We start from the raw sequence: 57,671 nt of genomic DNA on the forward strand, positions 1-57,671 counted from the left end.
GACGCAGCAGATCGACAGTACCTTTCAGCGCTTCAAGCTGCCCACCTACACCCTGGGCGGCCTGACCCTGCTGGCCAGCGCACGCCACCCCCATGCCCTGGTGCGCTTCGCCCAGCGCGGCATTGCCGGCATACTGCTGCTGCGTCGTGCTCAGCACCTCTTCCGCCTGGTCCGCCGCTAATCCGCTAATTGCAGGCTTCCAGTAGTCGCGCTGCGCTCAGAGCGACTGCCCGCAGGCCACCCCCGACGCCCACGCCCACTGGAAGTTATAGCCGCCCAACTCGCCGGTGACGTCGAGCACCTCGCCAATGAAGCGCAGCTGCGGCATGTCGTTCACGGCGAAGGTCTTGGAGGAGATCGCCTGGGTATCGACGCCGCCCATGGTCACCTCGGCGGTGCGCCAGCCCTCGGTGCCGGCCGGTTTGAGTCGCCACGCCGACAGGCGCTGCTGCCATGTCTCCAGTTGGGCGTTGGAGAGCTCGGCCAGGGTCGGCGACTCGCCGTACCACTCGCCCATCGCCGTGGCCAGGCGCCGGGGTAAGTGCTCACTCAGCCAGGTCATCAACTGTCGACGCGGCGTCTCGCGCCGCGCCGCGGCCAGCGCCTGCGCCACGTCGAGATTCGATAGCAGGTCGATCTGCAGCTCGTCGCCGGGCTGCCAGTAGCTCGAGATCTGCAGCATGGCCGGCCCCGACAGTCCGCGATGGGTAAACAGCAGTGGCTCACGATAGTGCCCGTGGCGCTGGCCGTCGCGGCGACAGTGAACGCTCACCTCGCAGGCCACCCCGGCAAGCTCGCTGGCGCGCGCCTTCCACTGCGAGGTGAGGGTAAAGGGCACCAGCGCCGGGCGCGTCTCGGTGACCGTCAGGCCGAACTGGCGGGCGATATCGTAGCCGAAGCCGCTGGCGCCCATGGTCGGAATCGACAGGCCTCCACAGGCCACCACGACCGCCCCGGCATCAATAGGCCCTTGCGAGGTAAGCAAGCGCATACTCTCACCGCGGCGCTCGATCCCGGTGACCGAGGTCTTGAGCGCCACCTCGGTGCCGGCCCACTCGCACTCGGTGAGCAGCATGGCGACGATCTGCTTGGCCGAGTCGGCGCAAAACAGCTGGCCGGGGGCCTTCTCGACGTACTCGATGGCGTGGCGCTCGACCAGCTCGACGAAGTGCTCGGGCCGATAGCGCTTGAGCGCCGAGATACAGAAATGCGGATTGCCGGAGAAAAAGTTCGCCGGCGAGGTCGCCATGTTGGTGAAGTTACAGCGCCCGCCCCCGGACATCAGGATCTTCTTGCCGGCCTTGTTGGCATGATCGATCACCAGCACCCGCCGCCCGGCGTAGCCGGCGGTGAGGGCACACATCAGGCCGGCGGCACCGGCACCGATCACAACAACGTCGTAGGTCATGGGCAGGCGGGCTCCCGTGCATGGCCTCTTGGTGAGGCGCGTTGGCTCAGGCGCGGCATTCTAGCAAGCCCGTCAACTGGCGTCGCCCCGCCACGTTGAGCGCGACCCAAGGCGCTGTGATAGGTTGAAGGTGCACCGCACACACACGCAACGATCAAGAGGATATCTCATGACGCGCATGCATCGACGGTGGCTGGTTGCCGGCACGCTCGCCTCAGGCATGACGTTCGGCCTTGCCGGACTGGCCATGGCCGACGACTTTCCCAGCGAACCGCTGACCATGGTGATTCCCTTCGGCTCCGGCGGCAGTACCGATATTCAGGGCCGGGTGCTGGCCAACGTGCTGGAAGATGAGCTCGGCCAGCCGGTCAACGTGGTCAACCAGCCCGGCGCCGGTGGCGGCGTGGCACTGACGCGCCTGGCCAACAACAGCGACGAGGGCTACACCTTCATCTATGGGCCCTCCTCGCCGATTACCTTTGGCCCGCTGGCGACCCCCACCGACTACGCCATGGACGACTTCCGCTACGTCGCCAGCGTATCGCTGGCCCAGGCCGCCATCGTCACCGGCGAAGACCGCCCCTTCGGCGACAGCTGGGAGGACCTGCTCGAGTATGCACGCGAGAACCCCGGGGTCAGCTACGCCACCCAGACCGCCCAGGACCGGCTGATCATCGACTATATCGCCGAGCAGGAGGACCTCGATCTGCGCGTCGTGCCCACCGAAGGTGGCTCGGGCATGGCCCCGCTGATCCTCTCCGGCGACGTCGACTTCGGCTACAGCGGCGGCACCCACTCCGGCTACGCCGACAGCGGCGAAATGCCGGTGATGCTGAGCCTGGCCGCCGACCGGCTGGTTGCCTTCCCCGATGCGCCGACGCTGGTCGAGGCCGGCTACGACATCACCCCCGGCGACATCCTGATGGCGATAATGCCTGCCGATGTCCCCGATGAGCGCGCCGAGCGTCTCGAAGAGGCCTTAGCCAACGCCACCGAAGACGAGCGCTTTATCGAAGTCACCGAGGAGCGCCTGCTGCTGCCGGTGGATCACATGGATGAAGCGACCCTCAGCGACACCCTCTATGGGCAGGCCGAGGCCTTTGCCGCGTTGATCGAGGAGATGGGCGGCGTAGAGGAGTAACCCACGCCTTTACAGTTGCACCTGCCGCCTCCCTCGGGAGGCGGTTTTTCGTTTATGGAACCTTTCTTCTTGTACAGCTTCTGTATAGCATGGCAAAACCTCATTCTTATCACATTTACGGCCAGAGTGATAAGTAGCCTAATGACAGGGGGAGCACAGGAGGTGCGCCTGCCGACTCATCGACAACGTAGAGACACCATGACCCGGATATCGATGGCGCCTCGCGCCTGGCTGACGCTTGCCCTGACGCTCTCCCTGTCCCTTTCCAGCGCTATCGCCCTTTCCGACGAGCGCACCGCGGTGATTGGCGCCCGTGCCGATCAGCAGCGTTGGTCCGACCCGCTCGAAGCGCTCGGCACCCTGCGCGCCGACGAGAGCGTGACGCTCTCGGCCACCGTCACCGAAATCGTCAGCGCGCTGAATTTTATCGACGGCGAGCAGGTAGAAGCTGGTCAGTTGCTGGTGCAGCTCGACGATAGCGAAGAGCAGGCCCAGCTGCGCGCCGCCCAGGCGCTGCGCGACGAGCGCCGCAACGCCGTTTCGCGGGCATCACAGCTGGAGTCGCGCAACCTCGGCTCGCGGGCCGACGTCGAGGACAGCCAGGCGCGCCTGCGCCAGGTCGAGGCCGATATCGAGGCCATCGAGGCGCGCCTGTCCAGCCACCGCATCCGCGCGCCCTTCGACGGCGTGGTGGGCTTTCGCAATCTCAGTACCGGCGCGCTGGTCACGCCGGGCATGGAGTTGGTGACTCTCGACAAACTCGACGTGGTCAAGCTCGACTTCAGCGTGCCCGAGGTCTACCTGGCGATCCTGCGGCCCGGGCTGACCCTGCGCGCCCATAGCGTGGCCTTTCCCGACGAGCGCTTCGAGGGCGAGGTCGCCAGCATCGGCGCCCGAGTCGACCCGGTCACCCGCAGTGTCCAGGTGCGCGCCGAATTCGACAATCCCGACCTGATACTGCGCCCCGGCATGCTGATGGAAGTCGTGCTGCAGCGCAGCCCGCGGGATGCCGTGGTGGTCGCCGAGAGCGTGCTGGTCCCCAGCGGCGAGCGGCAGTACGTGATGCTCATCGACGAGAGCGACGACAACCGCATCAGCCGCCATGAGATCGTGATCGGCGAGCGCCGCGCCGGCCAGGTGGAAGTACTCGAAGGGCTCGAGCCCGGCGATCTGGTGGTCGGCCACGGCGTGCAGCGCGTCCGCGACGGCGATCGCGTCAGGCTACTGGGCATCGCCGACGACGAGCACTCGATCCGCGAGATCCTCGAGCAACATCGCGGGGATGATGCCTGATGCGCCTCTCGGATGTCTCGGTTCAACGCCCGGTACTGGCCACGGTCCTCGCCCTGCTGATCGTGGCCTTCGGCTTTCTGGCCCTCGAGCGCCTGCCGCTGCAGGAGTACCCCGCCATCGACCCGCCGGTGGTCAGCATCGACACCCGCTACCCCGGCGCCTCGGCCAGCGTGGTCGAGACGCGTATCACCCAGGTGCTGGAGGATCGCATCGCCGGGGTCGAGGGCATCCAGCTGATCACCTCCTCCAGCGAGGACGGCCGCTCGCGGATCAATATCGAGTTCGGCCTGGAGATGGATATCGATGCCGCCGCCAACGACATCCGCGACCGTATCTCCGGCGCCCTGCGCAACCTGCCCGACGAGGCCGACCCGCCCGAGGTGCAGAAGGCCGACAGCAGCGAGGACGTGATCCTGTGGCTGAGCCTCTCCGGCGAGGACTTCAGCATTCCCGAACTGACCGACTACGCCAACCGCTATCTGGTCGATCGTTTCTCGGTGCAGCCCGGCGTGGCCCGGGTGAGGGTCGGCGGCGGACGCGACTACGCCATGCGCGTATGGCTCGACCGCAACGCCCTGGCGGCGCGCGACCTCACCGCCGGCGACGTCGAGAATGCGCTGCGCGCCGAGAACGTCGAGCTGCCGGCGGGTTCCATCGAGTCTGACGAACGCCAGTTCGTGGTACGGCTGCCGCGCAGCTTCGCCACGCCGGACAACTTCCGCGCCCTGGCGCTGTCGCGCAGCGACGACTATATCGTGCGCCTGGGCGACGTGGCGCGCATCGAGATCGGTTCGGTGGAGGACCGCTCGGTGTTCCGCGCCAACGGCGTGCCGATGGTCGGGCTGGGCATGATCAAACAGTCCACCGCCAACGTACTGGAGGTCTCGCAGGGCGTCACCGCCGAGATGGAGCGCCTGCAGGACACCCTGCCCGAGGGCATGGAACTGAGCATGAACTTCGACTCCTCGGTGTTCGTCTCCGGCGCCATCCGGCAGGTGGTGTTGACGCTGTTCATCGCCATGGGCCTGGTGGTGGTGGTGATCTTCATGTTCCTGGGCAACCTGCGCACGACCCTGGTGCCGGCGGTGACCGTGCCCATCGCGCTGATCGGCGCTTTCATCGCGCTGGCCGCGCTGGGCTTCTCGATCAACCTGCTGACCCTGCTGGCGCTGGTACTCGCCATCGGCCTGATCGTCGACGACGCCATCGTGGTACTCGAGAACATCAACCGCCGCATGCAGGCCTATGGCGAAACGCCGCTGGTGGCCGCCTTCCGCGGCACCCGTCAGATCGCGTTTGCCGTCATCGCCACCACCCTGGTGCTGATCGCCGTGTTCGTACCGCTGAGCATGCTGCAGGGCGACATCGGCCGGCTGTTCTCGGAGTTCGCCCTGACCCTGGCCGCCGCGGTGGCCATCTCCAGCCTGCTGGCGCTGACCCTGACGCCGATGATGGCCTCGAAGATTCTCAGCCCCAACATGCACGAGGGCCGACTGGCCCACGCCGTGCAGACGCTGCTCGAGTTCAGCCAGCGGCTCTATCGGCGCATGCTGCTCGCGGTACTCAAGCTGCGCCTGCTGGTCCTGGCGCTGTTCATCGCCCTGGTGGCGGGTACTGGCTGGCTGGCCAGCATTCTGCCCAACGAGTACACCCCCCAGGAAGACCGCGGCAACTTCATCATCCTGGTCAACGGCCCCGAGGGCGCGACCTTCGACTACATCATGGACTACATGGACGAGATCGAGAGCCGCCTGGAGCCGATGGTCGAGTCGGGTGAGTTGGAGCGAGTAGTGATCCGCGCGCCGCGCGGTTTCGGCAATATCGAGAACTTCAACAACGGCTTCGTGATCGTCAACATGGCCGACTGGGGCAGCCGCCGCAGCGCCTGGGAGATCATGGACGAGGTGCGCGCCAAGCTGCGCGACCTGCCCGGGGTGACGGCCTCGCCCGTCATGCGCCAGGGCTTCGGCCAGCGCATCCAGAAGCCGGTGCAGTTCGTGCTCGGCGGTGGCACCTATGAGGAGCTCGCCGAGTGGCGCGACATGATGTTCGAGCATATCCGCGAGCACAATCCGCGGCTCACCGCGCTGGACAGTAACTATCAGGAGACCCAGCCACAGCTGCGCGTGGACATCAACTACGAGCGCGCCGCTTCGCTGGGGGTTACCGTGACCGAGATCGGCCGCACCCTGGAGACGCTGCTTGGCGGGCGCAACGTGACCCGCTACGTCGACGACGGCGAGGAGTACGACGTAATCCTCGAGGGCGATCGCAGCGCCCAGCGCAGTGCGCGCTCCCTCGACAACATCCAGGTCCGCTCGCAGCGCTCCGGCGAGTTGATCCCGCTGGCCAGCCTGGTCACGCTGACCGACTTCGCCGGCCCCAGCACCCTGAGCCGCTTCAACCGGGTACGCTCGATCACCCTCGAGGCCAACCTCGCGGGCGGCTATCCGCTCGGCGAAGCTATCAACTACCTGCAGCAGACCGCCGACGAAATCCTGCCGGCCGAGGCCCAGACCGACGTCGATGGCCCGTCGCGGGACTTCCAGGAGGCCAGCGGCGCGACCACCTTCCTGCTGCTGCTGGGGGCGCTGGTGGTATTCCTGGTGCTGGCCGCACAGTTCGAGAGCTTCGTGCATCCCTTCGTGATCATGCTCACCGTGCCGCTGGCGATGAGCGGCGCACTGCTCGGGCTGTTCCTCACCGGTCAGTCGCTGAACATCTACAGCCAGGTGGGGCTGGTCATGCTGATCGGGCTGGCGGCCAAGAACGGCATCCTGATCGTCGAGTTCGTCAACCAGCTGCGCGACCAGGGCGTGGCCTTCCAGGAGGCGCTGGTCGACGCCGCCGTGACGCGTCTGCGTCCGATCCTGATGACCGCGGTGACCACCATGGCGGGTTCCGTTCCGCTGATCATCGGCAGCGGTGCCGGCGCCGAAACGCGCCTGGTGATCGGCACCGTGATCATGTGCGGGGTGGCGGCGGCGACACTCTTTACGCTGTTCGTGGTACCAGTGGCCTACGATTTGCTGGCGCGCAACACCGGCTCGCCGGGTGACGTACAGCGCCGCCTGCAGCGCGAGATGGACGACCACCATACCGTCGCCGCCGACACGCACTAAGCGACCGGCTGCTATGCTGCTGTTGAGCCCCGCCCCGGCATCCTGCGGCGGGTCCAACAGGAGGGCATGGGATGATCGAACTACTTCCGTCAGGCGCCGCCCATCTGGTCGCGATGCGCGTCAGCGGCCGCGTCGATGGCAACGATCTGCAGGTCATCATCGACGCCATCGAAGAGACCAAGCGCCAGCAGCCGCGCATCAGCTTCTACGTCGAACTCGACCAGATGCGCTGGATGACCGCCACCGCGCTGCTGCGCGATATCGGCTACGGGCTGACCCAGTTGAGTGAGCTATCGCACTATTACCGCGCCGCGGTGGTCAGCGACAAGCGCTGGGTAAGGAGGCTGGTGCGCCTCGAGGATCGGCTGTTTCGCTCGCTGGAGATGCGTGTCTTCCCTACTCGGCAGCACGCCACCGCGCTGGAGTGGGCACGCCACCGGCCCGAGGCACCCGAACCTGCCGTGGCGGGCGCCACGGCAGTCTGAGAGAAACCGCCAAGCAGCGGCTGGTGCGGCGCTCAGCAGTCGCCGAGCCGCTCGCCTTCCATGCTGGTGTTCATGACCATGTCGCCCATCGGCGTGGTGGTCTCGACCCGCATGTCGCCTTCCATGCGCTCCTCGAAGTAGCGCATCTCGCCCTCGACCATGGCTTCGCCGCCTTCACCCTGGCACGACATGCGGTAGCTCATGCGCTCACTGCTGGCCTCCTGCTCGAGGAACTCGCAGCCCTCTTCCTCTTGCACGAAGGCGTCGTTGGCCTCATCGATGGCATCCTGGGTGAGGCACTCACGGTGGGTATCGGTTTCATCGGGGATCGGGAAATCACCCTCCACCGTAGTGGTGCTGGTGAATTCCCACTCGCCGGGAGTGAGATTGGGGGATTCCGCCAACGCGGCGAGGGGAACAGCGAGCAGCGCAGCAGACGCCAGGGCGCGTAACAGCATGAGAGACAACCTCCGAAGCAGTGAATGACGCCTTGTCGCAAGGCGCAGGGTCTCGACAGCTTAGCCCAGGCGTACCACCATGCAAAAGCGCACACCCACAAAAGTAGGGCCCAACCGCATGCGGCCGGGCCCTTCTCAGCGTCGCGCTCCTTGCTGCCTCCATGGGCGTCCTGCCCATGCATCCCTGTGCTAATGCACCCTCCTGGTGCGTCTTCCCTGACCGAGCGACTCCTTGCTCAGTGGCCACCACCCTCGCATGCTTAGCGTGCCATTAAGCTAACCCAGGTTAAGGAGTGGCAAAAAAACGGCTGATCGTTGCTGCGCCGCTTCAGAAAAACGTCAGTCCGACCTGGAACAGCCGCTCCACGTCGCGGATACGGCGCTTGTCGACCACGAACAGGATGACGTGGTCGCCGGACTCCACCACCACGTCGTCGTGGGCGATCACCACCTCCTTGCCGCGCACGATAGCGCCGATGGTGGTGCCGCTGGGCAGGTCGATCTCGTCGATGGTGCGCCCCACCACCTTGGACGAGCGCGAGTCGCCGTGGGCGATCGCCTCGATGGCTTCGGCGGCGCCGCGGCGCAGCGAATGGACGTTGACGATGTCGCCGCGCCGCACGTGGGTCAGCAGGCTGCCGATGGTGGCCTGCTGCGGCGAGATGGCGATGTCGATCTCGCCGCCCTGCACCAGGTCGACGTAGGCGGCGTTGTTGATCAGCGTCAGCACCTTCTTGGCGCCCAGCCGCTTGGCCAGCATCGACGACATGATATTGACCTCGTCGTCGTTGGTCAGCGCGCAGAAGATGTCGCAGTCCTCGATGTTCTCCTCCAGCAGCAGGCGCTTGCTGGTGGCGCTGCCGTGCAGCACCACGGTGCGGTCGAGGCGTTCGGAAAGGGTCGTACAGCGCTCCAGGTCGTGCTCGATGATCTTGACCTGGTGGCTGTGCTCGAGGTTCTCGGCCAGGCGCTCGCCGATATGCCCGCCGCCGGCGATCACCACCCGGCGGAAGTCGCGGTCGAGGCGGCGCAGCTCGCTCATCACCGCGCGGATGTCGCGGCGGGCCGCAATGAAGAACACCTCGTCGTCGGCCTCGATCACGGTGTCGCCGCGCGGGATGATCGGCCGATTGCGGCGATAGATGGCCGCCACCCGGGTGTCGACGTTGGGCATGTGGCGGCGCAGGAAGCCCAGCTCCTGGCCGACCAGCGGCCCGCCGTAGAAGGCCTTGACCGCCACCAGCTGGGCCTGGCCGCCGGCGAACTCGAGCACCTGCAGGGCGCCGGGGTATTCGATCAGGCGGCGGATATGGTCGGTGACCACCTGCTCGGGGCTGATCAGCACGTCGATGGGCACCGCCTCGTGGGCGAACAGGCCCTTGCGGGTGAGGTAGGCGGTGGCGCGCACCCGGGCGATCTTGGTGGGGGTGCGGAACAGGGTGTGGGCGACCTGGCAGGCGATCATGTTGACTTCGTCGGAGTTGGTCACCGCGATCAGCATGTCGGCGTCTTCGCAGCCGGCCTGGCGCAGCACCATGGGGTAGGAGGCGGGGCCCGACACGGTGCGGATATCCAGGCGGTTATGCAGGTCGCGCAGCCGCCCGCCGTCGGTATCGACCACGGTAATGTCGTTCTCTTCGTGGGCGAGATGCTCGGCCAGGGTGCCGCCGACCTGTCCGGCACCGAGAATGATGATCTTCATGAAGGAGTCTCCGTCTTGCCTATCGAGCTTCGGCCGTCATCGGGCTCGACCAGCAAGCGATAGCCGATACCGGCTTCCGTTTGCAGCAGCACAGGCGCCCGCGGGTCATCGCCGAGCTTGTGGCGAAGCTTGCTGATCACAATGCGCAGGTAGTGGGTATCCTCAACGTGGCTGGGCCCCCAGACCTCACGCAGCAGCTGGGTCTGGGTCACTACGCGACCGGCGTGTCGGCACAGGCGCTCCACCACCGCGTACTCCTTGGGGGTCAGGTGCAGGGGAGCTCCATCACGCCATAGTCGCCGCACCATCAGGTCGATCATCAGGTCGCCTCGGTGGTAACACTCCCTATCCCGCGGTAGTGAAGAGGCCTGGTAATGGCGTAGCAGGGCGCGAATCCGGGCCAGCAGCTCCTGGATCCCGAACGGCTTGGTCACATAGTCGTTGGCGCCGTGGTCGAGCGCCCAGACCTTCTCGGACTCATGCCCGCGTACCGATACCACGATCACCGGCACCTGGCTGCGCGCCCGCAGTCGATCGAGCACCACCTGGCCATCCATGTCAGGCAACCCCAGATCCAGCAGCACCAGATCGGGCGCCTCGTCGAGTGCCAGTGCCAGGCCGTCATGGCCATTCGCCGCCTCATGAATGACGAAACCCTGGGACATCAGACTAATGCGCAGGAAGCGACGAATCTGGGGCTCGTCGTCGATGATCAGAATACGTTGCGGCTCAGTCGCCATGTTCGTCGCTGGCCTCCGCGGCTTGGGGAAGTGGAAGGTGCATCACGACCCGCGTGCCTCGGCCGTCGGGACCCGGCAAGGCGACGACACTACCGCCATGCGCCCCGAGCATGCCGCGACAGATGGCCAGGCCCAGGCCGCTGCCATGGCGACCGCGATCCCCCTCACCGCCGGTGATGAACATGTCGAAGACTCGCTCACGCAGGTGTGGCTCGATGCCCGGCCCCTGGTCGGTCACCGAGAGCCAGAGATCGTCCGCAGAGAGTCCCGCCTCGATGCGCAGCACACCGCCGGGAGGCGAGAAGCGCGCAGCATTCTCGATGACGTTGACCAGCGCCTGCTCGATCAGCGCCGGGTGCACATAGAGCAGCGGCAGGTCGGCAGGCCAATCACGCTGTACCTCCAGCCCCTGCAGCATTGGCCGCAGGCGTTTGAGCGCGCTGGCCACCAGATCATCCAGCGAGATCCAGTCACGCTCCAGCTTGAGACCGCCCTGCCCCAGGCGAGTCATGTCCAGCAGGTTCTGAACGTAGCGATCCAGCCGTTCGCTTTCGCTGAGAACGCCATCCAGCAGCTCGATACGATCCGCGTCGCTGAGCTGCTCGCCAAGATCGCGCAGCGTGCTGGCCGAGCCGATAATGGAGGCCAGCGGCGTTCTCAGATCATGGGACACCGAGGAGAGCAGCGCCGAACGTAGCCGCTCGTTCTCCTCGGACAGCCTTGACGCTTCAAGGTCGGCGACCAGCCGAGTACGCTCCAGGGCCAGCGCCAGCAAACGCATCATGGCATCGATATGGCTTTCCTCATCCGGCGAGGGAAGGCGAGCACGCTGGCCGAGGGCCAGGCCGACCAGGCCCACCAGACGCTCCTGCTCCAGCAACGGGATCACCTGCCAGTCGCTATCCATCGGCTGCTCGGTGCCCTTGCCGCTGGGGCGCCGATGCAGCCGACTCCATGCCACCGCCGTTCTGCCACCGGGATCCAGCGCAGCCCCTTCCGGCGCCCGCCGGGTCACCGCCGGCTCGCCGCTCTCGTCAACGACGTCAAACATGACCACCGCGCAGCCGAGCCAGCGCATCAAGGATGATACCCCCACCTCTTCGACGTGCTGCTGGTGGGTGGCCATGGCCAACTCGCGAGAAAACGCCAGCAGCTGATAGGTCTGTTCGCGGCTGGCACGCAGAGCGAGCAGGCGTTGGCGAGCACTGCCCGCGAGCTGTCCCACCACCACCGCGACCAGCAGGTAGACCACCACGGTGACCACCTGGTCCTGCTCGACCATGACCAGCGAGCGACGCGGCTCGGTGAGGAAGAAGTTGAAAGCGACGAACCCCAATGCCGCTGCCAGCATGGCCGACCGTGTCCCCGCCAGGGTGGCGCTGACCAGGACCGCACCGAGAAACAGCAGTGAGAGATTGCCCAACTCCAGCCAGGACTGTAGCCCGGCAGCGAGGCCCAGGGCCGCCAGGGTCGAACCGGCGGCAATCGCCGGGTCGCGCCAGCGCCAGACCAGTTGATGCCGACGCGGGCGGAAACGCGGCCGCTGGCGCGCCTCGGCCGCCACCACGAGGTCGAAAGGCCCGCCAAGCCGGGCCAGCCGCTCGGCTACCGGCCGCCGCCAGAATCGCCAGCCCGAGGGGCGTCCATGCCCGACCAGCAGAGTAGTCACCTGCAGTTCCCTGGCCAGCACTGCCAGCTCCCGGGCACGGTCCGGGCCCACCACGACCCGCGTATCGCCCCCCATCCGCTGTACCTGAGCAAAGTCTCTCTCCAGCATCTGCCGCCGCTCTGGCGCCTCGCGTCCGCTATCGACATAGACGGCACACCAGTTGACCCGATCGCGTACCGCGATACGGTAGGCCATACGCACCAGCGCCGCATCCTCGGCCCCGCCGCTGAGCGCCACCAGCAGACGCACAGGCGCCAGGCGTTCCGGGGCCGCTGGTACCGCTCTTGCGCGCTCTTGCATATTCGCTCTCCGCATTGCCTCGGTGTTCCTGCTAGCGCCGCCAGAACATCGGGGTCATCAATACCAGCACCGTCAGGATCTCCAGCCGCCCGAGTAGCATGCCCACGCACAGCAGCCACTTGGCGGCGTCCGGCAACGGCGCGAAGTTACCGGCAGGGCCGATGGTATCGCCAAGGCCCGGACCCACGTTGGCCACGGCGGTGGCCGCTCCCGATAGCGCTGTCGTCATGTCGAGCCCCATCATCGCCAAACCCAGCGCCAGCCCGGCGATGGTCAGGAAGAAGAAGAATGAGAAGGCGACCACGCCCCGGGTGATGTCATCGGTGATCGGCTGGCCGTTGTAGCGAGTGGTAAAGACCCCATTGACGTGGATCAGATAGCGCAGCTGATTGCGCAGCAGGATGCTGGCGATCTGGAAGCGGAAGATCTTCATGCCACCGCTGGTGGAACCGCTACAGCCTCCGACAAAGGTCAGATAGAAGAAGGCGACGAAGGCCAGCGCCCCCCAGGTACTGTAGTCGTCCGACGCATAGCCGGTGGTGGTCACGATGGAGATCACATTGAAGGTGACATGGGTCAGCGCCTCGAAGGGCGGGGTGCCGAGCCACATCCGCCAGGCGGCGAGACACAGGATCACCACCACCAGCAGCGCCAGCAGGCCCTGGACCTGTTGATCCCGCCACAGCGCCAGGCGCGAGCCGCGCAGGAAGCGAATGTAGAGCACGAAGGGCATTGCCCCCATCAGCATGAACAGCGAGCCCATCCACAGCAGGTGGGGCTGGTCGGCGTAGGCGCCAAAGGAGGCATCGGAGTTGGCAAAGCCCCCCGTCGCCACCGAGGTCATGGCATGCACCACGGCGTCCAGCGGCAGCATGCCACCCAGCCAGTAGGCCAGCATGGCGAGCAGGGTGAAGCCCACGTAGACAGACAGGGTCGCCTTGGCGATGCCGCCGGTGCGCGGCATCACCTTGTCGGACCAGTCCGAGGACTCGGTATGGAAGAGGCGCATGCCGCCCACCTTGAGGAAGGGCAAGATGGCGATCCCCATCACGATGATACCGATGCCCCCCAGCCACTGCATCATGCCGCGCCACAGTTTCAGGCCGTCGGAGAGCGACTCGATGCCCTCCAGGACGGTCGAGCCCGTGGTGGTGATCGCCGAGACCGACTCGAACACCGCATTGGTGAAGGAGAGCTGCGGCGCCCCCAGCACCAGCGGCAGACTGGCCAGGGTGCTGATGCTGACCCAGCTCAGTGTCGTGACCAGGAACATCTGCCCGGGCTTGAGATAAAACTCGGTGCGAAGCGTCGCCAGCCAGCTAACAGCCGAGGCGCCCAGCACGATACCCATGGACTGGGCGAATGCTCGCGCATCGGGCTGCTCCTCGATGACCAGCACCAGCCAGGGCACGGTCATGAAGACGGCCAACACCAGCCACAGTACCGACAACACCTTGAGGATCGGCGCCCAGTTGCGCCACTGCTCCTGTATCGCCTGCCAACGCTTCGCCATGCTCACGTTCCGCCTCTCGCATCGTCTTACCGGAGCTCGATGACGGCCATGGCACCACAGGCTGTGCTAAAAAATCCGTAAAAAAATGCCCCCACGACCACTGCCCACTTCTTTCGCAGGGGGCCGCTGCTATCCTGAGGGCACCTTTACCAGAACCCGACAGGTAATGACCCAGGATATCCTCGACAGTGGCCATCTACTGGTGGTTGGCGGCACCTTGATCGCCGTAGTGGTGTGCGTGTTGCTGCACTATGAAGTGTCAATACTGCTCAGTCGCAGCATGGAACACTCGTCCAACACGCTGCGGCGACGCTTCCTCAGTCTGCTGTTTGGGCTGCTGGCAGCACATATCGCTGAGATCTGGATATTTGCCTTGGCGACCTACCTGCTGCTACAGCATCCGCTGACAGGAGGCCTGACCGGGTTTGACAGTGTCGACCTCTTGGACAAGGTGTACCTGTCGGCGATTACCTATACCACCCTGGGGTATGGCGATCTGGTGCCCGATGGGCCGATTCGCTTTCTGATGGGCACCGAGGCACTGACAGGTTTCATGCTTATCACGTGGTCGGCGTCGCTGACGTTCCTGGAAATGCAGAAGCACTGGTCGGTCGGCAAGTGAGCCTGGGGATAGCGTCGAGGCGTGCCTAGGCCTCTGAATCGTCTGCCTGGTTGCGCTATGATGCTGGCTACCTGTTGCCATAGTGCCTGTCGGGCGTTGACTACTGGAGTACCATTGCCATGGCCGAGACCTCTCCCGATCAGGGCAACAACCCATCGGCACCTGCGTCGCGCATGCAGCGTCTGGCCGCCGTCCGTCCGCGGCTGCTGTCTTTTGCAAGATTGCACCTGCGCGACGGCGCCATGGCGGAAGATACCGTGCAGGAGGCGCTGATGGCGGCCATCGAGAAGGACGCCAGCTTTGCGGGGCGCTCCGGCTATGAGACCTGGGTCTTCGGCATCCTCAAGTACAAGATCCTCGACGCGATGCGCGCCCAGAAGCGCCGGGGAATTTGGCAGCCGCTCGAGGAGGATGGCGACGATGACGTGATCGACCGCCAGTTTCAGGCCAATGGGCGCTGGCATCAGCATGCCCGCCCCGCCAACTGGGGTGAACCGGATGCTGTCTTCGAGAATGAGCGTTTCTGGCAGGTGTTCGATGCCTGCATGATCGCCCTGCCGGACAACGTGGCGCGGGTCTTTTCGATGCGCGAGCTGATGGGCCTTTCCACCGCCGATATCTGCCAGGAAATCGGTATCAAGGAGAACAACTGCTGGGTCATGCTGCACCGCGCACGGCTGCGCCTGCGCAGCTGCCTCGAGAGCGGCTGGTTGAAGGAGGAATCGACATGATGATGTGCCAGGGCGCCACTCGCCTGATGTCGCTCAAGCAGGATCGCAGCCTGTCCTTGCAGGAGCGCATGTCATTGAAATTTCACTTGATGATGTGCGATCCGTGCCGCCAGTGCGACAGGCAGTTTGCCCTGCTGCACGAGGTGGGAAGCCGAATCGAACACGACCTCGCGCGTGACGACGCCAGCGACGACTGATACGGCGGTCTGGAGTCGCTCAACGGCTTGCGCCTGAAGCGTCCCCGCGCCTAGGTCGCCGTCGCTTCCCGCTGCCAGTGCCTGAGCGTCGACGGATGGACGCCAAAGTCCTCGGCTATCGCCACCCCTTGCTGCTCGGCCAGCAGGCCGATGATCGCCATATGGTGAATGGTGTGGCTGGTCAGAAAGGCAAGCTCTCGCTCGATGCTGGTGCCGAGCATCAGCGTGTCATCCCCGACGGGATAGTGCAGGCACGCCGCCTCTCGCTGGGGGGCAAAAGCAGCCAGCAGGGCTTCGAGATCATCCAGCCGATTCGCTGCCTGCTGCGGCCACTGTTCGAGACGCGCGTCACGGCGGCGATGCTCGTAGTCGATAACGCCCGCATCCGGGCCGAGATTCAGCAGCGCCTCGACGTGGTCGATGACATGCCGGACGTGCTTGCCAAGCGTATGGCGGCCCTGGTGGCCAGCCGGTTGCTGATACGTCTCTGGCGCAAGCGCAGCAACGAATTGCCTCAGCTGTGCCAAGGCCAGCAGGTTCTCGTCGATAAGCGCCTGCTCGGTGGTGCAACCTATCGGCTCGTTGATGGACATGGCGAGTTATCCTGTGGTCGCGTAGAGGTTAGCCGCGCCGGCGCCAGGGCGGCGTCCGGCCCGGCATGTCGCAGGATTAGCCTTCGGCTTCTGCCTCGGCCTCACCTTCTCCTTCTGCTTCGCCTTCGCCTTCCGCTTCGGGGTCTGCTTCAGCGTGAGCTTCGGCGAGCATCAGCGGCGCTTCCTGCTGGCTACCCGTAACCCCTGCGCCGGGAGTGGCGTCGTCGGCAACGGCCTGAAAGGCCGCGCCGCTGGCGACCAGCACCAGCGCCGGCGCAGCATAGCCGAGCTGGCGACTGAGCCGACTCAGCAGGCTTCGGCGTTTTTCGTCTTGCAGTGTCATGATCATGACCTCCATGGTGACGAGTGAGCGGCATGCGATGGCATGCCGCCATGCAGCGGCGACAACCTATAGGGTTGACGCCCGTAGGGCGCCACCATCCTGAGACGTCGGCGCCTTCTGCTCGGTGAGTCCTTCGAGTTCGTTGAGCCAATGCGACAGCGCCGTGAACGCCGGCATCTGCTGCCCGAAGGCGCGACGCGAGAGCCCGTTTAACCACGCATGGAGAGCCACCACGCTATCCGCGTCGACCGGTGCCTCGTCGTCGAAGACGCCGCAGGGCAGCAGGTCGCCAAGCGCGTCGAGGACAGAGATCTCATTCAGCTCGCGAGTGTCGCCGTCCCCGCCGCGGCATAGCACAGCCTCGAGGGCGATGGACTCGGGCACGCTTACCAGCCCAGGGCTGATGATGTCGGGGATCGGCAAGCCGAGCGGCTCGACCCGCGGCGTCGCGCCGAGAGTCAGGCGTACACCGCGCGACAGCACGCCATCGGTTGCCGAGACCAACTGCTGTGCCACCTCGGCACCTTCGACGATGGGAAACAGACACAGCACGCCGGTGCCACGCGGCGTGATCAGCAGGCCCGCGTCGAGCACCAGGCGATCCGGCAGGCAGGCCTGGCGCATCAGGTAACTCAGCAGTGCCGGCCCAAGCTGAGCCAGCGTCAGCCGCCCGGCGAAGATTTCACCGCTGGCGGCCAGGCTGTAACCCGCGGCCTGCTTGAGCACATCGAGGCGCGGCAAGCGCAGCGCCGAGGCATCGCTGAGCGGCACCAGCGCGCCAGCGAACAGCGCCGTCAGGGTGTCGCGGGCGGGCGCATGGTGGACATGCAGCGCCCACTGCTTGCTATCGAAGCCCAACTGCAATGCCTGGGACTCGCCATGCGCCGCGGGTGCCGGCACCGCAACGGCCACTGTGTCTGCTGACTCCGGCGCACCGCGCTGACACAGCAACCCTTCGCGGCACCAGCCTGCCAGGCTGGCCCAGACCTCATCACGCAACGCTGCGTGATTCACATCGGCAGCACCTGCGGAGCGAGCCAGCTCGTCGGCAATGCTGTCGGGATCGAGTCCCTCGCTGGCCAGTAGCCAGATCAGGGCCGCGCTGTCGTTGGGCCGGTAATAGCGGTGGGTATGAGTGGCATACAGCGCCAGCTGATCGTCGTCGAACAGCTCTGCCACATGGCGGCGCATCAGCTGCGGCCGGGCCACCCGCGTGCCGCTCATCGCGTCGGCCAATGCAAGGTCGGCTGCCCCCGGCAGCGAAAAATAGGGCAGGTAGCGTTCGGGCTCGCTGGCCGGCAGCAGGCGCCGAAAGCCACCGGCACGGCGCTGTTCCGCCTGCGCCTCGGCCAGCAGCGAGGCGTGGCCCTCACCGCTGGCCGAGGCGGGCTCGGCAACCCCGAGCAGCGTGAGCATATCTCTCACCAGGCTACCCTTGACCTCCTCCTCGATCACACCGCCGCTCTCCGGCGCGGCAAAGGTGCCGAGCGAAGGGCTCAGGTTGCACTCCAGAATCCACGGCTTGAGGTTATCGTCCACCAGGCAGTCCAGCCCCAGCAGCTCATAGCAGCCGCGCGGGTCGGCGCTGGCCTGGGCGGTGCGCTGCTGCATGGCGTCGAGCGCCGAGATGACGGTCAAGGCAACCAGATCCTCGATCTTGGCAAACAGAGACGCATCATCGTGGCCCTGCTCGCGCAGCCAGTGGCGATAGCGCTCGAGGTCGATGAACTCGACCGCCACCTCGGCCTCGGTGTTGAGCGCATTGATGTCCGGGTTAGTCAGCTGGCTAAAGGGATTGTCGGCATCGTCGGGGTCCCAGGGTTCGGAGGCCAGCTTGGCGAAGCCCTGGTGATAGAGGTATACGCGCAGTGGTTCGAGTGACGAGATCAGTACGTAGAGTCGCAGCACATACTTGTGGCCGCGGATGGTGTGCGGGTTGCCCAGGTACTCCTGTACCAGCCAGTCCGGCATCAGCGGCGCCTCTGCCACTTTCTGCAATACCCGCACCCCCTTGCCCTTGGAGGCATTGGTGGGTTTGAGGATCCAGCGCTGCGGCGGCGCCTCTCGCGCAGCGGCCTGCAGCGCATGGTAGTCGTGAGGCATGACGTACGCGCGCGGGAAGAATGCCAGGCGCTCGGCCCACTCACTGTCGGCGCCGTGACTCTCCTGGATGCGCTGGCGCAGCGTCGCCAGGCTCGCATGCAGGCGGCTTTTGACCGTTAGCGCCGCGTTGCCCGGGAAATGATTCATACGACGCCGCGGTGATACCCGGCGAAACTGCTTGGCGTCTGGCATCCCGGTGATCCAGGCGGCCTCCCAGTGGTCTTCGTCACCCTGCTGCCAGCCCAGCGGCTCCAGCGCCTCGCGAAAGAAACGATCCTGCTCGTCGGCCCGCTTGCCGCCCAGCCAAAACCGCCGTTGCGGCGAACTCTGCTCCGTCATCGCGCTGCCCTCATTTGGCTACGTCGCTATGTCATGCACTACCTGCATCCTGCTCACTGTGTCGTCGCCACACGTCGGTCCTTACAAGCCCAGATGTCAGACGGCCTCGCGACGGGGGCGGCGATGAAAGGGAAGGCGCCTGCCTTCCCCTTCATGCATGGCGTCAGGTATCGCAGTTGTGCCCTGTGCTGTTGCCGGCGAAGCGCTGCTGAGCATCGACCACGTAGGCCGATAGTGCCGCCAGCTCTTGCGACTCCCAGTCCAGCGGCTCGGCCTCCATCGGAGCGATCATGCAGAGCTGGACCATCTCGTCGGCATGCACGCGCTCCATGGAGAACATGTCCATGCCCATGGCGACCTCATGGGGGTAAGGGTCGTTGAACGTGTCCTGATAGCCCGACAAGCCATCGGCACCGTGGCAGCTGGCACAGGAGAGGCCATTGGTACTCAGCGAGGTGTCGTTGAACAGCGCCTCGCCTCGAGCGATCAGCTCGGCGGGGTTATCACCCGACTCGTCATAGCCCGGGGTGTAACCCTCGGGGCGCTCGACCGCGGATCTGTCGTGGTCACCCGCCTCGGCTTCCCCTTCGGCTTCTCCCTCGGCTTCGGCTTCCCCTTCGGCTTCGGCTTCCCCCTCGCCTTCGGCATGCGCCTCTGCCAGCATCAAGGGTGCTTCCTTGCCGCTGGTATAGGCACTGCCATCGGGCGTCTCGCCGGCCACCGCTTGAAACGCCGAACCACTTGCTACCAAGAGCAGTGCCGGCGCGGTATAGCCAAGCTGACGGCTGAGTCGACTCAGCAGAGTGCGACGCTTCTCGTCTTGTATTGTCATTGTTTGACCTCCTCGATCACGGATGAGCAACGGCTGCGTCTGCCGCTGCAGCATGGCGCTACACTCGGCGACAAACGGGCATAGACAGCCAAGTCGCTTGTGACGCCATACCCGCTTGGTCAGCGCCATGCCCGGATCCTTACAGTGCGTTGCAATGTCCTGGCGCCGTGCACCTCTTGAAATATGGACCGATCGGTACTAAATTACCAATATGACACGCGGACGCCCCATAGCCTTCAGCCCCGACCAAGCGACCAGCGCCGCTATGCAGGTGTTCTGGTCACGAGGCTACGACAGTGCTTCGACACGCGACCTGCTCGACGCCATGCAGATCTCGCGCAGCAGCCTCTACCAGGCCTACGGCAACAAGGAGCAGCTGTTCCTCGAGGCGCTGCGTCGCTATCGGGCTAATTTGCTCAGCCGCCTCGAGCGCCGCCTGGCCGCCGCTCCCTCTGCCCGGGCCTTCATCGAAGGGCTGTTCGTCGACACCGCCGCCGAGGCGGGCAGCGAGCGCGCCGCGCTGGGCTGCCTGATCTTCAACTCCGCCAGCGAGCTGGGACAGCGAGAAGGCCTGGCCGCGGAAGAGGCCAGACGCAGCCTCAACGCCATCACTGCGCTGTTTCAGCAAGCGGTCGTCTCGGCCCAGCAGCAGGGGGATATCGACGCCCAGCGCGACGCCAGGGCGCTGGCTACCTACCTGACGATGGGCATGGCCGGGCTACGCACCCTGCTCAAATCGACGAGTGATCGGGCCACCACCGAAGCGGCCGCTCGACTCTTTCTGGAGCCGCTTCACTAGCGGCTATTCAGCGATAGACCTAGCGGAAGAACACACTTCTTAGTGCCGCTATTTTTGAACTAATCGATCCACATATGGCACGACCCGTGCCATCGACTGAAAGGAGTCATACCCATGTCTGCAGACTACAAGATGCAGCTTGCCCCCCAGACCCTCGACAACGCCGACGACCAGGCGCGCCCTCTGCTCGAGAAAGCCAATGCCAAATTGGGCTTCGTGCCGCACATGTATGAAGGTATGGCCAAGGCGCCCGGCGTTCTTAGCACCTATCTGCACGGCTATGAGCTGTTCCGTGAGGCGTCGGGTTTCGCACCGCCCGAACAGGAAGTGGTGTTTCTGACCATCAGCCGTCTCAACGGCTGCGGCTACTGCATGTCGGCACACAGCATGCTGGCCGACAAGATGTCCCAGGTGCCGGCCGATGTGCTCGAGGCCATCCGCACCGACCAGCCGATCCCCGATCAGCGCCTGGCGGCCCTCAGCGCCTTCACACGGGTCATGTTCGAGACTCGCGGCAAGCCCAACGATGCCGACGTCAAGGCCTTCCTCGACGCTGGCTTCGAGGAGCAGCAGGTGCTACAGATTGTATTGGCGCTGGCGGTGAAGACTCTCTCCAACTACGCCAACCACGTCAACCATCCTGACCTGGATGACGCCTTTGCCAGCCACGCCTGGCAGGGCTGATACGCTGCGCCATGCCCGCGGCCACTGGCGGCGGGCAAGTCACCCCATGCCTGGAGGTACTCGCCATGTTCCGCACGCTTATCCTGACACTTGCCACCCTGTGGTTTTCAGCACAGGTTCACGCCAGCGGTCTCAGCCCGTTGGTCGATGCCGACTGGCTCGAGCAGCATCTCGCTGACGACGACCTGGTAGTGCTCGACGTGCGCTCCGATATCGACGGCGGCGGCGGCCACGAAGCGTTTGAAGCCGCGCATATTCCCGGCAGCCGCCACACCCGCTACGGCGAAGACGGCTGGCGCGAGAGCCGCAATGACGTGGCCGGCCTGATGCCCGCCGTCGAGGAGCTCGAGCAGCTGATCGGCGAACTCGGCATCAGCAATGACAACCGCGTGGTGATCGCCCCCGCCGGTACCGGCCCCACCGACTTCGGCACTGCCGCGCGCATCTACTGGACCTTCAAGATCCTCGGCCACGACCAGGTGGCGATCCTCGACGGCGGCTTCGCCGGCTGGCAGCAGCAGGATCGCGAGGTGGCCAGCGGCCCGACGCCCAGCGTCGAGGCGGCAACCTTCAGCGCAGAGCTTCGCGAAGAACTGATCGCCACCACCGAACAGGTGGAAGAGGCACGCCAGCGCCAGACCCAACTGGTAGACGCCCGGCCGTCGGACTATTTCACCGGCGAAACGACGTCTCCCGCGGTACGTGAGGCCGGCACCATACCCGGCGCTCGCAACCTGCCGCACCAGAGCCACATGAATGACCGTAACGGTGCCTACTACCTGGATACCGACGGGCTGGACGCGCGCATCAACGCGGCCGAGCTGAACCGCGATGAGCGCACCATTGCGTTCTGCAATACCGGCCACTGGGCCGCCACCGACTGGTTCGTGCTCAGCGAAATCGCCGGTTTCGACGATGTCGCCATGTACGATGGTTCGATGGCCGCCTGGACCATCAGCGAGTCGCGCCCCGTACAGCTGGCCCGCCGCGGCCTCGAGCTGCTCAGCGGCGACTGATCTCCCCCCTCCGAGCCGGGGCATCGCGCTAACCGCACCGGATGCCTCGGCCCGAACCCGACAGGGCCATGCTCAACGCCGCTGGTCACGCGTCGCGTCGATCGGCTGCCGACGCGACCATGCCATCAGCGCTATACCCGCGACGATCATCGGCGCGGTCAGCAGCATGCCCATGGTGACCCAGCCAAAGGCGATAAAGCCGATATGCTCGTCCGGCAGCCGCACGAACTCCACGGCGAAGCGGAACACGCCGTACAGCAGCAGGAACAGGCCGGAGATCAAGCCTCTCCGCCGCGGCTTAGCCGATAGCCACCACAGCACGGCAAACAGCACCACCCCTTCCAGGGCGAATTCATAGAGCGCCGAAGGGTGACGTGGCTCGGGCCCCATATGGGGAAAGGGCATGGCCCAGGGCAGCTCGCTGACGCGACCGGGCAGCTCGTGGTTGATGAAATTACCGATCCTGCCCGCCCCCAGGCCGATCGGCACCAGGGGTGCGATAAAGTCGGTGAGCTGGAAGTAGCCGAGCCGATGCTTGCGCGCGAACAGCAGGGCCGCCACCAGCACGCCAAGCAGGCCGCCATGGAAACTCATGCCGCCGTCCCAGAGCATGAACAGCCACAGCGGGTCGGCTAACAGCCGGTCGAGGCCGTAGAACAGGGCGTAGCCAAAGCGTCCCCCGATCACCACCCCGAGCGCTGCATAGAACACCAGGTCACCGATGGCATCCTGGCTCAGCCCCACCCGGTGGGCGCGCCGGCGCCCCAGCCACCAGGCCGCCACAAAGCCCACCACGTACATCAAGCCATACCAGTGGACCTGCAGTGGCCCTAGCGAGATCGCCACTGGATCGATATTGGGATAGTCCATCAGACGCCCCCCCGCGGCTTGCCGTCATCGGCCGTAAACGCTGTCCGCACTGCCACCCGCCGGGTGGCGTGCCAACCGTTGCAATAGGTCATGGATAACCTCTCGTCTCTCGTGAAGATTGGCTCGCCGTGTGGACGAGCCGCGAATCAACAGCGAGTCAGACGCGAGGAGGACGCTCGAGACGTTCAGGGGATGTGGATAGCCACACAGCGGCAGGCGCATGCAGCGCTTCGCTGGAGGGGGGATGCAAACCGGGGTTGGGTGAGGCCCCGGCGGAGAGATTGACGCAGGAGGTCACGCAGCCGGTGCCACCGCTATCGTCCTGCACGTCATCCGTCATTAGCGATACGTCAAGGGTGGATAGCAGCTCGACCGATGGCTCGTGCTGGATGGGGCAGCTAGCGTCTGCACCAGGGCCATCCGTCGCCGCAGCCGGCCCCGACACCATGGCGAATGCCAACGGTAAACACAGCAGCCAGGAAATAAGGAGACGCCGCATGGATCGAGCTCAATTGCTGGAACGGATGGTGGTCGGAAGAGTATTTCATGGCGCTTAGCGGCCCATCAACCTCAGTGCCGCCCCAAGGTCGACACGACATCGACGCTGGTCATGGTCATGCCCGGCTCACAGCAGCGGCGCGAGGAGGTACGCACCCCGCGCCGCCACCCGATGCCACAGCGGGAGTTCGTCGATCTCCTCTGCCTGCATGAGCCTCGACCGAGCGAAGTCGTCCTCGAACATCGCTTCCACTTCGGCGGCAAAGCCTGAGTCCATCACCATTGCCGTCACCTCAAAATTGAGACGAAAAGAGCGATTGTCGAGATTCACGGTGCCCACCGCCGCACCGATGTCGTCCACCAGAAAGGACTTGCCATGCAAGAATCCCTCCTCGTAGCGATAGACCCCAACGCCCGCCTCGAGTAGCGAGTCCAGAAAGGCGTAGGCGGCGAAATAGGTCAAGGGGTTGTCGGGACGCTCAGGGATCAGTATCCGCACGTCGACACCGCTCAGGGCGGCGAGCTTGAGCATCGCCTGTACTCCCTCGTCGGGCACGAAGTAGGGGCTGGAGATCCAGATACGCTGATGTGCGGCGTGAATCGCCTGCTGAATCATCAGGCTGGCGGTTTCGAAGCGATCCGCGGGGCCTGTCGGCAGGATCAACACCGTGGCCCCGTGGTGGCTGGGGACGACCGGCGACCAGGGTAGATCGGGCAACTCCTCGGTGGCCCAGTGCCAGTCCTCGAGAAACACCAGTTGCAGCGCCAGGGCCGCCGGCCCTTCGATCATCAGGTGGGTATCACGCCAGGGGCCGATGCGCGGGTGGCCCTCCAGATACTCGTTGCCAACGTTGAAGCCCCCGACCCAGGCTCGGGCACCGTCGGCCACCACGATCTTGCGATGATTGCGGAAATTGAGCTGGAAACGGTTACCGGGGCCGCGTGTGGAGTGAAAGCGATGCACGCGCACTCCTGCCGCCTCCAACGCCTTTAGATAGCGGCCCGGCAGGGCATAGCTGCCGATCTCATCGTAGAGGAAGAACACCTCCACCCCTTCGCGCGCTTTTTCGATCAGCCGAGCCTGCAACGCCATGCCCACCGCGTCTGCCCGTACGATGTAGAACTGCACCAGCAGATAGCGCTCGGCGGATTCAATGCCGGCAAACAAGCTCTCGAAGGTCGCCTCGCCATCGATGAGAAGATCGACACGATTGCCACCTAGAAACGGCAACTTGGCCAACTCCTCGACGCCCACCAGATGCTTGTCCGAGTGCGCCGCCGAGACCGTATGCGATCGCAACTCCACCAACTTGTCGGCGAGAGCTCGCCCCAAGGCAGAATCCTCGTCACGGCGAGAAGACACATAGCCTTGAAACTTCGTCCGTCCGAACACCCAGTAGGCCGGCACCGCCACATAGGGCAGCGTGTTGAGGGAGACGATCCAGGCCACGGCGCCTTGGGAAGTACGGCTCGACATCATTGCGTCCAGTGACGAGGCCAGGCCCACCAGGTGGGCAATGCCCATCACCAGCAGCAGCCGTCGCCAGGGTCGGCGGCGTCTAGTCCGAGGCGTCATCTAGCGAGGTAATCCAGCATGCTCTTGCTCCTGGATCACTCGAGGTGCGACCAGTCACGCCCGCCATTGGCGCTGAGCAACAGGCGCCCCTCATCATCTGACGCTACCAACCGCTGGGCATCATTCGGATCCACCGCCAGGTGCAGCAAGTAGCGCTCACCCCAGTCAGCCTTGACCACCTCCCAGTCGCGGCTGCCCTCCGGCCCTTTCACTAAGCCGACTCCCAGCATGAAGGCGTAAAGCTCTCCCTGGCTCGCCACCACCAGGCTCGTGGGACGACGCTCGGCGTGAATCTGACGCCAGCGCTCGCCGCCGTCCGGGCTCATCAACAGCCCCGTCTGAGTGGCCGCATAGAGCTGCTCGGGATCTCGACTCGAGGCCGCCAGGGCCATCAGCCCGGCGGGCGCCTGGGCGCGGATCTGCCAGCTGGAACCACCGTCCTGGCTGAGCTGAAGCTGACCGGCATAGGCTCCGTAGAGCACGTCGGGGATGGCCTCGCTGACGGTGAGCTGATGGAAGTCCACCGGGCCATCGGCGCCGGGCGAGCGCTGCTCCCAGTGTTTACCCCCATCGCTGGAGACTACCACGCCAAGATTGCCGCCCCGGGCCGGATGGCCGCTGGCGAAGAAGGTCTCGGCGTCAGTGGGGTGCGGCGTGAAGCCCATGAAGTCATGGGTCTCCTCCGACACCCGGCGAGCCATGCCATCGCGATCCACAGCATAGAAACCATGGTGGGTGGCCAGCCACAGCCGTTCGCTATCCGATCGATCAAAGGCCAGGCCGTGTATATGCGTCTGACCTCGTAGCTGCTCGAGGCTGATATCACCCGAATCACGGGAGCAGCCCACCATCAGGGTCAACAGCACGGCCACGGCAAGTGGCCAGCGACAATGGGTCATGACATCTCTTCCTCATCTCTCATCAGCTGGGGATAGCGCGACGCAACGCCACCGCACGGCGCCAAGCTACGACATGGCAGGATCCACTCGCGCGAAGTGTCGCCGTCACGCCCGGTTCTTCGCGCTCGATGAGGTGGCAGTGCGAATCGATCACCACCGTGCCATGAGGTAAGAGGGGTCAGACGCGAGGAAAACGCTCGAAGGTGGCGATAGATCCAGTGGACCTGGCCAATTCTGACCCGGCCCGATCAGGCCCGCAACCAGCGTCCTGCACGCAGGTTGACCATCGAGGCGCCCTTGATCTGCATCAATGGAAAGGTTGCGACGTTGAACTAGGGTGATTCCACCACCCTGTCAGTCGAGCCTTGCGCCATGGACCTAGCCAAACCCGCGACATGCTCAGAAACAACCCGGCTCGGACTGTTGCCCTGTCCCGCCCAGTGCGATCTGCCTGCTCACTCAGCGGTTCAGGTCTCGAGGATCGCGCAGCGTTGGTGATGATGAAACGGCATTGACCTGCGTGCCCCACACAGCTCGCAGAATGTAGACGATGACCATCAATCGGGCCTCTCGCCCGACGGGAGAATGAACATGAAGCTTCGCAAGCAGACGTTGACACTCGCACTCGCCGTGGCACTCGCTGCCAGTGGTACCGGCATTGCCTTCGCCCAGGGGATGATGGGCGACCGAGAAGGCCAAGGACGCTCCATGATGGGAGGCATGATGGGGGGCGACCAGGGCGGCATGAGCCCCGGCATGATGGGGCAAATGATGGGCGGCAGCCAGAGCGGCATGGGCTCCGGCATGATGGAAGGGATGATGGGCGGCAGCCAGGGCGGCATGGGCCCCGGCATGATGAAGGGCATGATGGGTGGCGGCATGATGCCCTGCCCGATGATGGGCGGAGCCGCCGGCATGAGCATGATGTCGATGCTCGACGATGAGCAGCGCAGCGAGATGCGCGAGCTGATGCAGGAGCACCGCCCTGCCCAGTTCGAGCGCATGGGGCAGTTGATGAACCTGCGCGACGACCTGATGGCCGAGATGCACGGCGAGCGCCCCGACCCTGATGAGGTCCAGGCGCTACACGGCCAGATGGCCGAGCTGCACGGTGAAATGATGGCCGAGATGGTGCGCATGCGAAACGCCATGCATGACCTGATGAGCGACGAGCAGCGCCAACAGCTCGAGCAGGCCACCCCCGAGGGCGGCGCCGATCCCGACGACCACGACGCCCATCACTGAACCGCGTTGATAGCAGCGCCAGGATGTTCCGGCGGCCACCCGCTGGCCGCCCCTTCGGCCCCGCTCGCAGGAGGCATGCGATGACCGATACGACCGCGAAGACGATTACCCTGACAGTGCCCGGCATGGGCAGTGACCACTGTGCCGGCATCGTGCGCAAGACGCTCCAGCGCCTCGACGGCGTGGGCGAGATCGATACCAATATCGCCAACCATCGGGTCAGCGTGACCATCGACGACGACGGCCCCGATGGAGAGGCACTGAAAGGCGCCGTGGAGGGCGCCGGCTATGACGTGGCCGCCGTCAGCGGCGGGAGCGGCAAGCAGCAGATTCGCCTGACGGTGCCCGGCATGGGCTCAGACCACTGTGCTGGCATCGTGCGCAAGACGCTCGAACGCCTGTCGGGCGTCGAGTCGATCGACACCAATATCGCCAATCACCGTGTCTCGGTCACCGTTACCGGCGACCTCGATGGCGACACGCTCAAGAACGCCGTGGAAGGGGCAGGCTACGATGTCGCCGCCGTGCAGACTGACGAGGCAGAGGACGGCGACAGCGACGCCGAGATCGAGGAAGCCTACCTTTCCCAGGCCCGCAAGCGGCTGATCATCGCCGCGGTGCCCACCACCCTGATCATGCTGCTGATGATGCCGCACATGTTCTGGCAGCCGATACCCGGCTATCTGGCGATCGTGGCACTGCTGGCCTTCCCGGTGGTGTTTCTCTACGGCGGCATCGCCACCCACAAGTCGACCTGGCGCTCGCTCAAGAACGGCACCTTCAATATGGACGTGCTGATCTCCATGGGCAGCCTGCCGCCCTACCTGATCGGCCTGATTGGCTTCGTCTACCCGATGACCTCTTTCATCGAGATGGCCGCCACCATCATGACCTTCCATCTGCTCGGGCGTTACCTGGAAGCCCTGGCCAAGGGGCGCGCGTCCCAGGCCATTCGCCGCCTGCTGACCCTGGGCGCCAAGACGGCGCGGGTAGAGCGCGACGGCGAGGAGGTCGAGGTGCCGGTGAAGGAGCTGACCATCGGCGACATCATGATCGTGCGTCCCGGCGACAAGATCCCCACCGACGGCGAAGTAGTCGAGGGCGAGAGCCATATCGACGAGTCGATCGCCACCGGCGAGTCGATCCCCGTCTACAAGAGCAACGGCGACAGCGTGATCGGCGCCACGATCAACAAGGAGGGGCGCTTGCGGGTCAAGGCGACCCGCGTTGGCGGCGATACCTTCCTGTCACAGGTGGTCAAGCTGATCGACCAGGCCCAGGGCTCACGGGTGCCGATCCAGGAGTTTGCCGACCGCATGACCGGCCGTTTCGTGCCGGTGGTGCTGTTGATCGCCCTGGCCAGCCTGATCGTCTGGCTGCTGCTGCCCGACCTCCTGCGCCCCGTTCTCGACTGGGGCGCGACCTTCCTGCCGTGGGTGAACCCCGAAGCCGCCACGCCGATACTTGCCATCCTCGCCGCCATTGCGGTGCTGGTCATCGCCTGCCCCTGCGCCCTGGGCCTGGCCACGCCCACCGCGCTGATGGTGGGCTCGGGCATCGGCGCCGAGCGCGGCATCCTGATCCGCTCCGGCGAAGCGATCCAGACCTTCAAGGACGTCAAGGTGATGGTCCTCGACAAGACCGGCACCATCACCCGCGGCGAGCCCGAGCTCACCGAGGCGGTCACCGCCGAGGGCGTCGACGAGACACGCCTGCTGACCCTGGCGGCGAGCGTGGAGAACGCCTCGGAGCACCCCATCGCCCGGGCCATCGTGGATGGGGCAAAGCAGCGCGACGTGAAACCCGACGAGGTCAGCGAGTTCCGTTCCACCGGGGCACGCGGCGTCTCGGGTAAGGTCGGCGAGGAGAGCGTGCTGATCGGTAATCGTCGACTGCTGGAAGAGGAAGGCGTGCAGGGCCTCGAGGCACTGGATGACGCCATGAGCGAGCTCGAGGGCAAGGGCCGCACCGTGGTGATCGTCGCCGCCGACGGCCAGGCGCTGGGTCTGGTAGCCGTGGCCGACACCCTCAAGGACGAATCGATCGAGGCCATCCGCGGCATGCATGAGCTGGGGCTGCATGTGGTGATGATCACCGGCGACAACGAACGCGCCGCCCGCGCCGTGGCCGACGAGGTCGGCATCGACGAGGTTCAGGCCGGGGTGCTGCCGGAAGGCAAGGTCGACGCCATCCGCAAGCTGCAGGAAACCCACGGTAACCACGTGGCGATGGTCGGCGACGGCATCAACGACGCCCCGGCCCTCACCCAAGCCAACGTCGGTATCGCCATCGGTGCCGGCGCCGACGTGGCCATCGAAGCCGCCGACGTGACCCTGGTGCGCGGCGAACTGACCGCCGTGGTGGACGCCATGCACCTGTCCCGCGCCACCTACGGCAAGATCGTCCAGAACCTGATCTGGGCCAGCGCCTATAACGTGGCGGCGATCCCCATTGCTGCCATCGGCCTGCTACACCCGATGATCGGCGTGATCGCCATGACCGCAAGCTCGCTCTCAGTGATCGGCAACTCGCTGCTGCTCAAGCGGCGCTTCACCCGCGAAACCCCGCAAGGAGAGGCCCAATGAACCACCTTCACCACTGGATGATGACCATCTGCCTGGTGCTGATGGGAGCGGTCATGCTGCTGCTGATGTGGCGCGCCAAATCGCTGGGTGGCGGCGCCTGGCTGTTACTGCCCATGGCTATGTGCCTTGGCGCCCACTGGCTGCTGCACCGTCATTGGCGATAGGCAACAGGGCACTGGCCATCGATGACTGGACAAGCTCGGCGACTACATCGAGGATAGGGCCCCGTTGTGCCGTCGTTTCCTCCTGCCATCAGCCGAGAGTTTGCCATGCCGCCTACCATCGAGACGCCCCACCAGGTTCCCTTTCGTGAGGCCGTGATGGTCTGGCTACGCATTGCCATGCTGAGCTTCGGCGGTCCCGCCGGCCAGATCGCGGTGATGCATCGTATCCTGGTCGAGGAGAAGCAGTGGATCGGCGAGCGGCGTTTTCTGCATGCCCTCAACTACTGCATGATGCTGCCGGGGCCGGAGGCCCAGCAGTTGGCCATCTATATCGGCTGGCTGATGCACCGTACCAAGGGCGGCCTGGTCGCCGGCTGCCTGTTCGTACTGCCCGGCTTCATCGCCATCCTCGCGCTGAGCTATCTGTATGCGGCGCTGGGCAACGTGGGGCTGGTGGAGGGGCTGTTCTTCGGCCTCAAGGCCGCGGTACTGGCGGTGGTGCTCAATGCGGTGGTGCGGATCGGCAAGCGGGCACTCAAGAATCGGATCATGCTGGGCCTGGCGGCGGCAGCCTTCGTGGCCATCTTCTTTTTCGAGGTGGCGTTTCCGCTGATCATCCTGAGTGCGGCGCTGCTGGGCTATTGGGGCGGCAAGCGCGGCATGACGGCCTTTCAGGTGGGCGGCGGCCATGGCAATGGCAACGACCAGGGGCTCAGCGACCGCGACTCGCTGCTCGGCGAGGGGCTGCCGGCCCACGCGCGGCCCAACCGCGGCTGGTCGCTGCGCGTCTCGGCCATCTTCCTGCTGCTGTGGCTGACGCCGGTAGCGCTGCTGTTGCTGATACTGGGCAGCGAGAACGTCTTCAGCCAGATCGCCACCTTCTTCAGCAAGATGGCGGTGGTGACCTTTGGCGGCGCCTATGCGGTTCTCGGCTACGTCACCCAGGAAGCGGTTCAGAACTACGCCTGGCTGGCGCCCGGAGAGATGCTCGACGGCCTGGGCATGGCCGAGACCACCCCGGGACCGCTGATCCAAGTGGTGCAGTTCGTCGGTTTCATGGCAGCCTACCGTGAGGCCATTGGGCTCGACCCCATGCTGGCGGCGACCCTGGCGGCGGTGCTTACCACCTGGGTGACCTTCGTGCCCTGCTTCCTGTGGATCTTCCTCGGCGCGCCCTACGTGGAGCGCCTGCGCGACAACCGCGCACTCAGTGCCGCGCTGTCTGCCATCACCGCGGCGGTGGTCGGCGTGATCCTCAACCTGGCGATCTGGTTCGGGCTCCACGTGATCTTTGCCGAGGTCGAGGAGTGGCGCGCCCTGGGAGCTCGCCTGCTGATCCCGAACCCGGCATCACTCGAGCCGCTTGCCCTGCTGCTCTCCGCCGCGGCCATGCTCGCTATCTTTCGTTTCAAGGTCGGCATGCTCACGGTATTGGGCAGCTGTGCGCTACTCGGGATGCTGTTTTCCTTGGCGTTCTAGCATAGAGCGTTTCAGCGCTGCGCTTTCAGCACTCGATCAGCAGTATTGGCCCCTCACTCCAGTGGAGTGGGGGAAGTCCAATATTGCTCTGGTGTTTGCCAGCGCACAGTCGGAGTGGCGAATCTCGCTTACTATCAATGTGAGTGAGGCGAGGGAAGTGCCTAGACAGGATGTCGCACTGTGCGCCGCAGAGGATGGGGCGCCAACGATTTATGCAACACATTGACAGGAAATAGAAATTACCATGGAACTAAAGAATGCCAGCGTCTCCATTACCATCATTCTTGCGTTCCTCGGATTGATGCTGTTTTCCGAATATTCAGCGCCAGGCACCTTGGATAGCACATCGATCATGAGCCACTAGCAGCCAGCTTTGCTATTAGCGGCTCCTATACCGAAGAGTAAGACGAATCACATGGAGGTTTTATGAACAATATCGTATGGATCATCGGCGCGGTGGTAATCGTACTCGTGGTATTGTCGTTTCTGGGTTTACGCTAGCCCTGCAAAACGCTAATCGAGTCCACCTATAACCACTGAATTACCGGGCGATCTCTCGACCACCCGGTGTCAGCTGGTGATGATCGCCAGTTTGGCGAGCAGTTGAACTCAAACCAGGTCGCGCGGAATCTCCTCGTCCCAACTCTTGGAAAACACCCGACTATCTCCCTCGTAGGCATCCATCGTAGCGCGCAGGCGAAAGTTCTCGGCGTTGGAGGTCATCAAGGTGCGGGTCACGCTGCGTACCATCCAGTCCCCGCGCCGGAAACTGCGCTCCCACTCGGTCCAGCCGCTCAGGCTGTCATAGTTGCCATAGGCATAGGTGTAGCGCTCCACGACGCGCGACGAGAGTTCCAGATCGATGTCGTCGATCCGGAAGCTGCCCTGGTCATTGATGACCTCGAGTGTGGTTTTGTCACTGGCAAGGTCGCGTATCACCCGCCAGGCTTCCTGGCTCGGCTGTATCAGGGTCACCGCCAGCGGTGGCGCGGCTTCCGGCGGATCGAACGCGGGCAGCGCGTCGTCTTCCTGGGGCTGAGGTTCACGACACGGCAAGATGAGCCGGCTGCCGGCAGGATGAACGGTGAGCTTGACGGGCACCGGCGACGGCCAGGCCAGCGGCCAATAGCTGGTCGAGAGCGAGAGTCGTATGGCGTTACCCACGGGAAACTTCTGCGCAATATGCTTGAGCGCCACACGCACCCGATAACGCTTGCCGGGCTCCAGCTGCTCGGGAAATTCGTCACTCTCGCGATGGGTCAGGTTGAGCAGACCATAGGAGATCCGCGTGGCCTTGTCGTCATCCGCGATATCACTGAGCCTGACCGCCACCATCGCTACCGGCTGATCGGCTTCGATGTCGAGCTCGACGACGGGCTGCCCACAGATCTCGATGTCTTGTTCGAGTCGCGCCGTCTGGAAGATCAGCGAGCCACCGTCCTCGTCACGCTGATCGTGTGGCAGGTCGGGGGGAGCATTGTAGGAACACCACTTCCCCGCATACAGGCCAACCGACAGTGGTGAGCGCACCGAGAGGGGCAAATCGTCGTCCACCTTGCAGCCATCGGTGCCCCCCGTGCTAGGCAGCAGGTCGTGACCGCTGGTGAGGAAGAAAGACCTCGCCTCGATACGCGGCGATGGCCAACTCGGTTCGGCAACCCAGCGGCCCGGCCGCTCGTCATAGCGGGCCGAGGGTGGCACCGAATCCTGCATCCACACCCGCAGCATCGGCTCGTCCATGATGCCCGTATCCTTGCCCTTCAGCCAATGGTCCCACCAGCGTAGCGATTCCTGCAGGAAGCCGATGGCCGGGCCTGGCACGCCAAGGTGCGGATACTTGTGTGACCAGGGGCCCACCAGGCCCTTGCGTGGCACATCGAGCCCCGCCAGCAACCGGAACACGGCATTGCAGTAACCATCCGCCCAGCCGCTGACGGCATAGACGGGGCAGCGAATGCGCGAGAAATCCTCGCACACCGAGCCATGCTTCCAGTAGTCATCGCGGCGCTGATGGCGTAGCCAGGTTGCCAGCCACAGCCCGCTGTGCTCCAGGCGTTCCAGCCACATGTCCCGCCAGCGATCGCCGACCAGCTGCGGATCAGGTGGACAGGTATTGCCATCGAACATGGTAGAGGCCCAAGACAGGTTGTCACCCAGCAGGCAGCCCCCCATGTGGTGGACATCATCGGCGTAGCGATCGTCGGTGGAGCACAGCGTAATGATGGCCTTCAGCTCGGGCGGCTGCAGTGCCGCGATCTGCAGGCCGTTGAAGCCGCCCCAGGAGATGCCGATCATGCCTACATCACCGGTACACCACGCTTGCTGGCCCAGCCAGCGCAGTATTTCCACGCCGTCGTCCAGCTCCTGCTGCAGGTATTCGTCGGTCAGCACACCGTCCGATTCGCCGCTGCCACGGATATCGACCCGCACCCCGGCATAGCCATGGCCGGCCCAATAGGCGTGAGTCTGGACGTCACGCATCGCCGTCAGGTCGCGCTTGCGATACGGCAGGTACTCGAGGATGGCCGGTACCGGATCGCTCTCGGCATCCACCGGGCGCCAGATACGTATGCCCAGCCGACAGCCATCGGCTAGCGTGATCCAGTCTTCCTCTTCCTGCACCTGGCGGGGAAAATCGCTGACGATATGCATGACGCTGCTCCCTTGACGTATCTGGTGTTGTTGCGATTCATCCCGGCGACGAGAGCATGTCAACCGACGATGTCCTCAAACGCAAAATGTAGCTGCTCGGCAAGCCGCGCATAGCGCTCTTCCAGCGCCACATCGTCATCTGCGCCCATCCACACGTAGGCCAGGGCATAACTGTAGCTGTCTTGCTCAGGCAGGGATGACAAACGCATACCGACCTCGACCTGTAGCGTGATCATAGTACCAGGGAACGCTTGCTGAAGTGCCTCTATCTCCGCATCACTGGGCACTTGGCTGACAGTGGCGTCGACGAAGAACACGCGATAGAAGAACTTCGCCGCGACCTTGAATGCCCCCTGTCGGTAAGGCATATCCGGCAACTGACCCAGGGCCAGATCCACCGTGACCTGCTGATGGCTGACCCCATCAACCTTTTCGAACAGATCGCAATGCGACTGTGCAACACGGGTATTGATTTCCAGCAGCCAGATGCGATCCTGCACTTCATCCCAGAAATATTCGATATTGAACGCAGCGTCATTGTAGCCTATATGCCCCATTATCTGACGAGTCAGCTCTTGCATCTTCGCCTGAATCGATGAGGGAAGCAGTGACGGGTATCGATAATAAAAGAAACTCAGTACCTGTGGATAGCGTATCGAGTCGACAATGCCATAGGGCACAACCTCTCCCTGAAAAACATAGCCCTCTACCGTACATTGCCAACCACCAATTATCTCTTCAGCCATGCAGTTCCCACCATCCACCGCGCGCACATCGTCAGGCAATTTTGCGTGATCCAGCACGTAATTGAATGGTTCCGAAATCGTGCCGATACCTTCACATAGACGCTCAACCGCATGGGCGAAGTCCTCTGGGCTTTCGATGCGAAACCCCAGCCTCGACCCCGATGATTTGATGGGCTTGACGAAGAACGGAAAGTACAGCCCCGCTTCCCCTATATGCTGCAGAGCCTGGCTATCGAAGGGATCAAAGGCGGTAAAGCGAGGGATGTAGTCGGCAATCACCTCGCGCTGAACGAGCCGGCTCCAATACTTATGTTCGCATTTCAATAGGCTCTCGAGGCTCGTAGAGCGCGTACCAAGCCGCTCGCAGAGCAACGGCAGCATGGTCGAGACGGGAAAATCCATGTAGCCAACGATAGCATCTATCGGCTCACCAAACGCCTTCAGCTGGCTTTCGGCCCGGGACAGCATATCTTCGATAGGGAAGATTTCCGTATCATTGACCTCGGCAGGCTCGATCACGCCATGAAAACGATAATTCTCAGCTCCACGTAGGTGCGCGAGACGCTCGCGATTGTGTTCATCCAATCCGACGACAAAAATATTCCGATCGCTCATGCCCGACTCCTTGACAAGCTCGGCTTCCACTGCACTTACCGCTCAAGCACAGCGGTTAGCCGGTAGGAAATAGCATTGCCTGCGCCGACGCTCGGCCAGCCCCAGGCAAGGCCCATGATCGAAGCATAGCGGCTTATCATTACTGCGCAGGGTAAAAACACCAGAGATCAGAAATCTAATATAGCAGATGAGGGATTCAGTCATACCAATGGCACATTATTAAACTGGCCAGGGTGGTGTTCAGCTGTTATAAGTAAAGAGATGAGTTAATACATTAAATAATACGACATTACCGATATCGGTAATTCTCAGTGTTCCTCAAAAGCGTCGCTGGGCGGCGAATGGGATATGGCGTCACACCCCCCCAACGTCTCCGGCCACATCGTGGCCATTGGCGGTGCTGAGGACAAGACCTCAGAACTCGCCATCCTGCGGCGGGTTTTCGAGCTTGCGCCTGAAGAGAGCGATGAAGTCGCTATCATTGCCACGGCCAGCAGCATTCCTGAAGAACTCTTGCCCAGCTACGAAGCTGCCTTCTCTCGCCTGGGCGCAAGCCGGGTCCATGCGCTGGACATTCAAGATCGCCAGCAGGCCGCGGATGCCGATAATGTCCAGCTCATTCAACGTAGTGGCGTGATTTTCTTCACCGGCGGCGATCAGCTGCGCCTGACCACCGTATTTGGCGGCTCTCCCGCACTTCGCGCTATTCGCGAACGCTTGCGGGCTGGCGCAGTGGTCGCGGGGACCAGTGCCGGTGCCGCGGCCATGCCGAGCACCATGATCTACAACGGTGCGGCGTCAGACGCCCTGCGCAAGGGTGGCGTCAACATGACCTTCGGCCTGGACTTCGTGCGCGGGATGATCATCGACAGCCACTTTCTCGAGCGAGGCCGGTTCACGCGCCTGATGCAGGTGGGGGCCAGCAACCCGGAACAGCTGGGTGTCGGCATTGGTGAGGATGCCGCCGTCATCATCCATCCCAACCGCATCCTGGAAACGATCGGGCCCGGCCACGTCATCATCATCGATAGCCGGGACCTGGCGAGTTCCAATATAGCGGAGCTGGCCATGGACGAGCCGGTAGCCATCGAAAACATGATCTTGCACGCCATGGTCAGTGGCCATGGCTACGATGTCGATGCTCGGCGCTATCTCGTCGCCGACGAACTCGACGCCATCCTGGCAGGGAGCCATGGGAATGAACATACTTGATCATCGCGCTCTGCGTGGTCCGAATTACTACAGCCGCTATCCGGCAATCTTCATGCGGCTGGACATTGGCGAGCTCGAAGAGCGGCCCAGCGATACGGTCCCCGGCATCACTGCACGGGTCACAGAACTGCTGCCGACCCTATACGAACACCGCTGCTCGGTGGGGAGAGCCGGCGGCTTTCTGGAACGCCTCGAGCGGGGCACCTGGGCCGGGCACGTGGTCGAGCATGTGGCGATCGAGCTACAGAACCTGATCGGCTTTTCAGTGGGCTACGGCAAGACGGTGGACTCCTACGAAACCGGCGTCTACAACGTCGTCTATCGCTACCGGGACGAGGCCTGCGGTCTCGCGGCCGGCGTGGAGGCCGTCGACATCGTCGCCAGGCTCTTCAGTGGCGACGAGATCGATATCTCCTCCATCGTCAGCCGCCTGAAACAGGTGCGCGACGCGCATATGCTGGGGCCGTCCACGGCATCGATCGTGGACGCCGCGGTGCGCCGCGGCATTCCCTTTACGCGACTCGACCAGAACAGCAGCTATATCCAGCTGGGCCACGGCTGCCGCCAGCAGCGGATACAGGCGACGGTGACATGCCGCACCAGCCTGATCAGCCACGGCATCGCCGACGACAAGTACTGGACCAAACAGGTGCTCGGCGAGGCCGGGATTCCCGTACCGCACGGCCATACGTGCCACACCATCGATGAAGCCCTCGAGGCCGCTCTCGATATCGGCTATCCGGTTGTCGCCAAGCCGCTGGTGGGTAATCACGGCCGCGGCATCACCACCAACATCGCTGACGAAGCGGCGTTGCGAGAGGCGTTTCACATCGCCTCGCTGCAAAACGCATCGGTGGTGGTCGAGCGCTTCGTCAGTGGCGAGGACCATCGACTGCTGGTGATCAATGGCAAGCTGGTGGCCGCCGCCAGGCGACGCCCGGCACACGTGGTCGGCGACGGTAAGGCGACGCTGCAGGCGCTGATAGATAGGGAAAACCAGGACCCGCGTCGCGGCATCGGTCATGAGAACCTGCTGACGCGGATTCATCTGGACGAGCAGTCGCATCGGCTGATCGCCCAGCAGGGCCTGACCCTGGCGAGCATCATTGCCAAGGACGAGGTCATCTATCTGAAGTCCACGGCGAACCTGAGCACCGGGGGCACAGCGACGGATGTCACCGCGGATCTGCATCCAGACGTGACGTACACCGCCGAGCGTATCGCCCGCCTGATCGGCCTCGACATCATCGGCATCGACCTGCTCGCCGAGACGCTGACGGTGCCCCTGGAGGAGCAGTCTGCCGCGGTGGTCGAAGTCAACGCCGGCCCGGGGTTTCGCATGCATCTTTCCCCGACCCATGGCAGCGGCCAGGATATCGGTCATCACGTCGTCGAGATGCTGTTTCCGGACAGCGAGGACAGCGGACGGATACCCATCGTCGCGGTCACCGGCACCAATGGCAAAACCACCACGGTGCGCCTGATCTCGCACCTGCTCCGCCAGGCAGGACGTAGTGTCGGCACGGCCTGCACCGGGGCCATCGAGATCGACAACCATGCCGTCATGCGGGGAGACTACAGCGGGCCGCAGGCTGCCGCGACCGTCCTCCGCGAGCCCACCGTCGAGTATGCCGTGCTGGAAGTCGCGCGGGGCGGCATCATGCGTCGCGGACTGGGATTCGATGAGTGCCAGGTGGGCGTCCTACTCAACATCGCCAGCGACCACCTGGGGGAAAACGACATCCATACCCTGGACGAGCTGGCACGCTGCAAGAGCGTGGTGATTGATGCGGTCCGCCCACAAGGGACGGCCGTGCTCAATGCCGATGATCCGCGGGTACTGGCGAGCAGGGAATGGGCCCGAGGCAAGGTAATCTACTTTACCCTGGACCCGGACTCCGAGCCCGTAAGTCAGCATGTCCAGGCGCATGGGGTCGCCTTTACGGTCCACAACGAGTGCATCGTGATGCGCCAGGGCAATGTCGAAGCCAGCATCATTTCGGTGCTGGATACCCCTATTACCTTCGACGGCCATGCCCGCTTCAATATTGCCAATGCTCTGGCGGCCAGCGCCGCGGCCTATGCGCTGGGGCTCAATATTGCGGATATCCAGTTGGGCCTGCAGACCTTCCACCCGACGCCGGGGCAGAACCCGGGACGCACCAATTTCATCGACGCCGGCGACATAAAGGTGCTGATCGACTACGGCCACAACGTGCCGGCACTCGAAGCCCTGAGCGAGCTGGTGGGGCGCATCCCCGCGCAGCGGCGCATCTGCGTGGCCAGCGCGCCGGGTAACCGCCGCGACGAGGACCTGCATAGCATGGGGGCACAGTTGGCCAGCATGCATGACATCGTCTTGCTGTGTGAAACCGACCCGCGCGGCCGCCCCGGCGGCGAAGTCGCCAGCCTGCTGCGCGCGGGTGCGGAGTCGGCCCCCGGCAGCTGCCACGTCGAGGTGGTGCTGGAGGAGCGTCATGCCGTCGACAGGGCGTTTGATGAGGCGGGAGAGGGGGATCTGCTGGTGCTACTGATCGATGACATCAATACCGCCATCGAGCGCCTGCGGGCGCGGCGTTTTCTGCCCTCAAACGACATCTCAGCCAGCGAGTCACTATGACCATCGGCGCACGGCAGCCCCCGCTCATGACGCTATTGCGCGTCGGAGCCATTTTTGCCCCCGAACGCCTCGAGGCGACCGACATGCTCATGGCGGGAGGCATCATCGTCGCCTTGGGCAACGACCTCGACGTTCCCAAGGGCTGGCCCGTCAGGGTGGTGGAAGCCCGTGAGCTGACTGCCGTTCCCGCCTTTATCGATCAGCATGTGCACGTCACCGGAGGCGGGGGCGAAGGCGGTTGCGGTACCCGCTGTCCGGAGATCACGGCGCACGACATCGCCGCAGTGGGCATTGGCACGGTGGTAGGTGTGCTTGGCACCGATGCCATCAGCCGCTCCCCGGCAGACCTGCTGGCCAAGGTCCGCGGTCTGGGTGCCGAAGGCATATCGGCCTTCATGTATACCGGCGCCTATCGTGTCCCCCCGCCGACGCTGACCGGCGACATTCAGCGCGACCTGGCCTGGATTCCTGAGGTCATTGGACTGGGCGAAATCGCCATTTCCGACCACCGCTCGAGCCAGCCGCGCCAGGATGAAATAGAGCGCATCGTCAGTGATGCACGGGTTGGCGGCATGCTGGCTGGCAAGCGGGGCATCTGTCATTTCCATATTGGTGACGGCAAGCGCGGGCTCGAGCCCCTGCGCAGGCTACTCTGCGAGACCGAGATTCCCGCCGACCAGATCATTCCCACCCATGTGAACCGCCACCCTGCCCTGCTCGAGGAAGCCGCAGACTATGCGCTGGCGTTCGGCGCAAGCGTCGACGTCACCGCCTTTGAAGACGCTGGCGACGGCCTATCCGGATTTGCTGCGGTGTCTCGCCTGCTGGAACGGGGTGTACCGCCAGAGCAGATCACCATGAGCTCCGACTGCAATGGCAGCCTACCGGAATTCGATGCCAAGGGGGCTTACCTGGGAATGAAGGTCGCCAGGAACACGGCGCTGATTGCGGATTGGCAGCGCCTCGTTCGCGAGGAGGTACTGCCTCTCGCCACGGCCTTGTGCCTGATTTCTACCAACGTGGCACGGGTACTTGGGTTGGACGCCAGCAAGGGCCGCCTGGCGAGTGGCTTCGACGCCGATGTGACACTACTCGACAGCGAACTTCATCCGCAGCAGACCTACGTGGCTGGACGCTGTGTCTATGACGTGAACCGCAAGCAGTAGCCGAGCCCCGCTGTACCTGGCGCGCATCCACTGCCCCGCTAGCACACCTTTCAAACGCGCCCCGTGCGCTCGGTGGATCGGTGCAGCGCAAACGTCGGTTCTCGAACACACAGCGTCAGGGCAGCCCATGATTCTGGGGTCCCAATGACCAGAACCATGGACGTCATGCCCGCTACGCTGAACAACGGCGGCGGACGTCTATACGTAGAAGTCCAGCTCCTCCTGGGCTTTCAGCAGGTCCCGCATCTTGATGGGGTCGTCACCGAAGAAGAAGACCAGTCCCCAATGGGTGCCGAAGGCCGAGCGGTCGGGCACCGTCTCTTCTGTCGGGGCAACCAATTCGTGTGACTCGAAATAGGGGTGGTCAACGCACTCCGAGGGCATTTCCAACTTGCTGACGACGCGACGCCGCGGATAGACACCGAAGCAACCTGCGTAGCCCTTCGCATCGACCACTTCGCGGGGGAAGAATGCGGCCACTTCTTCTTTGGTACTCTTCGGATCGAACACCAGCATTGACGCCTGGTAGGCGTTGAATCCGTAGGCTTTCTCGATCAACTCGAAAGCCTTGAAGCCAGGTGGGCGATAAGCGACTTCCCCAAAGTACATCTCGCCGTCTGCAGTAACGAAGTATTCGGGGTGAATCAAGCCGAACTTAATGTCGAAGGTTTTGATCAGCAACTCGATCTGCTTGGTGATCGCGTTGCGCCAGCTTTCGAGCTCTTCGGTAGCGGGTACGAATACTGAATAGCCCAGAGTGACGTATTCTGAAATATTCAGAAACTGTATTTTACCATCATGTATCCAAGCCTCGACGGCAAACTCCCAGCCGCTCAGGTGGCTTTCCATCAGCAGAGGATATTCTTCGTCTGGTATATTTTCGATTTCTTCGATCTTGCGGATCATCCGGTGGCCGAGGCAGCCCGCCTTGTCGAATGCCTTGACGTGAATCGGGTCGTCCGGGTCACCGTCGAGCTTGAGCAGCGTCTGGTTGACACGTTTCATGAAACGAATAATGTCTTCTTTTTCATGCGCCTCTTCGAAAATCCCGACGCGAATACCGCCTAGCTGGGCACGCCGCTTCATCAAAGCCTTGTCGCGGAATAGAATCGACTGCCCGTACATGCGAGGGCTATCAAGCAGGACCGAGTTGATCGCACCCGACCACTCGACGGTTTCCTCGAAAAGCGGAATGGCTACATCGACGCCTTCTGCCTTGAGAATTTCAGCAATCTCCAGGGAGCGATCATTCAAACGAATAAAGTCCCACTTGATATAAGGTATCTTGTTTGCAGTACAGAAATCCTCAGCCCAGTCGGGGGCAACAACGACGTAGCGGCGATCAAATTTCTGTGCGGCCTTTATCGCATTAACGCTCCAGCCAAGCAGGGCGATATAGCCTTTGTTTGGATCCTTGGGAGTCTCGGTGCCTTTCACCGAATCCAATTCGGGATCACGCCAGGCCGCTACGGCTTCGGGCAATTGCTTTTCTGATGCTATCGACATTCGATGTTCTCCTCGCCGTCTAACCCACTCTGACTGCTACAACAGTAAAACTGTACTAGGTTAACTAGGCATTTAGTCGGTGTCGTTAACAGGAAATGGAGCAACCGAACGCAGGTCACTCCAACTAACCCACCACCTTCAATATAGACGGCCTGATTACGAATTGAAACGAAAGCCCCGCAATCGGGGCAATTTGATCCAGGCAAAAACGCTGTGCAGCAACACTGAGCCCAACGTCCTATTCAGCGGTGCCGCATGGAGAAAGCGCCCATTATCAAGCAGATAGGCCCCCAAAGAACACCGAACCATTGTTAGGATAAGGCTTATTCTGACCGCACCGATTCCCGAACCTCATGGTACTTGCTGGCGGCGTTGGACTTCGCGGCATCGACGCTGCGATCCCTCGCTTCGCCGAGCATGTTGTCCTCGGTCTCGGTCGGCGGCACCAGAGCGCCCAGGGCGGCGCCAATGGCGATGCCAAGGCTGCCCGCGATCAGCGGTTGGTCGCGATAGAACTGCACAAGACATTCCCGAGCATTCTGCATCGATTCGTTAACATTCGCAGTTGCATCATGTATACGATCGCTCGCTGCGGCTGCCTTGTCCTGTGATTTGGCGGCGGTATCACCAAGAGTGGCCTTGAAGCTATGCCCTTCCTTGTCTGTACTCGTCGCGCCTTTGTCATGTGAAGGCGGCATACCAGTATTGCCGGAGGACATTATCATCCACGAGATGCCAACACTGGTGAGGATCAACGGCATCGGATGATTTTTTACCTGGGCGCCCAGGTTGCGGCCAAACTCCCCGCCGTGTTCACGTGCCATGCCGAGCGCCTGGTCGATGAGTTCGCCGGGAGACAGCCGATCAGACAGCTCGCTCGCTGTTCTGCCGAGACGGGCGCGCGCCTGATCGACCTCACGCTCCAGCTGCTCCGGGCTTTTCGTTCCGTCATGTTGATCGTCACCATGGCGGAGATCATCGCTGTAGTTATCGGTAGCGTTGCTCATCGGATTGACCTCTTCAATGTTTCTTTATCTTTGTTCGTGGACGCCAGCGTGCGATCCGGCACCATCGCGTTGGCACTGATTTTTTTCTTGGCCGAGCTGACCATCAGGAAGCCGACCAGGAGCGCTGCCGCGCCGACGATCAACGCTGCGAGCCATGGATCCAGGACGTTGCTGAGCCCGTGTACCGCGCTGATAAGCAGGACGACGATCCCCGCCATAGCGATGGCTGCGCCCGTGGCAATCGCACCAACTGCTTTTTTCACTTCCGAGACGGATTCCCGAGCTTCAGATTTCGCCAGCGAGATCTCTTTGCCGACCAACGTGGATACGTCCGTCGATAGGTTGCGGATCAGATCGGCAATCGATTCAGTACCGTTGTTGCGGCTCGCCGGGGCACCGTGCGCCGTTTTGTGTTCCTGATTCATAGGACGTCCCTCTCATCACCACTGCGCGAGACAGTCGATGTACTGTCCATCGCCGGCTTGTCATGCATACGCCGTTGCCCCGGCGTACTGATCGAAGCGTCATCCTGAGAGATGCTGTCGCTACGGTATGCCTGGGTGCTGTATGCGTATTCATCTTGGGAAGTGTCGTCGTTGCCGCTGATGTCGTCATCATCGTGGTCGCGCTCGGCACTCGCCTTGAAGAACCGCGACAAGCCGAATCCGACTGCAATGCTTCCGAGCATATACAGCGCGGGATTATCTCGCGCCAGCCGCTTGGCGTCGTTAGCCAGTTCATCGACGCTACGGCTTTCGAGCTGTCCTGCTGCGTTGGCTAGGTTGCTGCTCAACTCACGCGCAAAGCGCGCCAAGCCATCACGGTCTTTGTCGTCGAGACTCGAAGCCGCTGCATCAATGGCATCCGACAAAGCATCTGCCTCATCTGCGAGCCGGTGCTGCCCCGCTTGGGCCTTCTCTCGTGCTTCGTCGCCTGCTTCGCGCTTCGCTTCTCGGGCGACTTCTTCGATCTTCTGAGTCGGTGATTCGTTATCGGCCTCATCGCCTATGCCGCCCGCGTTGTCGAGATCGTGGCCTCGATTCGATGATGTCATTACACACTCCTGAGCATTCAGTCGAATGCACGCTCTAGATGAATTTTAGACTCACTGGCAACAAAAGAGCCCATCAACTGAGCTTTCCAAAGTATCTAGACACGGTCTGTGCGCTAACAAACGCCGTGCGGACATTCCCAGCAGCTACGGTTCGACTGACAGCCGTCCAACGTTTCGGTGATACGAGCCGCAGATCAACGGCGCCGCCCTAAGCCAGGCGGAAAAAATCACGACGTGTCGCCCCACTAAGTGAAAAGCCGCTCTGAGAGCTTTGGAAGGTTAGGTATCGCGCAAGCGTTCGCTATCGCACGGACGCTTCTTTTAAGTGACGTGACAATCGATGTGCATCAGCGGCTCAAGCGGCTCCCCATTCCCCACTTCCCGGAGAATAACCGTGGCTATCGACAAAAGACCAGAGGGCTCCTCGCGAGGCAAAGGCAAGCGCGATGCGGACGGCTGCGCGCCCCAAGGCGGTGACGGCGTGCTGAGAACCAACGACATCGTTGCGGAACATGCCAGCGCCAGCGACGACTTCGTCGCCGCTCTGCCCCATAACCCCAACAAGGCGCTAGAGCACGGTCACGACAACGCCTTGTCACCACCGGCCGGAAAAACGGTAGAGCCAGGTTCCAGCACGCTGACCGCGAGTACTGCGACGGAAAAAAACGCGACGGAGAAAACCGGGGGCGCAGCGCAGCTCGGCAGCAACGCCACCATCGAATCGCTCGACCGGGTCCGGGTCGACCCAAGCGATCGAGCCTTGACGACCAATCAAGGCGTACCCATCGGCGATAACCAGAACAGCTTGAAAGCCGGGCTGCGTGGGCCATCGTTACTCGAAGATTTCATTCTGCGGGAAAAGATCACCCACTTTGACCACGAACGCATCCCCGAGCGAATCGTCCACGCCCGCGGCTCGGCCGCGCACGGCTACTTCGAGGCTTATGACGCCCTGACCCAGTACACCCGCGCAGCACCATTCGCCGAAAAAGGCAGGGTGACGCCGGTATTCGCGCGCTTCTCCACCGTGGCCGGCGAGCGCGGCTCGAAAGACACGGCGCGTGATGCACGCGGTTTCGCAGTGAAATTCTATACCGACGAAGGCAACTGGGACCTGGTCGGCAACAACATTCCGGTATTCTTCATCCAGGACTCGATGAAGTTTCCCGACCTGGTCCACGCCCTCAAGCCGGAACCCCATCACGGCATGCCGCAGGCGGCGTCGGCCCACGACACCTTCTGGGACTTCGTCTCGCTGATGCCCGAGTCCACTCACATGCTGATGTGGGTGATGTCGGATCGCGGGATACCGCGCAGCTATCGGATGATGCAGGGCTTTGGCGTGCATACCTTCCGTTTGGTCAATGAGCAGGGCGAATCCGTGTTCTGCAAGTTCCACTGGACGCCGCTGCAGGGCACCCATTCACTGGTCTGGGACGAGGCAGTGAAAATCTCCGGCGCCAACCCCGATTTTCATCGTGCCGACCTGTGGGAAGCCATCGAATCTGGCGAATTCCCGGAGTGGGAGCTGGGGCTGCAGATATTCACCGAGGAACAGGCCGACGGCTTCAGTTTCGATGTGCTGGACTCGACCAAGATCATACCGGAAGAGCTGGTGCCGGTAACGCCCGTCGGGCGCATGGTGCTCAACCGCAACCCTGACAACTTCTTTGCTGAAACCGAGCAGGTAGCGTTCTGCACCGCCCATATCGTGCCTGGCATCGACTTCTCCAACGACCCCCTGCTCGCCGGCCGTATCCACTCCTATGTGGATACTCAGATTACACGGCTGGGTGGGCCAAACTTCCACGAGCTGCCGATCAATGCGCCGCTGGCCTCGGTACAGAACAACCAGCGCGATGGCATGCACCGCCAGGCGCTGCATCGCGGCCGCGTTGCCTACGAGCCGAATTCATTGGCAGGTGGCTGCCCCTTTCAGGCCGGCACCGCTGGTTTCGTGTCGTTCCCCGCAGCCAGTGCCGAAGACAAGGTCCGCGGAAAGCCCGAGAAGTTCGCCGAGCACTATGCTCAGGCCACGCTGTTCTTCAACAGTCAGACGGAGGTCGAGAAAGCGCATATCGCCGCCGCCTTTCGCTTCGAGCTAAGCAAGGTAGGGATACCCGCTATCCGTGAGCGGATGCTCTCCTCGCTGGTCAACGTGTCACCGGAACTGGCTGCAGACGTCGCCAGTGGCTTAGGCCTGGCGGTGCCCGCGGCAATGCCCAAGGCCATCGCCGATCCCCAACCGGCGGAGGTGACGGAGTCCCCTGCGCTGTCGCTGACGGCAATGCCGGGTGAATGCGGTATTCGTACACGGCAGATTGCCGTATTGGTTGAAGATGGTGCCCTGCATGCCTCGCTGGCCGCCGTCTATGGTGCGTTAACCGATGCCGGGGCAGTGGTACATTTCGTGGGACCACGGGTTGGCATGTTCGCTAGCGATGCCGGTGAGAAAATAGAAGCCAACAAGTCACTGGAGAATTCTCCAGGATTCTTGTTCGATGCGCTGGTGCTACCCGATGGCGGCGATGCGGTAAAGGCGCTGGCAGGTAATGGAGATACCATAGCGTTCATCAAAGATCAGTTCAGACACTGCAAGACGATGCTTGCCCTGGGCGTCGGACGTGAGCTGCTGGAGATGGCCGGCATCGGATCAGCCATGCAACAAGGCCCGGGTATTCTGCTCGCGGAGAGCACCGACGCGGCCGACATCGCGGCAGAGTTCATCAAAGCCATCGCCGCCCATCGACATTTTTCGCGCGAAAGCGATCCGCCCGTAACATGAGGCGGCCAGCCTATCGTCAGGAACCATCGAATGCTGTTTGATGGATGGGAAAGCCTGCTCAGGACCCTGATCGTTGGGGTGCTGGCTTACGCGATGCTCGTCGTATTCCTTCGCGTTTCGGGCAAGCGGACACTCTCAAAGATGAACGCCTTCGATCTTGTCGTGACCGTCGCTCTCGGCTCAACCCTTGCGACCATCCTGTTGGCAAAGGATGTCGCCTTGGCAGAAGGGTTATTGGCTTTCGTGCTGCTCATCACTCTTCAGTTCGTCGTCACTTGGTCCAGCGTACGTTGTCGGTGGGTGCGGCGGCTGGTGACGGGAGATCCGATGATGCTGCTTTACTGTGGCGAGTTTCTGCCAGCTGCCCTTAGGCAAGCAAGGGTGACCGAAGACGAAATACGTGCAGCGATTCGCTCGGCGGGTATCCTCTCGCTGGGCAAGGTGCACGCGGTCATTCTGGAGACGGACGGGTCATTCAGCGTCCTCGCGCAGGACGAGATCGAGGGCGGCTCCAGCCTGGTTGGTGTCGACGAGCGCAGGCACTGATGAGTGTTCCACCAGCATTACGATCATCCAACGAGCCTGTATCTCCTGAATTCGAGCATGAAATGCTTACCATCCTTGCTGTGCTTCAGCGCCGTCCATGGAACTGAAAATAGATGATCACCCATGTCCATGAATCCGTCCGAGGCCAGCACGGCATAATGCACTTTCCCACCGGCCATATCGAGCATAAGATCCTGAATGCTTCCGAGTTTTTCATGCTGCGCGTTAAAGACACTATTACCAATAATGCCGGAAACACTCACTAGCTTACCATCAGACGGCATATCAGCGGCAGAGGCATACTCGCTTTTCAGCTTAGCCGTTGACTCGTTCACTTCTTTTGCTTCTTGGCATCATCATTGATCTGCCCTAATACGGTTCCATCCTTTGCGGATTTTTCTTTTTCCGTGGGCGACGGCTTGTCACTGTCGGCTGTCTTATCGGCAGCTTGCCTAAGCTTATCCTTGCCGCCATCTGCACTATATTTATCTTGGTCCTTATTCATGGCCGATCTCCCAAATATTGCTAACTTATACGCACCTACCCCTGACCGTTACTGGCAGAGAGGCTAACCAACTGTCAATATAGCTGGCTGTCGAGGAAGCGTCTGTGCGCTGCTTAACGTAGGCGACATCCTGTATGGGCGTTAGACAATAGCCTTGCGCCGGCACGCCTTGAATGCATGAAAATAAACTGCAAAGCGCATTAACATCATCACTAGTGTTCCTAAAAATAATAGATTTGTGTTCGCCAACGCACTGATGAATTACCAATTTTTGCCCAGTATCGAATAGCTCTCCCGGCACACGGGAACTGCACTATAGACCCGACAGGGTCCGGCAGACTGCCGTGAATTAGAGGAACTAGACGATGAAAAAGCTAACCATGTTATTCCTTTCCGCCGCTATTGTACCGGCCTTTGCACTGAGTACGGTTGCCATTGCGCAAGACAGCGATGAGACGAGGGAAAATGCCGAGCAGCGCGATGACCAACAGCGTGGCGACGAGCAGCGTGCTGATCAAAGGAACGACGATGGGCACCAGGCCGGGGAGCAGTTCATGACCCGCAAGCCTGCTGGCGCAATATATGCCGATGACATGATCGGTAAGGACGTAAAAAACCGCGGATCAGGCGATGAGATCGGTGAAGTTCAGGATCTGGTCATTGGGGAAGATGGTCGCATCGTTGGGGTCGTGGTCACCACGGGCACCATCCTGGGGCTCGGCGGGCAAGAGGTCAGCCTTAACTGGGATCAGTTGGACCACACTATAGAAAATGACGAATCAGTGTTTTACGTGGACATTGATGAAGATACGCTGAAGAACGCACCCGAGCATGAGCGCAACTAATCTGACGCTTGGGCCCAGGGGGCACATTGTGCCCCCTGGACCTCAACACCTCGGTGAGACATGAGCCTCGAGAAACGCACAGACATCCATTTTTCACTTGCCGAGAAACGCTTACTACGCGCCACCGTTGTCGCCCTAAGCAGCGTCATCCTGGTGGGTACCATCGCGTTCATCGTCTGGGTGCTCGGGCAAGTCACTGCCGCCCTGCATATCCTGGTCTTCCCCTTGGCCATTGCCGGCGTACTGGCTCTCGTCCTGTTCCCGGTCGTCGAGTTACTCGAGCGATTTTTGCACCTGCGCCGGCTTGGCGCCGTCATACTGCTGTTTGTGATCCTAGTCGGTCTATTCATCACGCTGATGGTGCTGGTCCTGCCCACGGCCATATATCAAGGTAGCCAGTTACTTCAATCTGTACCGCAGATAGTCGAGCGCGGACATGAAAGTCTATCAGCCCAGTTCCCGACAGCACTACCGATAGTCGAGGACGCCCTCGCCAAGATAGAGATTCAATCTATTCTCCCGGGTGCCGAGGAAACCGCTGACCGTGCCATGACCTATATCAGTTTCGTGGTCGGCCTGAGCTTCGTGCCTCTTTATCTCTTCTTTGCGCTGCTGTCCGGGCACTACATCAAGGTGCACGCCAAAAGCATGCTGTTTTTATTTACCCAGCATAGACAGAATGAGGTCATATACTTAGGTCAGATATTCGTCGATTACGTAACCGCCTTCTTCCGAGGCCAACTCACCGTTGCTCTGATCATGGGAGTGATGATGGCGGTGGGCTTCACAGTAATCGGGCTCGAGGCCGCGATTTATTTCGGTCTTGCCCTGGGACTGCTGAATATTGTGCCGTACCTGGGTTTTATTATCGGCGTTATCAGCGTGGTGCCCATCGCCTACTTACAACCCGATGGGAGCGGTCAGCTGGTCCTTCTGGTGCTGGCGGTCATCGCTGTCACGCAGGTAGTGGAGACGATGCTGCTCACTCCCAAGATCATGGCCGAGCGCTCGGGCCTGCACCCGGTCCTGGTCGTGACCTCGATTCTATTCTGGGGCACGGTGCTGGGGGGTGTCGTCGGAATGATTCTCGCCGTCCCCCTGACGGCGTTCCTGCTAACCCTCGGAGAGCACGTGAAAAGCAGACTGCGCAGCACGAATCCCCCTGCACAAGGCGACCGTCGGGTACTTGCAGAACCCGTGGACGATGAGGATCAACACCGATGATAGACCCTCATAATCTTGTTTCCTCCGACGCTGCACGTGGCAGTCTCATCTCGAAGGCATTAAGCGTCATGGCCACCAGCGCATAGTAGCCGATGATGCCCACCACCTCGACCAACGTGCGAGTGCCCAGGGCCTGCCGGGCCGCCTCGAACGTCACATCATCGATACGGTTGTCGGAGAGCAGCTGACGCGTCAACGTCTGCAGCATGGCGAGCCGCGGTGGCGTCAGGTCGGCACAGCCCCCCTGTCGAAGCGTCGCCAGCGCCTCTTTCGAGAGCCCCGCCTCAATCGCGATAGGCTCATGGATCTGCTGCTCGCCGACACACTGGAAATGCGCGGCGACCATCAGAATCAGCAGCTCGCTCTCGACGGTGGTCAACTGAGTGGCATAGCGACAGAAGGCGCCCAGCTGCTGGGCGGGCCCCGCCAGACCGGGGCTGTGCAACCAGGCAAGGAAAGGACCGTCGACATTGCCCCGCGTCTCGAGAATCGACTGGTAGATGGCCCGCTGCTCCGCACTTATGGAATCGATAGCGGGCAATGTGATTCTTGACTGCATGTTAATGCTCCAGCGTTGTTAAAGGGCTCGTAAAATGGCAGGGTTGCGGATCGCGCAATAGGCTGACGTGCAAACGACCTGGATCTTGAGCCTTGGACTCTAAGTTTGATGCCCAGTGTGGGAGTGCCTCATCGAAACACAGACAGTACGTATATACTTGAATGGATGAAAGCGTCCTGGATTACCCTCATGATTTTTATCACATATCTCGATTAACAACATGATGTTTTATAAAGTGATCGCGACATAGACTCCCAGCAACCCATAACACGTCGCTAACATTTGCTAATGTCGATTAGCATTTATCTATATTTTGGTGCAATAGCGGGAGTTGCCAGTTGTAGCAGGGCATTATCAAGCCCATACTAGACGAATTTACCGGCGACTCTACACAACCTGCAGGGAAACTGGTCTCACCGAAAAGGGAAGACCGATGAACGACGAGTTTCCTCCGTTAGAGGCCAAGCGGGTCATCCACGAGTGGAACACGGCCCATGCACCGCCGCCCCAGACGCCGGACGCCATCGCTGAGTGGCATCGTTCGCTGGTCGTCAATCACCCCGATGGCATTTGTGAATTTGACCTCCAGGGCCGCCTGCAGCGCTGCAATCCGGCATGGCAGCGGCTCACCGGCCATCCTGAGGCGACGCTGGTCGGCCAGCACTTCAATGCCTTCATCGACCCGGTCTGCCGCGCACTGACGCTGGAGACATTCGACGCCGCTTGTCGCGGACACCCGGCGACCTTCGAAGCGCAGATCACCCATGCGCGCGGGCATGCCTGCCAGATCGAGATCACCCATATCCCGGTGACGCTGGGTAGCGAGATCGTCGGCATCTACGCTCTGTGTCGAGATATCACCGAGCAGAAGCGACAAACCGACGATCTGCGCCTGCTCAAGCGCGGCGTAGATGCCAGCCCTAGCGGTATCATCATGGCTGATGCCCGTGATGCCAGCATGCCGGTGGTATTTGCCAACCCGGCCTTCACCACGATCACCGGCTACTCCCAAGATGAAATCATAGGCAGCAACTGCCGTTTCCTGCAGGCCGCGGAGACCGATCCGGCGGCCGTCGAAGCGATCCGCGTCGCCATACGCGAGCAGCGTGAGATCTGCGTCACCCTGCTCAACCATCGCAAGGATGGCACACCGTTCTGGAACCAGTTGGAGATCAGCCCGGTGTTCGACGACGGCGGCGTCTGCACCAACTTCATCGGCATTCAGCAGGACATCACCAAGAACAAGGACCAGGAGGCGCGTATCGCTTACCAGGCCAGTCACGACCTGCTGACGGGCCTGCCCAACCGCAGCGCGTTTACGGATCTGCTCGAGAGCGCGTTTCAGCGCAGCCAGCGGCCAACCCTACCCCTGGCATTGATGTATCTCGATCTGGATGGCTTCAAGGCCATCAACGACGGTCTCGGGCACCCTATCGGGAATCAGGTGTTGGCGATCGTCGCCAGCCGGCTGGAGACCCTGGTGGGCACCGGCAACGCGGTCGCGCGGCTGGAGGGTGACGAGTTTGCTGTCCTGCTGGAGAACCACCCCGGCCTTACTCAGGTGGCACGGGTGGCCGAGCGTATCCTCAAGGGGCTCGCTCATCCGGTGGAGATAGATGAGCATTTGATTCAGCTCAGCGCCAGCATCGGCATAGCCTGCGACTGTGCGGCGCTGACGCACTCCCACGAGCTTATCCAGCGCGCCGACCTGGCGCTGGATCTCGCCAAGCATCAGGGGCGCAACACCTGGCAGTGGTATCGAGGTCAACGCACAGAACATTCGCGGGCCAGCGTGATGATGCGGCACGACCTGCATGCGGCGCTGCACGAGGGTCAGTTCGAGGTCCACTACCAGCCGCTCGTCGATGCCCTGAGCGGCCGTATATGCAGCCTGGAGGCCTTGGTGAGATGGCAGCATCCGACCCGAGGTTTGATCTCCCCGGGGGACTTCATTCCCTTGGCGGAAAGCACCGGTCAGATCATCCCGCTGGGGCGCTGGGTGCTCCATCAGGTCTGCCGCGAGATCGCCGAGATGCACGCCAGTACGGGCAGTAGACTGCCGGTGGCGGTCAACATCTCGTCACTGCAGTTCTGGCGAGATGGCTTTCTCGACGACATCAAGGATGCCCTGGCGCGCTCCGGACTGCCTCCGGAATGCCTCGAACTGGAGGTGACCGAGAGCGTGCTGCTGGACGGCGCCGAGCCGGTAATCGCGCTGATGGAGACCCTCAAGTCGATGGGCGTAAGGGTAGCGTTGGACGACTTCGGCACCGGATTCTCGAGCCTCAGCTACCTGCGTGACCTGCCGACCCACAAACTCAAGATCGACCGCAGCTTCGTGCAGAAAGCTCAGCAAGACAAGAGTACCGCCGCCATCGTGCAGGGCATGATCACCATGGCCCACCACATGGACATGGCCGTAGTCGCGGAAGGTATCGAGACCCAAGCACAGCAGCAGGACATGATCCGACGCCACTGCGACCTGCTGCAAGGCTTCCTGTTCTCTCGGCCGCTACCCCTGGCCGAACTGATCGCGCTACCCGAGCGTCTTCCCGCCGATGAGTAACCACCACGCCGCCAATTACGAAAGGCTACGCCTCGAGGCGCTGGCCGCCTACCAGATCCTCGATACCCCCGAGGAAGCGGCGTTTGACGAGATCGTCGAGGTGGCCTCGCTGATTTGCGAGGCGCCGGTTGCTGTCATCACGTTCATTGATCAAGACCGACAGTGGTTCAAGTCCCAAAAGGGGCTCGGGGTACGCGAGACCCCTCTGGATATCTCGATCTGTGCGCATGCCATTCTGCAACCGGGCCTGTTCGTCGTGCCCGACACGACACTGGACCCGCGTCTCGCCAACAACCCCTTGGTGACCGGCAAGCCCTATCTACGCTTCTATGCCGGTGCAAAGTTGCAGAGCCATGACGGCTACCCACTGGGTACGCTGTGCGTCCTCGACTACCGGCCCCGCGAGCTGACCGATCGCCAACGATTCGCGCTTCAGGCCCTGGCCAATCAGGTCATGGCACACATGGAGCTGATGCGGGCGCACCGTGAACAAGCCGAGCTGATACGCGAGCTCGAGACGGCGCGGGGCGAGTTGATCAAGCGCGCCACCACCGACCCGCTCACCGAGCTGCTCAATCGTCGCGCCTTCGAGCAGCGTCTCGATCAGGAGACTGCGCTGATCCAGCGCGGTTCGCCGACTGGCGCACTGATGCTGATCGACCTGGATCACTTCAAGACGGTCAACGATACCCTGGGCCACCAGGCCGGTGACAAGGTCATCGTGCGCTTCACCCAGCTCTGCCAGGAAGCCTTTCGTCAGATCGATGTGCTTGCCCGCTGGGGCGGTGAGGAGTTTGTGGTCATGCTGCCGAGGACCAGCGTGGCGGAAGCACGGCGCGCCGCCGAGCGGCTGCAAAAGCTCATGGCCACTACCCCCATGCTGGATGACGCCGCTTCCCAGCTATACATCACCGCCAGCATCGGCGTCAGCTCACTGGACGGCGTGAGCAGTCTGGATGAGTGCGTGCGCAGGACCGATGAGCTTCTCTACCTGGCCAAGGCCCAGGGCCGCAATCGCACCGTCTGTGAGACGACAGGACGACCTGCTTGATTTTCCTCACTAATCCCAGCGCGCTGCCGATAACCACTGTATGACGATACTGACGCATCTCGTGATTGACCCGCATGCCCTTGGGGCCGTTCAGGGCGAGCACCACCTTCCCCTCGTGTTGGTCTCGTGGGCGGTCGCATTGGCAGCCGCTTATACCGGGCTGGACATCATCAATCTCGTCGGCACCGCCCGTCGAGCGGCTTGGCGTTGGCTGTGGCTGGCCTGCGGGGCCAGCGTAATGGGCCTTGGTGTATGGAGCATGCACTTCACCGGCATGCACGCCTACCGGCTCGACTTTAGCGTGACCCACGCCCCGGCGTTGACCGGACTGTCGATCATTCCCGCCATCCTGGGAAGCTTTGCCGTGTTGCTGGTGCTGTCCCGTCAGCAGCTCCCACCCCACCGCACCTCGCTGCTGGCTGGGGCCGGGCTAGGCCTGGGCATCGGCCTCATGCACTACACCGGCATGGCCTCGATGCGCATGCCCGCTATGCTCCACCACTCCCTTGGCCTGTTTCTGGTATCGCTGGGCGTGGCCATCGGCCTCGGCATCCTGAGCGTCTATGCCTACCGCCTGTGCCGACACCAGTGGGGCCAGAAGTGCTCGCGCATCGGCGCCTTTATCTCGGCGCTGTGCGTGTCGCTTGCCATCAGCGGCATGCACTACGTGGCCATGCAAGCCGCCTGGTTCGTGCCCCAGCCTGACGCCACGGCGGCGGCGCCGATGACCCATGAGTCGAACTGGCTAATCTACCTGATCAGTGGCAGCGCCTTGCTGATAGCGCTACTCACCGTGGTCGCCACTCGAGTTCAGCGTCGCCTGCGCGCTAGCGAACAGCACCAGCATATGACACGAACCCAACTGCTAGAGGTGATCTCGGCGCTGCACGATGGGGTGGTGCTATTCGACGATCGGACCCGCATTCGGCTCTGCAACCAGGCATTCGAAAAATTACTGGGATTGGAGGGTCAGGACACGAGCGGGCGCTCTCTGTGGGAGATGGGGTACGTCGATGACAGCCGGACGTTGAATCTGCGCATCCAGCAATCCCTCGCGGATAGCGGCGAGTGGAGCGGCCTGATCGAGGCACGGCACCGCAATGGCTCTTCCTTCCCCGCCTGGTTGAGCGTCAGCCGCGTGCGCTACGCCGACAGTGACGAACGCGATTACGTCGCCTTGATCAGCGACCGCTCGGCCGAGCAACAGGCGCAGCAGCGGATCCTCTATCTCGCCTACCACGACTTTCTGACCGAGCTGCCCAATCGCCGTGCCTTGCAAGAGCGCCTGGATGGCTATGCAAAGCACCACGAATCCGCCGACTCACCAGCGCTGCTGGTGCTGTTAGACATCGACCGCTTCAAGTTTCTCAATGACAGCCTGGGGCAGGACGTCGGAGACGAGATGCTACGCCAACTGGCCGCTCGCCTGCGTAGCTGGGCCGGCAACGACCTGTTCGTGGCGCGGCTGGATGGGAATGAATTCGCTCTACTGACTCCACTCTCGGCGCGGGAGCGGTCCAGCGCCGAACGCGAAGCACACCGGCTTACCGAGCGCGTCGTGGCCTCGCTAACAGCGGACTACCAGCTGCAAGGCCACACCTATCCGTGTCGAATCAACGTCGGCATGCTGATCTTCTCGCCCCACCAAGAGGGAAGTACCGCACACCTCTTCAAGCGCGTCGGCCTGGCCATGCTCGAAGCCAAGCGCGAGCGCGACGGCTGCCCCCGGCTGTTCTACCCCGCGCTGGAGAGGGAGCTGGAGGAGCGTCTTGCTCTGGAGCGCGAGCTGCGTCTCGCGATCGATGGCAGTGAGTTCCTCCTGCACCTCCAGCCTCAAGTGGATGCCGCGCAAGGCGTGATAGGCGCTGAAGCGCTGATCCGCTGGCAGCACCCGAGCCGCGGGCAAATATCCCCCGGGCGTTTCATTCCGCTGGCGGAGGAGAGTGGCCTGATCCTGCCGCTTGGCGACTGGGTGCTGCAGGAAGGGTGCCGGTTACTGGGCGAGTGGCGCCAGCAGCCAGAGCTGCGCGCACTGAAGCTGTCCCTCAACGTTAGCGTGCGCCAATTCCAGCAACCCGACTTCGTCGACCAAGTGCTCTCGGCTATCGCCCGCCATGACGCTGACCCAGGGTGCTTGACCCTGGAACTCACCGAGTCCCTGCTGCTTAGTGACCCGCAGGGGGCCATCGAGAAGATGGCCCTGCTGCGGCGCACCGGCATCCACTTCGCGCTGGACGACTTCGGCACCGGCTACTCTTCCATGGCCTACCTCAAGTCGTTGCCCCTGGATACGCTCAAGATCGACGTCGCCTTCGTCCGCGACCTGAGCCATGACGCCCAGTCGACGCCCATCGCCGCCAGCATCATCGCCCTGGCAAAAAGCCTGGAGATGTCGGTGATCGCCGAAGGGGTCGAAACAGACATGCAGCGCTCGGTGCTCGCCGACCTGGGATGCAGCCTCTACCAAGGCTATCTGTTTGGCCGACCGATGCCGGCGAGTGAATTTCTGGTCCTGTTTCGCAGTAGCGTAGAAGCCTGAAGCCAAACCACTGCCTCGTAAAACATACAAGCACATGCCGAGACGTTGCGCCCCGGCACTATTAGTTGCTCGCAACAACCATATTTTGACTTCACATTATCCGGCTTGTTGCCGGTGCACTCCAAGCATTCTGCAGCTGGGGCGGCCATCCAGACGACCGCCCCGGTGGGTCTTTGCGACTATTCGGCCGTCGCCAGCAGACTGGCGTTGCCCCCCGCGGCAGTGGTGTCGATGCACAGATGGCGTTCCACCACGTAGCGTTCCGGCGCAACCACCTGGGTCTCGAGCGGGATGATCGCACCATCGCGCTTGGCCAGCGCCAGCCGCAGCTCGCGGGTCCAGTCGCTGGCGCCGGCGGCGGCCACGGCGGCGATGCCGTCGAGGTCGCTCAGCGTCTCGGCCGAGACGCTGCCGTCGAGCCCGACCAGCGGCGCCCCGGCGTCGATCAGCGGCTTCACGGCCTGCTCGGCGCCGGTCGCCACCACCACCGCCGCACAGCCAGTGCCCAGTGCCTGGGCGGCCTGCGCCACGGCGATATCCAGGGTCGGCCCCAGGCACAGCACCGGGCCCTTGGGATACTGCGACAGTCGGTTGCTCTCCCCCGTCGGCCCGGGCAGGGTCTGCGGCGTCATGTCCAGCGCCGCCGTCTCGTTGATCGCCCTGCGTACCACCCCGCCCTTGCCGGACAGCGCGCGGCGCAGTACCTCGACGCGGTCGGGCCGCGCCGCCCAGTTGCGTGAGTCGAGCCCGTCGAGGGCCGACTGCAGCGCCTCGAGTGTTACGGCCTTGCCCTGCGGTGCGTCGTAGCGCTCCGCGGGTGCGGTACGCCGGAAGCGCGAGACGTAGAGCGGACCGCCGGCCTTGGGGCCGGTGCCCGAGAGGCCCTCGCCGCCGAAGGGCTGGGAGCCGACGATGGCGCCGATCTGGTTGCGGTTGACGTAGATGTTGCCGACGTGGATGCGCTCGACGATCTGCTGCACGCGGTCATCGATGCGGGTATGCAGGCCGAAGGTCAGCCCGTACCCGCGGTCGTTGATGGCATCGACCACCTTGTCGATGTCGCGCGC

Annotated in this window: 46 protein-coding genes (2 of these 46 cut by a window edge); 24 read left to right on the top strand and 22 right to left on the bottom strand. The window is 62.9% G+C overall.

The genetic code is table 11. From position 1 onward, the window contains the following. Positions 1–181 carry the 3' portion of a hypothetical protein gene (locus BWR19_13540; protein ID APX93877.1) on the top strand. 119 nt of this gene lie to the left of the window's left edge, so 181 of the gene's 300 nt are visible here — the last part of the coding sequence; its start codon lies off the left edge, out of view; the stop codon is at positions 179–181. 36 nt (positions 182–217) lie between these two features. Here the strand turns inward: BWR19_13540 and BWR19_13545 are convergent, their stop codons facing one another. Then, positions 218–1,408, bottom strand: coding sequence for a hypothetical protein (locus BWR19_13545; protein APX93878.1), 1,191 nt, complete (start codon positions 1,406–1,408; stop codon positions 218–220). Between the two features lie 178 nt (positions 1,409–1,586). On the opposite strand from BWR19_13545, the gene BWR19_13550 reads away from it, so the two are divergent. The 4 genes from BWR19_13550 to BWR19_13565 all read left to right on the top strand — a co-directional run bounded on the left by BWR19_13550 (position 1,587) and on the right by BWR19_13565 (position 7,449). Continuing rightward, positions 1,587–2,549 carry a recombinase RecA gene (locus tag BWR19_13550; GenBank protein APX95030.1) on the top strand — a complete coding sequence of 321 codons (963 nt, stop codon included), beginning with the start codon at positions 1,587–1,589 and terminating at the stop codon, positions 2,547–2,549. Between the two features lie 162 nt (positions 2,550–2,711). Further along, positions 2,712–3,842, top strand: coding sequence for an efflux transporter periplasmic adaptor subunit (locus BWR19_13555; GenBank protein ID APX93879.1), 1,131 nt, complete (start codon positions 2,712–2,714; stop codon positions 3,840–3,842). Continuing rightward, complete coding sequence (locus BWR19_13560; protein ID APX93880.1) at positions 3,842–6,964, top strand: multidrug transporter AcrB; 3,123 nt, start codon at positions 3,842–3,844, stop codon at positions 6,962–6,964. Before BWR19_13555 ends, BWR19_13560 begins: the two co-directional genes overlap by 1 nt. A gap of 71 nt (positions 6,965–7,035) precedes the next feature. Continuing rightward, a complete protein-coding gene (locus BWR19_13565; GenBank protein ID APX93881.1) occupies positions 7,036–7,449 on the top strand; it encodes an STAS/SEC14 domain-containing protein in 414 nt (137 codons plus the stop codon). A 32-nt stretch (positions 7,450–7,481) separates the two neighbouring features. Here BWR19_13565 and BWR19_13570 read toward each other — a convergent pair whose 3' ends face one another. From BWR19_13570 to BWR19_13590, 5 genes are all read right to left on the bottom strand, one after another. Beyond that, a complete protein-coding gene (locus tag BWR19_13570; GenBank protein APX93882.1) occupies positions 7,482–7,907 on the bottom strand; it encodes a hypothetical protein in 426 nt (141 codons plus the stop codon). A gap of 328 nt (positions 7,908–8,235) precedes the next feature. Next, positions 8,236–9,609: a Trk system potassium transport protein TrkA gene (locus BWR19_13575; GenBank protein ID APX93883.1), complete on the bottom strand. Its 1,374-nt coding sequence runs from the start codon at positions 9,607–9,609 to the stop codon at positions 8,236–8,238. After that, positions 9,606–10,349, bottom strand: a complete 744-nt coding sequence (locus BWR19_13580; GenBank protein ID APX93884.1) for a DNA-binding response regulator — start codon at positions 10,347–10,349, stop codon at positions 9,606–9,608. Before BWR19_13580 ends, BWR19_13575 begins: the two co-directional genes overlap by 4 nt. Then, positions 10,339–12,267: a hypothetical protein gene (locus tag BWR19_13585; protein ID APX93885.1), complete on the bottom strand. Its 1,929-nt coding sequence runs from the start codon at positions 12,265–12,267 to the stop codon at positions 10,339–10,341. Before BWR19_13585 ends, BWR19_13580 begins: the two co-directional genes overlap by 11 nt. A gap of 82 nt (positions 12,268–12,349) precedes the next feature. Further along, positions 12,350–13,831 carry a potassium transporter TrkH gene (locus BWR19_13590; GenBank protein APX93886.1) on the bottom strand — a complete coding sequence of 494 codons (1,482 nt, stop codon included), beginning with the start codon at positions 13,829–13,831 and terminating at the stop codon, positions 12,350–12,352. A 166-nt stretch (positions 13,832–13,997) separates the two neighbouring features. Here BWR19_13590 and BWR19_13595 point away from each other — a divergent pair, with 166 nt between their 5' ends. The 3 genes from BWR19_13595 (at position 13,998) to BWR19_13605 (ending at position 15,381) form a co-directional block, all read left to right on the top strand. Further along, a complete protein-coding gene (locus BWR19_13595; protein APX93887.1) occupies positions 13,998–14,453 on the top strand; it encodes an Ion transport 2 in 456 nt (151 codons plus the stop codon). Between the two features lie 173 nt (positions 14,454–14,626). Beyond that, positions 14,627–15,184 (top strand): RNA polymerase subunit sigma, encoded by a 558-nt coding sequence (locus tag BWR19_13600; GenBank protein ID APX95031.1) that lies wholly within the window; start codon positions 14,627–14,629, stop codon positions 15,182–15,184. Then, a complete protein-coding gene (locus BWR19_13605) occupies positions 15,181–15,381 on the top strand; it encodes a hypothetical protein (protein ID APX93888.1) in 201 nt (66 codons plus the stop codon). The genes BWR19_13600 and BWR19_13605 overlap by 4 nt, the downstream gene beginning before the upstream one ends. Before the next feature lie 50 nt (positions 15,382–15,431). On the opposite strand, the gene BWR19_13610 is transcribed toward BWR19_13605, so the two are convergent. The 4 genes from BWR19_13610 to BWR19_13625 form a co-directional block, all read right to left on the bottom strand. Further along, positions 15,432–15,974 carry a hypothetical protein gene (locus BWR19_13610; GenBank protein APX93889.1) on the bottom strand — a complete coding sequence of 181 codons (543 nt, stop codon included), beginning with the start codon at positions 15,972–15,974 and terminating at the stop codon, positions 15,432–15,434. Between the two features lie 76 nt (positions 15,975–16,050). Continuing rightward, positions 16,051–16,317 carry a hypothetical protein gene (locus tag BWR19_13615; GenBank protein ID APX95032.1) on the bottom strand — a complete coding sequence of 89 codons (267 nt, stop codon included), beginning with the start codon at positions 16,315–16,317 and terminating at the stop codon, positions 16,051–16,053. 66 nt (positions 16,318–16,383) lie between these two features. Then, positions 16,384–18,759, bottom strand: coding sequence for a hypothetical protein (locus BWR19_13620; protein APX93890.1), 2,376 nt, complete (start codon positions 18,757–18,759; stop codon positions 16,384–16,386). A 163-nt stretch (positions 18,760–18,922) separates the two neighbouring features. Beyond that, positions 18,923–19,591, bottom strand: coding sequence for a hypothetical protein (locus tag BWR19_13625; protein APX93891.1), 669 nt, complete (start codon positions 19,589–19,591; stop codon positions 18,923–18,925). Positions 19,592–19,802: 211 nt separating this feature from the next. Between BWR19_13625 and BWR19_13630 the strand changes: the two genes are divergently transcribed. From BWR19_13630 to BWR19_13640, 3 genes are all read left to right on the top strand, one after another. After that, positions 19,803–20,390 carry a hypothetical protein gene (locus BWR19_13630; protein ID APX93892.1) on the top strand — a complete coding sequence of 196 codons (588 nt, stop codon included), beginning with the start codon at positions 19,803–19,805 and terminating at the stop codon, positions 20,388–20,390. A 114-nt stretch (positions 20,391–20,504) separates the two neighbouring features. After that, complete coding sequence (locus BWR19_13635) at positions 20,505–21,074, top strand: alkylhydroperoxidase (GenBank protein ID APX93893.1); 570 nt, start codon at positions 20,505–20,507, stop codon at positions 21,072–21,074. A 65-nt stretch (positions 21,075–21,139) separates the two neighbouring features. Beyond that, positions 21,140–22,090, top strand: a complete 951-nt coding sequence (locus BWR19_13640) for a sulfurtransferase (GenBank protein APX93894.1) — start codon at positions 21,140–21,142, stop codon at positions 22,088–22,090. Between the two features lie 72 nt (positions 22,091–22,162). Here BWR19_13640 and BWR19_13645 read toward each other — a convergent pair whose 3' ends face one another. The 3 genes from BWR19_13645 to BWR19_13655 form a co-directional block, all read right to left on the bottom strand. Beyond that, the gene (locus BWR19_13645) at positions 22,163–22,963 is read right to left on the bottom strand and encodes a prolipoprotein diacylglyceryl transferase (GenBank protein APX93895.1); all 801 of its coding nucleotides are present in this window, start codon (positions 22,961–22,963) and stop codon (positions 22,163–22,165) included. Between the two features lie 622 nt (positions 22,964–23,585). Beyond that, on the bottom strand, positions 23,586–25,034 hold the full coding sequence (locus BWR19_13650) for a cardiolipin synthase (GenBank protein APX93896.1): 1,449 nt from the start codon (positions 25,032–25,034) through the stop codon (positions 23,586–23,588). A gap of 35 nt (positions 25,035–25,069) precedes the next feature. Then, a complete protein-coding gene (locus BWR19_13655; protein ID APX93897.1) occupies positions 25,070–25,933 on the bottom strand; it encodes a hypothetical protein in 864 nt (287 codons plus the stop codon). A gap of 591 nt (positions 25,934–26,524) precedes the next feature. Between BWR19_13655 and BWR19_13660 the strand changes: the two genes are divergently transcribed. The 3 genes from BWR19_13660 to BWR19_13670 all read left to right on the top strand — a co-directional run bounded on the left by BWR19_13660 (position 26,525) and on the right by BWR19_13670 (position 31,406). Beyond that, entirely contained in the window at positions 26,525–27,178 is a 654-nt protein-coding gene (locus tag BWR19_13660) for a hypothetical protein (protein APX93898.1), read from the top strand. A gap of 80 nt (positions 27,179–27,258) precedes the next feature. After that, on the top strand, positions 27,259–29,763 hold the full coding sequence (locus BWR19_13665; protein ID APX93899.1) for an ATPase: 2,505 nt from the start codon (positions 27,259–27,261) through the stop codon (positions 29,761–29,763). 269 nt (positions 29,764–30,032) lie between these two features. Further along, positions 30,033–31,406 carry a chromate transporter gene (locus BWR19_13670; protein ID APX93900.1) on the top strand — a complete coding sequence of 458 codons (1,374 nt, stop codon included), beginning with the start codon at positions 30,033–30,035 and terminating at the stop codon, positions 31,404–31,406. A gap of 609 nt (positions 31,407–32,015) precedes the next feature. Here BWR19_13670 and BWR19_13675 read toward each other — a convergent pair. Next, positions 32,016–34,058, bottom strand: a complete 2,043-nt coding sequence (locus BWR19_13675) for a peptidase S15 (protein APX93901.1) — start codon at positions 34,056–34,058, stop codon at positions 32,016–32,018. A gap of 59 nt (positions 34,059–34,117) precedes the next feature. After that, the gene (locus tag BWR19_13680) at positions 34,118–35,419 is read right to left on the bottom strand and encodes a D-alanine--D-alanine ligase (GenBank protein ID APX93902.1); all 1,302 of its coding nucleotides are present in this window, start codon (positions 35,417–35,419) and stop codon (positions 34,118–34,120) included. 348 nt (positions 35,420–35,767) lie between these two features. Between BWR19_13680 and BWR19_13685 the strand changes: the two genes are divergently transcribed. Genes BWR19_13685 through BWR19_13695 form a run of 3 tightly spaced genes read left to right on the top strand, consistent with a single transcriptional unit; the run spans position 35,768 to position 40,417 of the window. Continuing rightward, positions 35,768–36,631: a cyanophycinase gene (locus BWR19_13685; GenBank protein ID APX93903.1), complete on the top strand. Its 864-nt coding sequence runs from the start codon at positions 35,768–35,770 to the stop codon at positions 36,629–36,631. Beyond that, positions 36,618–39,251, top strand: coding sequence for a cyanophycin synthetase (locus BWR19_13690; GenBank protein APX93904.1), 2,634 nt, complete (start codon positions 36,618–36,620; stop codon positions 39,249–39,251). Before BWR19_13685 ends, BWR19_13690 begins: the two co-directional genes overlap by 14 nt. Then, positions 39,248–40,417, top strand: a complete 1,170-nt coding sequence (locus BWR19_13695; GenBank protein APX93905.1) for a beta-aspartyl-peptidase — start codon at positions 39,248–39,250, stop codon at positions 40,415–40,417. Before BWR19_13690 ends, BWR19_13695 begins: the two co-directional genes overlap by 4 nt. A gap of 198 nt (positions 40,418–40,615) precedes the next feature. On the opposite strand, the gene BWR19_13700 is transcribed toward BWR19_13695, so the two are convergent. The 4 genes from BWR19_13700 to BWR19_13715 form a co-directional block, all read right to left on the bottom strand. Further along, the gene (locus tag BWR19_13700; GenBank protein ID APX93906.1) at positions 40,616–41,923 is read right to left on the bottom strand and encodes a carboxylate--amine ligase; all 1,308 of its coding nucleotides are present in this window, start codon (positions 41,921–41,923) and stop codon (positions 40,616–40,618) included. 323 nt (positions 41,924–42,246) lie between these two features. Next, positions 42,247–42,930 carry a hypothetical protein gene (locus BWR19_13705; protein APX93907.1) on the bottom strand — a complete coding sequence of 228 codons (684 nt, stop codon included), beginning with the start codon at positions 42,928–42,930 and terminating at the stop codon, positions 42,247–42,249. Further along, positions 42,927–43,355 (bottom strand): hypothetical protein, encoded by a 429-nt coding sequence (locus BWR19_13710; GenBank protein ID APX93908.1) that lies wholly within the window; start codon positions 43,353–43,355, stop codon positions 42,927–42,929. Before BWR19_13710 ends, BWR19_13705 begins: the two co-directional genes overlap by 4 nt. Continuing rightward, positions 43,352–43,984, bottom strand: a complete 633-nt coding sequence (locus tag BWR19_13715) for a hypothetical protein (protein ID APX93909.1) — start codon at positions 43,982–43,984, stop codon at positions 43,352–43,354. The genes BWR19_13710 and BWR19_13715 overlap by 4 nt, the downstream gene beginning before the upstream one ends. Before the next feature lie 637 nt (positions 43,985–44,621). Between BWR19_13715 and BWR19_13720 the strand changes: the two genes are divergently transcribed. Next, on the top strand, positions 44,622–46,769 hold the full coding sequence (locus tag BWR19_13720; protein ID APX95033.1) for a catalase HPII: 2,148 nt from the start codon (positions 44,622–44,624) through the stop codon (positions 46,767–46,769). A gap of 30 nt (positions 46,770–46,799) precedes the next feature. Continuing rightward, a complete protein-coding gene (locus tag BWR19_13725; GenBank protein ID APX93910.1) occupies positions 46,800–47,315 on the top strand; it encodes a hypothetical protein in 516 nt (171 codons plus the stop codon). 23 nt (positions 47,316–47,338) lie between these two features. Here the strand turns inward: BWR19_13725 and BWR19_13730 are convergent, their stop codons facing one another. Then, complete coding sequence (locus BWR19_13730) at positions 47,339–47,650, bottom strand: hypothetical protein (GenBank protein ID APX93911.1); 312 nt, start codon at positions 47,648–47,650, stop codon at positions 47,339–47,341. A 535-nt stretch (positions 47,651–48,185) separates the two neighbouring features. On the opposite strand from BWR19_13730, the gene BWR19_13735 reads away from it, so the two are divergent. Both BWR19_13735 and BWR19_13740 read left to right on the top strand, forming a co-directional pair. Next, a complete protein-coding gene (locus tag BWR19_13735; GenBank protein ID APX93912.1) occupies positions 48,186–48,665 on the top strand; it encodes a hypothetical protein in 480 nt (159 codons plus the stop codon). Between the two features lie 60 nt (positions 48,666–48,725). Then, positions 48,726–49,889: a hypothetical protein gene (locus BWR19_13740; protein APX93913.1), complete on the top strand. Its 1,164-nt coding sequence runs from the start codon at positions 48,726–48,728 to the stop codon at positions 49,887–49,889. A 7-nt stretch (positions 49,890–49,896) separates the two neighbouring features. Here BWR19_13740 and BWR19_13745 read toward each other — a convergent pair whose 3' ends face one another. Then, positions 49,897–50,448 (bottom strand): hypothetical protein, encoded by a 552-nt coding sequence (locus tag BWR19_13745; GenBank protein APX93914.1) that lies wholly within the window; start codon positions 50,446–50,448, stop codon positions 49,897–49,899. 433 nt (positions 50,449–50,881) lie between these two features. Here BWR19_13745 and BWR19_13750 point away from each other — a divergent pair, with 433 nt between their 5' ends. The 3 genes from BWR19_13750 to BWR19_13760 are packed head-to-tail and all read left to right on the top strand — an operon-like array spanning position 50,882 to position 56,604. After that, positions 50,882–53,014, top strand: coding sequence for a diguanylate cyclase (locus BWR19_13750; protein ID APX93915.1), 2,133 nt, complete (start codon positions 50,882–50,884; stop codon positions 53,012–53,014). Continuing rightward, positions 53,007–54,065 carry a GGDEF domain-containing protein gene (locus BWR19_13755; protein APX93916.1) on the top strand — a complete coding sequence of 353 codons (1,059 nt, stop codon included), beginning with the start codon at positions 53,007–53,009 and terminating at the stop codon, positions 54,063–54,065. The genes BWR19_13750 and BWR19_13755 overlap by 8 nt, the downstream gene beginning before the upstream one ends. A 40-nt stretch (positions 54,066–54,105) precedes the next feature. After that, entirely contained in the window at positions 54,106–56,604 is a 2,499-nt protein-coding gene (locus tag BWR19_13760; GenBank protein APX93917.1) for a PAS domain S-box protein, read from the top strand. A 179-nt stretch (positions 56,605–56,783) separates the two neighbouring features. On the opposite strand, the gene BWR19_13765 is transcribed toward BWR19_13760, so the two are convergent. Beyond that, positions 56,784–57,671, bottom strand: the 3' end of a protein-coding gene (locus tag BWR19_13765) for a bifunctional proline dehydrogenase/L-glutamate gamma-semialdehyde dehydrogenase (protein APX93918.1). The gene runs 2,778 nt beyond the window's last position; the window shows 888 of its 3,666 coding nt (coding positions 2,779–3,666); the start codon falls outside the window, past its right edge — the gene reads right to left on this strand; it ends in the stop codon at positions 56,784–56,786.

The sequence above is a fragment of the Halomonas sp. 1513 genome (genome assembly GCA_001971685.1).
Lineage (GTDB): Bacteria > Pseudomonadota > Gammaproteobacteria > Pseudomonadales > Halomonadaceae > Franzmannia.

Coding starts and splice junctions, on each gene's coding strand:
- BWR19_13545 (APX93878.1), bottom strand. CDS start 1,408: ATGACCTACGACGTTGTTGTGATCGGTGCCGGTGCCGCCGGCCTGATG.
- BWR19_13550 (APX95030.1), top strand. CDS start 1,587: ATGCATCGACGGTGGCTGGTTGCCGGCACGCTCGCCTCAGGCATGACG.
- BWR19_13560 (APX93880.1), top strand. CDS start 3,842: ATGCGCCTCTCGGATGTCTCGGTTCAACGCCCGGTACTGGCCACGGTC.
- BWR19_13565 (APX93881.1), top strand. CDS start 7,036: ATGATCGAACTACTTCCGTCAGGCGCCGCCCATCTGGTCGCGATGCGC.
- BWR19_13570 (APX93882.1), bottom strand. CDS start 7,907: ATGCTGTTACGCGCCCTGGCGTCTGCTGCGCTGCTCGCTGTTCCCCTC.
- BWR19_13575 (APX93883.1), bottom strand. CDS start 9,609: ATGAAGATCATCATTCTCGGTGCCGGACAGGTCGGCGGCACCCTGGCC.
- BWR19_13580 (APX93884.1), bottom strand. CDS start 10,349: ATGGCGACTGAGCCGCAACGTATTCTGATCATCGACGACGAGCCCCAG.
- BWR19_13590 (APX93886.1), bottom strand. CDS start 13,831: ATGGCGAAGCGTTGGCAGGCGATACAGGAGCAGTGGCGCAACTGGGCG.
- BWR19_13595 (APX93887.1), top strand. CDS start 13,998: ATGACCCAGGATATCCTCGACAGTGGCCATCTACTGGTGGTTGGCGGC.
- BWR19_13600 (APX95031.1), top strand. CDS start 14,627: ATGCAGCGTCTGGCCGCCGTCCGTCCGCGGCTGCTGTCTTTTGCAAGA.
- BWR19_13605 (APX93888.1), top strand. CDS start 15,181: ATGATGATGTGCCAGGGCGCCACTCGCCTGATGTCGCTCAAGCAGGAT.
- BWR19_13610 (APX93889.1), bottom strand. CDS start 15,974: ATGTCCATCAACGAGCCGATAGGTTGCACCACCGAGCAGGCGCTTATC.
- BWR19_13615 (APX95032.1), bottom strand. CDS start 16,317: ATGACACTGCAAGACGAAAAACGCCGAAGCCTGCTGAGTCGGCTCAGT.
- BWR19_13620 (APX93890.1), bottom strand. CDS start 18,759: ATGACGGAGCAGAGTTCGCCGCAACGGCGGTTTTGGCTGGGCGGCAAG.
- BWR19_13625 (APX93891.1), bottom strand. CDS start 19,591: ATGACAATACAAGACGAGAAGCGTCGCACTCTGCTGAGTCGACTCAGC.
- BWR19_13630 (APX93892.1), top strand. CDS start 19,803: ATGACACGCGGACGCCCCATAGCCTTCAGCCCCGACCAAGCGACCAGC.
- BWR19_13635 (APX93893.1), top strand. CDS start 20,505: ATGTCTGCAGACTACAAGATGCAGCTTGCCCCCCAGACCCTCGACAAC.
- BWR19_13640 (APX93894.1), top strand. CDS start 21,140: ATGTTCCGCACGCTTATCCTGACACTTGCCACCCTGTGGTTTTCAGCA.
- BWR19_13650 (APX93896.1), bottom strand. CDS start 25,034: ATGACGCCTCGGACTAGACGCCGCCGACCCTGGCGACGGCTGCTGCTG.
- BWR19_13655 (APX93897.1), bottom strand. CDS start 25,933: ATGACCCATTGTCGCTGGCCACTTGCCGTGGCCGTGCTGTTGACCCTG.
- BWR19_13660 (APX93898.1), top strand. CDS start 26,525: ATGAAGCTTCGCAAGCAGACGTTGACACTCGCACTCGCCGTGGCACTC.
- BWR19_13665 (APX93899.1), top strand. CDS start 27,259: ATGACCGATACGACCGCGAAGACGATTACCCTGACAGTGCCCGGCATG.
- BWR19_13670 (APX93900.1), top strand. CDS start 30,033: ATGCCGCCTACCATCGAGACGCCCCACCAGGTTCCCTTTCGTGAGGCC.
- BWR19_13675 (APX93901.1), bottom strand. CDS start 34,058: ATGCATATCGTCAGCGATTTTCCCCGCCAGGTGCAGGAAGAGGAAGAC.
- BWR19_13680 (APX93902.1), bottom strand. CDS start 35,419: ATGAGCGATCGGAATATTTTTGTCGTCGGATTGGATGAACACAATCGC.
- BWR19_13685 (APX93903.1), top strand. CDS start 35,768: ATGGCGTCACACCCCCCCAACGTCTCCGGCCACATCGTGGCCATTGGC.
- BWR19_13690 (APX93904.1), top strand. CDS start 36,618: ATGAACATACTTGATCATCGCGCTCTGCGTGGTCCGAATTACTACAGC.
- BWR19_13695 (APX93905.1), top strand. CDS start 39,248: ATGACCATCGGCGCACGGCAGCCCCCGCTCATGACGCTATTGCGCGTC.
- BWR19_13700 (APX93906.1), bottom strand. CDS start 41,923: ATGTCGATAGCATCAGAAAAGCAATTGCCCGAAGCCGTAGCGGCCTGG.
- BWR19_13705 (APX93907.1), bottom strand. CDS start 42,930: ATGAGCAACGCTACCGATAACTACAGCGATGATCTCCGCCATGGTGAC.
- BWR19_13710 (APX93908.1), bottom strand. CDS start 43,355: ATGAATCAGGAACACAAAACGGCGCACGGTGCCCCGGCGAGCCGCAAC.
- BWR19_13715 (APX93909.1), bottom strand. CDS start 43,984: ATGACATCATCGAATCGAGGCCACGATCTCGACAACGCGGGCGGCATA.
- BWR19_13725 (APX93910.1), top strand. CDS start 46,800: ATGCTGTTTGATGGATGGGAAAGCCTGCTCAGGACCCTGATCGTTGGG.
- BWR19_13735 (APX93912.1), top strand. CDS start 48,186: ATGAAAAAGCTAACCATGTTATTCCTTTCCGCCGCTATTGTACCGGCC.
- BWR19_13740 (APX93913.1), top strand. CDS start 48,726: ATGAGCCTCGAGAAACGCACAGACATCCATTTTTCACTTGCCGAGAAA.
- BWR19_13745 (APX93914.1), bottom strand. CDS start 50,448: ATGCAGTCAAGAATCACATTGCCCGCTATCGATTCCATAAGTGCGGAG.
- BWR19_13750 (APX93915.1), top strand. CDS start 50,882: ATGAACGACGAGTTTCCTCCGTTAGAGGCCAAGCGGGTCATCCACGAG.
- BWR19_13755 (APX93916.1), top strand. CDS start 53,007: ATGAGTAACCACCACGCCGCCAATTACGAAAGGCTACGCCTCGAGGCG.
- BWR19_13760 (APX93917.1), top strand. CDS start 54,106: ATGACGATACTGACGCATCTCGTGATTGACCCGCATGCCCTTGGGGCC.